Consider the following 43,287-nt stretch of genomic DNA (forward strand, 5'->3'; position numbering starts at 1 on the left):
TCGGATGCCGTGCTGCTGACGCTGGCTGAACGGCAGACACGCTTTGAAGTCATCCTAAAGTTGAACGGGAAGGACACCGAATCGGTGGACCAAGCGGTTCAACAGCTAAGAGAACGGGCTGGCGCTAACTTCGATCAATTATTTAAGACCGTTACATCCGACAATGGCTCGGAGTTTTCTGGGTTACACGATGCTCTGCAAGATGTAGCTGACGTCTATTTCAGCCACCCCTATGCTTCTTGGGAGCGTGGGACGAGCGAAAACCAGCACAAATTAATTCGCCGTTTCGTCCCCAAGGGAAGCCCGATTAGTGAGGTGAGCGAGAACCAGATTTTGCGGATCCAGCGTTGGATGAACGATTACCCGCGGAAAATTTTGGGTTATGCGACACCACATGATACATTCGTCCAGGCATTCAAGCAAGAACGGTTGGTGGCTTGACCCATTATTCCTTGATAACGATCCTCACTCGGGACATGGCTTCATGTCTGGAAAGCTGGCCTGGGGCCAGAATCGTCTGAAGACTATCATACCTCAGTTCATTATCAAGGCCTCACTGATTTAGAATAACGAGGCAGTTACGGTATCAAACAAATGAGTTACCTGTAGTGGCTAACTTAAACTTGAAATTTATGAAAAGTAAATAAAGCAAAGAAACTTTATTATAGAATCAAAAAACCGGGAGATCTAGCTTCGACGCTAGGTCTCCCGGTTTTTCTTCTATTATAAGGTCGCTAACAGGGCTTCAAACAAATATATGCTTGATTCTGCACCTGGATCAGGTTCACCGATGGAACGGTCACCGTAGTATGAGGCACGTCCTTTAGTGGCTTTGAGTCCGGTTGTTGTTTCACGAGCTTGGTCTAATGTTTCTTGGGTTAAACTTCCTGTTTTCAAGGCTTCTATAGCGGGATGCCATACATCGACCATGGTTTTTTCACCTAGGTCAGCCTTACCACGTTGTTGAATTTTGTCTAATCCGGCAGCAAAGATTTCGCTTAGATCATCTGTCTTCTTCACAGCGCCAGACATGGCTAGGAAGGCAGAACCGTATAAAGGACCGGATGCGCCACCAATTTTACTCATCAATGTTTGGGCAACAGTCATGAACAAGGCGGGCACATCAGTAGGTGCCTTTGTTTCAAGGGCTTCTTTGGTTGCAACCGCACCACGGGCCATGTTATTCCCATGGTCACCGTCTCCAATTTTTGGTCTAAGTCACTTAAATAGGCTTTTTCTTCGATTAATTTATCAAACCAGGGATTTAACCAGGCTAGAACATCAGTTACTTCCATATATATCAATCCTCTCAATTAACTAACCCCAAGCAGCCGTATTCACTGGTGCTTGTAAGGCTGTGATCCATTCTGCATCTTCACTAGGCACTTTAAGTAGGGTCAATGAGGCACCTTCCATGTCTAGAGATGTCATGAGATTGCCGACTTTGACGAAATCAATTTGCAATCCAGCAGCAGTTAATTGTTCATGGATATCATTCCAGAATAAGTAAAGCTCCATTAACGGCGTACCACCCATACCATTGACGAGGACAGCATAGTGGTTGCCTTCAGCCCAAGCAAATTCTTCATTTAGACGGGCAATCAATTCGGCTGCCATTTCACTGGCAGGTTTAATTTTTTCGCGGCGGTAGCCAGGTTCGCCGTGTATACCAATGCCGTATTCAAATTCGTCGGCCGCGATGTCAAAGCCCGGCTTGCCGACTTCTGGAACAGTAGCCGCTGAGAGGGCAAGACCAATGGATTTGAGGTTGTTATTTACTTTTACAGCGATATCAGCCAGTTCGGTTAGTGATTTGCCTTGGTCGGCGTAGTAACCGATGATTTTGTGCATGAAGACTGTTCCGGCAATGCCACGACGGCCAGCTGTATAAGTGGAATCTTCCATAGCAATGTCGTCGTCTACGATAATAGCGGCTGTTTCGATACCTTCAGCTTCAGCGAATTCTTGGGCGATTTCAAAGTTCATTACGTCACCAGTATAGTTTTTGATTACTAAAAAGACGCCAGCCCCATTGTCTGCAGCTTTGATACCTTCGAAGATTTGGTCAGGTGTTGGAGAGGTAAATACTTCACCGGATACGGCAGCTGATAGCATACCTTTGCCGACGAAACCTGCATGACTTGGTTCGTGACCAGAGCCACCTCCAGAAACGATACCCACGATGTTTGGTGTTTCAACAGTTCGGTACAAGACCTGGGTGTCGGGCACTTGGGCAAGGATATCAGCATGTGCACTGGCTAGTCCTTTGACCATTTGTGTGACAACATCACCGGGTTGATTGATAATTTTTTTCATTGAGATAACCTCCTCAGGTTTTATATATCTATGACAAAAAATTTAACTTTGTTTCTTGACTGCTTGCAGCAATTCCTCTGGTGTACGATCTATGGTCGATTGGACTGCCCCAACATATGCACCTTCCACCAGCGGGCCTTTAACTAGATGGGTGTGGCTTTTAGCGTCATCATCCAGGAAATCGAGGGCGGTTTCAGCGGATAAGACAGCTGAGCCCATGTCGGTGAAGATGAAGATTTCCTTGTCGGGATTGGCAAGAATAGGATCTAGAATTCTGTTGACGGATGTCCCGATTTCGCCATCATCAGTACCTCCAGCGGCGATTACTTCAAATCTGTTATTGTCGTCGGGCACCATGGTTTCTAGCAATTCTTTCAAACCTTCAGTAATCTGTTGGCTGTGTGAAACGAGTATCAGTAAATTTGACATATGCATGAACCTCCAAGTTTTGGTGATATTTCCGTATGCGCTTTCATTATATCAAGAATCTGTATAGACGACAAGCAAGATAGGTGTCGGTGTCTATTGTGATAGGTAGAAACGATTAAAGGTAAACTATTGTCCCTTTTTCTAGATTGTGCTAGGTGTGATAAAATAATACTATCAAGTACAAGTTATGCATAGGAGGATGTAAAATGGTAGATATTTTAAAAGATTATAGCCCTGACCGCTCACAAACGAAAGCAATGAAATGGCATGATTTGCCAGAAAAATTTGGGGCAAGTGATTTAGTCCCAGTTTGGATTGCGGATATGGATTTTGCGCCTGCTAAAGAAATAAAAGAAGCCTTGCAAAATTTTGTGGAAGAACAATATTATGGTTACTATTCTGTGCCAGAATCTTACTATACTGCGATTGTTGATTGGACAAAAGCTCAATACAATTATGAAACAAAAGCTGAATGGTACCGATTCGCGCCAGGTGTGTGTACAGGTATTGCCTTTGCACTGCATGCATTTACAAACGAAGGGGACAAGGTATTGATTCAAAACCCTGTCTATAATCCATTCCGTACGGTAATTGAAGAAGCCAACCGCACTTTAGTGATGCAAGATTTATTAGGGGATGACGTTCAAGGCTATACCATTAATTTTGAAGCCATGGAAGATGCCTTTAAACATGACGATATTAAGGCTATCCTATTCTGTTCACCACAAAACCCAACTGGTCGCGTCTGGACAAAAGAAGAATTGACCAAAGTCGTTGATTTATGTAAAGCCTATGACGTGCTATTACTATCAGACGAAATTCACCGTGACTTAATCATGCCAGGGCATGAACATATTGCTATCGGTAACATCGATCCAGACTATGATAACTATGTATTATTCGCATCACCATCTAAAACCTTTAACTTAGCTGGATTAAACCACTCATTCTTAGTGGTACCAAATGCTGAAAAACGTGTAAAATTAGATACTTTCTTACATAGCATTCATCTAACAGGGGGTCAACCAGCTGGATATATCGCAGCAGAAGCTGCCTATACGCATGGTGGTGAATGGTTAGATGCAGTCAATGAAATCATTTGGTCTAACTACAACTTATTGAAAGATACGATTCAAGCAGCCTTACCTGAAGTAACGTTCAGTGATTTAGAGGGTACTTACCTTGCCTGGTTAGATTTAGGTGCCTATATGAAATCGGCAGATTTAGAAGATATTGTGCAAAATAAAGCCAAGTTAGCTGTCAACTATGGGACTTTATATTGGCCTACAAATGCTGATGATACGCATATTCGTATTAACTTAGCGACAAGACCGGAAATTATCGAAACAGCCGCTAAGAATTTGGTTGCTGCGATTAAGGGCTAAAGTTTCTATTAGGCGAGTAAAGTAAAAAATGTGGTTGAGACTATCAGATCTCAACCACATTTTCGTGTAACTTTTTTCTAATGATATGTTTTCTTACATTATCGACTGTTTAAGTCTTACCTTGCATAGGCGAATTTAACGGAAGGGTTCCACATGGACATCAATGGCGGTGATGTTACCTGTATTTTGCAGTGTAGTTTCCACCACTTCTGTGATATCATGGCCTGCTTGAACCGAGATATGCGGGTCCACGTAAATGGTGATATCGATGTAAATATTGGCACCATAATTACGTCCGCGTATGTCCGCTACAGATACAACGCCGGGGATATCTTCAACGATATGCTTGTAGTCGTCAAGTTCTGTTTGCGGGAAACCGTCTGACAAGGCGAAGGCAGAATCCCGAAAGATATCCAAGCCAGATTTCACAATAATTAGCCCAACAATCACGGCCATAGCGCCATCCAACCAAGCAATGCCTGTTCGACTTAAAATAACGGATAAGGCGGTGGCAAAAGAGGTGAGTGCATCGGCTAGATTATCTTTGGCGGATGCTTTCAAACTAGGGCTATATAATTTTTGCCCGAGCGTATTGTTATACCAGTAAACACCAGACATCACGACGCCGGATGCGAGTCCGATAATCGCGTTGATAGGTGTTGGCGTATCATAGTCCTGGTTGATCAGGGAGATGATAGAGTCTTTGGTTAAGGTAATCCCAATATAGAAAATGACGAGGACATGATTAAGGTTGTAATGGTTTCAATTTTATAGTGACCATAACGATGGTTTTGGTCGGCTGGACGTTGGGAGAGGATCATGCCAATTAGTAGGGCAATTGATGCGAAGGCATCGGTAAAGTTATTCATCCCATCCGCAAAAACGGCATTTGAATGAAAATTGGCACCAACGAATAATTTGCTAGTCGAAATAATGATATAGGCCGCGATACTTAGATAAATCCCACGTTTTGCTAATTTGGGATTTGGATTATGATTTGAGGTCATCTTGTTTTGGTCATTTACCATTTGAATAAGCTTCCTTTCGATAGATGAATGAAGGCGAAATGTTGCCAATATGCAAAAAACGCAATTCTTTATATTATAGGCGCCTACTTCATACATTGCAAGGTATAACCTTAAGAAAATAAGTCAAAAATTTCATGCCATTTTTAACATAAATTTTCATTGACTATTTATGTCAACTAATATAACATGAGATTAAAATACAATTAAAAATGAATGAAGGTGAATTTGTATGAAGGAAAAAGAACTGCGACGAACCTTAGCTGTTTTCCCAATTGGCACAGTCGTGCAGTTAACGGATTTAACACCTCGACAGGTACGTTACTACGAAGAACAAAAGCTGATTAAGCCTAAACGTTCCGAAACGAATCGCCGAATGTATTCCCTTAATGATGTAGATAGACTCCTTGAAATCAAAGATTATTTAAACGAAGGCATGAGTATTCAAGCCATTTACAATACCTATAATCGTCAACATATTCAACCGAAGTCAAGTAACACAAAACAATTAACCGATGAGGATGTAAGACGCATTCTCTATAACGAAATTTTGAACCAGGGTGGCTTTCGAAACACCAACCCGGATCAAGACTACCCAATGAGATAGAGTGCGACTAGAACCGTTCAGCCCTCAACCGGTGGAAGATTAGCGCCCGTGATGACGGAAGACATCGCCAGCTAATCTGAAGTGGGCAGAGGGTTGGTTCTAGGAGCAGGTTTTGATAGAGTGCGACAAGAGGCGTTTAGATTTGAACCGTTGGAAGAAAATGAACTTAAAGCCCGTACTTTGGGATTTAAGGATTTTTCTGAAACGCAGTCAAATCTGCCTCTAGGAACACATTTTGATAGAGTATGACAAGAACCGTTCAGCCCTCAACCGGTGGAAAAAACAAAAATCGTGCATATATAATGGAGGAGTTTTCAAATGAATCAAATTAATAAAGATTACCAACGCTTACCAGGCTCTTATTTATTTGCAGAAGTAAAACGTCGTCAAGCAGCTTATGAAGCAGCTAACCCAGACAAGGATGTTATCCGTTTAGGTGTTGGGGATGTTACCTTGCCACTTGCACCAGCAGTTATCGAAGCATTACATAAAGCTGTAGACGAGCAAGCAAATGCTGACACATTCAAAGGTTATGCACCAGATCATGGTTACGATTTCTTACGCGAAGCCATTCAAAAAAATGAATTTGCAGCTCGTGGTGCCGACATTTCCGTAGACGAAATTGTGATTTCTGATGGGGCAAAATCTGACTCCTCAAACATCCAAGAAATCTTTGGCCCAGACATTAAAATTGCCGTTGGTGATCCAGTATATCCCGTTTACGTAGACTCAAACATTATGGCTGGTCGCGGTGGGGACTACAACGAGGAAACTGGTAAATGGTCTGACTTAGTTTACCTATCTGCAACCGCGGAAAATGATTTCAAACCATCATTACCTAATGAGCATGTGGACCTTGTTTACCTATGCTATCCAAATAACCCAACAGGTACGACTTTAAACACAGCCGACCTACAAGAATGGGTTGACTGGGCGAATGCCAACGACGCAATCCTTATTTTTGACTCAGCGTATGAATCATTCATTACGGAAGACGATGTGCCACATTCAATCTTTGAATTACCAGGCGCGCGTACATGTGCGATTGAGATTCGTTCATTCTCTAAACGTGCTGGTTTCACTGGTTTACGTTTAGGTGCAACGATTATCCCTAAAGAAGTAGAAATCGATGGCGTGTCACTATTAGACATGTGGAAACGTCGTATCTCTACCAAATTCAATGGTGCACCATACATCGTTCAACGTGCAGGTGAAGCAACATATACAGAAGAAGGTAAAGCGCAACTAGAAGAAAACATCGCTTACTACCGTCGCAACGCAACACTAATCCGCGAAGGTCTAGAAGAAGCAGGTTTCGAAGTCTTCGGTGGTATCAACGCACCATACGTATGGATGAAAACGCCAAACGGCATGGACTCATGGGACTTCTTCGACTACCTATTAGAAACAGTTCAAATCGTTGGTACACCAGGCGTAGGCTTCGGCCCTTCAGGCGCAGGCTACTTCCGTCTAACTGCCTTCAATACCTATGAAAAAACAGCAGAAGCAATCGAACGTATCAAGGGCTTGAAAGCACAAAACGCATAATCAAACTTGGTCATTCTATATTCGCCAACTACCGGTACATCTCCGACAAGGGATGTACCGGTTTTTTTTCTTGTCCTCGTGTTCGTTAATTTCGATTAAAAGTGGGCGAATAATCGGAATTTCCTCAAGGGTAAAGTGTGATAAGATTAGACAATAACCCTTGAGGGAAAAGGATGGGCGTTTTGTTTTATGAAGAAAAGTATTTGGATTACTTCGGCAATCGCACTTATACTAGCCGGATGTGGCAACGCTGATGCCCAAGAAACGGTAACGGTAGCTTCACGTGGTTCAGACGTGGATACATGGGAGTTCATTGCGGATTCCGACGCAGCTAAGGAGGCAGACCTAGCTATTGAAGTGGTTTCTATGGAGGGGGATGGCGTTCAAACCAACCAAGCAACCGCAGAACAGGAAGTTGATGTAAATGCCTTCCAAAACCTAAGCTACATGTATACATTTAATGAAAATTCAGATACCAAATTAGTACCCATCGCAACAACATATCGTGAACCAATGGGTGTATATTCAGATAAATATGAAGACATCTCTGAAGTAAGTGAAGGTGATTCGGTATCAGTAGGGGTCAATAGCGCCACACAAGCTCGTCAATTGTTGGTATTGCAGGGCGCAGGGTTAATCACCTTGTCAGATGACTTTGACCCAGACAAAGGAACAGTAGAGGATATTACCGAAAATCCCTTGAATTTAGAATTTGTTCAAATAGATGAACTACAATTGGCACGCAGTTTGCAAGACGTTGATTTCTCGTTAATCGGTAACACCTTAGCGTTAGAAGCTGGTTTAAATGTCACTAAGGATGCTATATATATAGAAGAATTAGACGAAAATACAAACGGGACGATCAATGTTATCGCTACAGTAGCCGATAGAGCTGATGATGAAACCCTACAAAAATTAGGTGATTTATATCATAGCGACGAAGTGCAAAAATTTGTAGCAGAAGAATTCGAAGGTACTAAAATTGAAGTGGAAGTACCAGTGGCAGATGTGTGGACAGGAGAATAAACCAAGATGGAACGGCGCAAATCATTTTTATATGGATTTGTGTCGTTTTTTTCATAATTTGTAGCAAAAAATAGCATATCTAGGTCATATAATGAGTAAACTTTAATGAAAAAGATAGGCAGATTTTGCAATGACGGTTTTTTAAAACTGGAAAAGTGACATTTTCACTTTAATAGAAAGCCCTATTTTGTAAGAAACTAGACAAGTTGTCTGCTTTCGAAAGCAAAAATGCATTTTGCTGACACTTCATCCCATAAAAAATGGTTATTATTGCAATAAAATGACGCATTTTGGCATAAAACGGTTACTTTACGGTAATTTTTGATTGTATTTGCTTGTTTTTACGCATATACTTGTAAACGGATACACATGTCCAAATTTTTTTAGGGAGGTTTAACAATGATAGGAATTATTTTGGCGAGTCACGGTAAGTTCGCAGAAGGTATTAAACAATCTGCTGAAATGATTTTCGGAGCACAAGAAAATCTGCAGGCAGTTACATTTATGCCTGAAGAAGGTCCAGAAGATTTGCGTGCGCACTTGTTGGAAGCTGTAGAATCTTTCGATGACGCGTTACAAATCCTGTTTTTAGTCGATTTATGGGGAGGTTCTCCATTTAATCAGGCAAATATCATTCATGAAGAAATGCCAGAACGTACGGCAATTGTGAGTGGTTTAAATTTACCAATGTTACTTGAAGCGTTGGGACAACGTTTTGGTTCAGATGAGGTTGAAGCAGTTGCAAAACATATCTTATCTCGTGAAGTATCTGGTATCCGTGTGAAACCAGAAGCATTTGGTGAAGGTATTGATGAGGCCCCAGCGGCAGCAGAAGCTACTGAAAGCAATGTAGGTACTTTAGCACCAGGAACTGTTCTAGGCGATGGCAAAATCAAATACGTATTAGCTCGTGTAGATACGCGTTTATTACATGGTCAAGTTGCGACTGGTTGGGTACGTTCTGTAAACCCTAACCGTATTATTGTCGTTTCTGACAAAGTAGCACATGACGATATGCGTAAATCATTGATTCAACAAGCAGCACCAAATGGCGTGCGTGCGAATACAATTCCAGTTTCTAAATTAGCTGAAATTGACAAGGATCCTCGTTTTGGTAATACGAAGGCATTATTATTATTTGAAACACCAGACGATGTATTAGCAGCTGTTGAAGCTGGCGTTGACATTAAAGAAGTTAACCTAGGTTCTATGGCCCATTCAAAAGGTAAGACAATGATTTCTCGCTCATTATCAGTAGACGAACATGACGTTGAAACTTTACGTAAATTGCAAGATTTAGGCGTGAAATTCGATGTTCGTAAAGTACCTGCTGACAGTGACGAAAACTTAGAAAAATTATTGAAAAACAATAACTTAATTTAAAAAAGGAGGTCGACAACAACATGGATATTTCTATTTTTGCAGCAATCGCTATTTGTATTATCGCATTATTCGCAGGTTTTGAAAGTGTGTTGGACTCATTCCAATTACACCAACCAATCATTGTTTGTACGTTAATTGGTCTTGTAACTGGTAACTTAACTGAGGTTATTATTAGGTGGTCAATTACAATTAATCGCCCTAGGTTGGATGAACATTGGTGCAGCGCAAGCGCCCGATGCAGCCTTAGCAGGTGTAATCGCAGGTATCTTAGTATTAACTAAAGGTGCTAGCGTTTCAGAAGGTATCGCAATTGCCGTACCATTAGCAATCGCTGGTCAAGTATTAACAATTTTTGTTCGTACAATGACTGTAGGTTTAGCTCACTACGCTGATGGCCAAGCAGAAAAAGGGTCAATCGCAGGTGTAGAATCTGCCAACTTGATGGCCTTAGGTTTACAAGGTTTACGTGTTATGATCCCAGCAATCGCTACATTAGCTTTACCAGCTACAGCAATCCAAGGTGCTTTAAATGCAATTCCTGACTGGATTACTGGTGGTTTAGCTGTTGGTGGTGGTATGATCGTTGCCGTTGGTTACGCAATGGTTATCAACATGATGGCTACAAAAACAACATGGCCATTCTTCTTTATTGGTTTCGCTTTAGCAGCGGTAACTGAATTGAACTTGGTAGCTATGGGTATCATTGGTTTATCATTAGCATTAATCTACATTGAATTATCTCCACAATTTAACGGTGGTTCTGGCTCAGGCTCAGGTGGTTCTGGTTCAGTTGATGCTCAATTAGATGCTATCTTAGAAGACTATTAAGGAGGGGTAGACATGACTGAAGAAACAACAAACCGCATAACTTTAACTAAAAGAGACCGCATGAAAGCAAACTGGCGTCTAACTTTCGTCCAAGCTTCATGGAACTACGAACGTATGCATAACGTGGGTTGGGCTTATGTTCTTGCCCCTGCAATCAAAAAATTATATACGACTAAAGAAGATCGTGTCGCAGCTTTACAACGTCACTTGGAATTTATCAACTCTCATCCATATGTAGAAGCACCAATCTTAGGTGTAACCTTAGCGATGGAAGAAGAAAAAGCAAATGGTACTGAAATTGAAGACCAAGCAATCCAAGGGGTTAAAGTTGGTATGATGGGTCCTTTAGCTGGTGTTGGTGACCCAATCTTCTGGGGTACTTTACGTCCAGTATTAGGTGCCTTCGCAGCATCTCTAGCATTGAGCCAATCAATCCTAGGTCCAATCTTATTCTTCGTATTATGGAACTTAATTCGTGTTGCCTTTACTTGGTACACACAAGAGTTGGGTTACCGTGCAGGTTCTGAAATTACAAAAGACTTGTCTGGTGGTATTATTCAAAAAATCACTGTTGGGGCTTCAATCTTAGGTATGTTTGTAATGGGTGTCTTGGTACCTCGTTGGACATCTATGAACTTCCCAGTGAAAATCTCTGAAGTAACAAACTCTGCAGACAACATGGTAAACTTAGACGGTTTAGCTGAAGCAGCAAATACTAACTCAGTAACAGCTGATTCATTACGTGAAGTAATCAACCAAATTACATCTGGTAAATTAATTAACCCAACTTCAGTAACTACTTTGGGCGATGTATTTAACCAATTGTTACCAGGTATGATGCCATTAATCTTAACATTAACATGTATGTACCTATTAAAACGTAAAGTAAGTGCAACTACCTTAATCTTCGCTATCTTTGTGGTTGGTATTGCATTATACGTTTTAGGAATCATGGGCTAGAATGGTTCAACAACTAAATACTGAAGTCGAGTTCGTGTCCAAGGCAAATGCCATGCTGAATCCCTTAAGTCCTAAACCAGGTTTACTCATGGTAGGGGACAAGGGGGTTGAGTATGTTGCCGAGGCCGGACCAGGCTTTATCCAAATTCCATGGGTTAACATCAAGCGCATCCGCGTACAGATGTTGTTCAAAGGACGTTACGTCCGCGGTTTCTATTTTGAAACTGATGAAGGTCAACTCCTGGAATTTGTTGTCGATGAAGCCAAAGATAGCTTGCGAGCAATGCGTAAGCATTTGCCTCGGGAGAAATTCGTCGCACAACAAAGTAATCTGGCTAGTATGTTCAAGAATCCTTTTAAGAAAAAGAAGCAAAACAACAACGAGGAGTAATTCATGATACAAGAACCAATATTCTTACAAGCCTACCTAGAAGAAAAAATTTGGGGCGGTCAAAAGTTACAAACACAATTTGGCATGGATATTCCTTCTGAGCATACAGGTGAAGCCTGGGTGATTTCAGGTCATGAACACGGCCAATCGATTGTTACGTCACCGGAAGCTTATAAAGGCCTAAAACTTGCGGATTTATATCAGCAAGCGCCTGATATTTTTGGTGGACAAGTAGCAGACCGTTTCCCCTTACTAATCAAAATCATTGACGCCAAGGAAGATTTATCTGTACAAGTGCATCCAGATGATGCATACGGCTTAGCTCATGAGAATGATTTAGGTAAGACAGAATGTTGGTATATCATGGATGCAGATCCAGGTGCTTATTTGATTTATGGCCACAATGCAGCTGATAAGCAAGCCTTCCTAGATATGGTTGCCAACAACCAATGGGATGACTTGCTACGCAAGGTACCTGTTAAAGCGGGCGATTTCTTCGCTGTGCCAGCGGGTACGATTCATGCGATTGGTGGTGGCGTCTTGATTTTAGAAACGCAACAAAGTTCTAACACGACTTATCGTGTATATGATTATGGGCGCAAGGATGCAGCGGGCAATGAACGTGATTTACACATCCAACAATCAGCGGATGTCACCATGTTTCCACATGTGGATACCAAACCAACAGCTGAATTAACGAAGCTCGAGGGTGGCACTAGCTATGATTACTGGACGAATGACTACTTTGCGGTATTTAAATGGACCGTTACAGATGAAATGCGTTTGGATCTTTCGCGTGCGTATCAATTATGTACCGTGATTGAAGGGGCTGGCCAAATCACTGTTGGTGATCAAAGTTGGTCCATTCAAGCACCTGATGCCTTCATCTTGCCAAGTGACTTATCACAAGTCACTTTATCAGGAGATATGGCTTTGATGGTAGCGGAGGAACGCTAAGTCGATGATAATATTGGAAGAGGTTGGGACATGTCCCGACCTCTTTTTATTTGGGCAGAATTTTGGTGCGCATTTCAGTGAAAAAAGTTATGATGAACGTATGAATGTATTGAAAATATGGCTGTAATAAATGGAGGAATCATGATGAAAGACCAATCAGTATGGATCGAGCATTTTAATATGGAAGGTCACGATGAGGGCGGATATTTTTCCCAAGTGCTAAAATCTGACGAACGAGTGCAACTAGAAGGCCAAGCGGAACGTGCCTTATACACAAGTATTTATTTCTTGCTGACGAGTGATAATCCGTCACGTTTGCACCGTTTAACTGCGGATGAGGTTTGGTATTACCATTATGGTAGTCCACTGACGGTTCATATGATTACACCTGAAGGTAATTATGAAACCATCAAACTTGGCTTAGATGTTGAAGATGGTCAAGTACTACAAGCAGTCGTGCCCAAAAATACGATTTTCGGATCTAGTGTGGAAGATACGGATACATATTCATTAGTATCTTGTATGGTGAGCCCTGGATTTGAGTATGAGGATTTTGAATTGTTTACGCGTACAGAGTTGATTGAAAAATATCCCGACTATCAGGAAATGATTGAAAAGTTAACTTTACCTGATGTAGAATAGTTTTATAACATTTAAGTTATTAAAAAGGAAGGGAGATGTAAAATTAGCACTCTGTTGACAAGAGTGCTAATTGAGTATATAATATAAGTGTAGTAAGAAATAAGGTACATACGAATAGAAAGGAAATGTGTTATGGGATTTTTACCAACTATGAACAATAATAGAGGGTTAGGTCGTAACTTTTTCAATGATGATTTCTTCGATAGTATGATGGATACACGGAGAATGATCAAAACTGATATTCGTGAAACAGACAATGCTTATATTCTAGATGCAGAATTGCCTGGATTCAATAAAGAGGATATCAACATTGATTACAGCAATAATGTCCTAACGATAGCTGCAAATAAAGAGACAACTAACGAAGAGAAAGACGAAAAAGAAGGAACTTATATTCGTCGTGAACGATCTAGTCAATCCTTTAGCCGTCATTTCTTAGTTGAACATATCAAAAATGAAGACATTGACGCTTCATTTGAAAATGGCGTCTTAACAGTCACCATGCCAAAAGCAGCCGACAAAGAAACAAATAGTCACCGCATTGAAATTAACTAATAAGGATTTATACACTAGGGGCCTTGCGAGAAAGGGTCCCTGTTTTTTTTTTTGAAAGGAAATAGTGCTTAAGTGAAGTGGTTTAGGGATTCCTAATGAACTTATCGCAAAAAGTCATCAACTTTCCCAATATATTCACAATTTCTTCAAAAATGTCGCCTATTATATAAGCATACCCAATAAAGGCTGTGAACGCGGACGTTTAGACAAGCATCTCTGAAGTGGAGACCTGTCTGCCCAAGCGAACGCAACTAAACAAATCAAACAAACTTTTCTTCATAAAATCTTTCTCCTCCCAAATGAAAGATAAATAGTAAAAACGAGTCGCCTACCCAGCGACTCGTTTTTTTTATGCCTTCATTTGTCTAATTAGAGCAACACCGTTTTATAAAAAATTTCATTCGGATAAACCCTATTTTAAACGCGGGCGATGAAGTTGAAGTGACGGCCTTTTGTTTTGTCTAATCGATATGAAAAACCGTCGGCCATGACATAGGTGTCTTGGTCGGAAGGGCGAATATTATCGGCCAGGAAACCTACGCGTTTGAGTTGTTCGATGACGGTGGCTTGGTTATCTACCAAGAATTTTCCACGCGTTTCATCCCATTTTATAAAGTCATCAGCGTAACCGAGGGCTTTGAATTGATCAGCAACGTCTTGGTCAACTTCAAATGACGTTTGACTGATAGAGGGCCCTAGAATGGCTTTCACTGAACCCATGTAGAAATCTTCATCTGTTGCTTTGATTTGGGCAAAGGTTTGCGACACGATGTCTTGGACGGTACCTTTCCAGCCAGAGTGAATGGCGCCAATCAAATCTGTCCGTTCGTCATAGAAAAGGACAGGCACGCAATCGGCGGTGAATACGCCAATAACGGCATTCTTTTCATAGGTATAGACGGCATCGACGTCATCGATGGCAGATGTGGTGTCTCTGCTGCCTCGACCTAGGTCACTAGTGGTGACGAGGTGTGCATTTTTGGAATGGGTTTGGTTGGCAAATACGAAGCGATTGGCTGGCAGCTTAAGGTCTGCGGCTAGTTTTTCACGATTGGTAATAATCATTTCGGGATCATCGCCAGTGTGTAGGGCTAGGTTGCCGGATAGGGCGAGTGTGTCGTCTTTTAGGGTGGTGCCGGCGATAATATCTTCGGGTAGCTTATCGTATTGAATGTACATGTGTATCATCCTTTCGTGGTTGTTTTGCTATTTCTATTATAGCAAATAAGGCCTTTCATTCATAAAGTCTGAGAAAACCTGTTAAAATGGTACTAATATGATTACATGATGAAGGAGTACAAAATATGACACAATCCTTGAAAGTAGGGGACCAATTACATGGTTTCACCTTAACTGATAGCCAATTTATTCATGATGCGAATGCCCATGTGCACACGTTCAACCATCCTCAATCTGGGGGCCAAGTGGTTTGGGTGGAAAATGATGACCAAAACCGCACGTTTGGTATTGGTTTTAAAACGCCACCAAAGGATTCGACGGGGGTAGCCCATATTGTAGAGCATTCAGTCTTATCTGGTTCGCGTAAATATCCAGCTAAGGATCCATTTATGACCATGTTGAAGACATCAATGAGTACTTTTCTAAATGCCATGACGTTTTCAGATATGACCATCTATCCGGTTTCTTCTATGAATGAAGAAGATTTCCATCATTTGACAGATGTCTATTTGGATGCCGTTTTCTTCCCACGTATGACGAGTGAGGAAAATATTTTCCGTCAAGAGGGTTGGCATAAAGAGTTATTTGATAAAGATGACGACCTAATTTACAACGGGGTAGTCTACAATGAGATGCGTGGTGCGTATTCAGATGCGGAACGTATTATCATGCAAGATGTCATTGCCAATTTACACCCTGAATCTACCTATGCCCACGAATCAGGTGGTTATCCCTATGATATTCCAAACCTAACATGGGAGAACTTCAAGCAATTCCATACAGATTTATATCGTCCGGATAACGCCCTAGCATATTTATATGGCGATATTGATATCGACCGTGCCTTAGCGCAAATCGATGGGGATTTCTTTAGTGAATTTAAAGCTAGTGGCAAAACCGTTGACTATGATTTACCTGCAGTTAAACCAGGTACGACCGAATATGTAGGCTACTATGATGCTGATGAACGTAAGACTGTCGAAACAGATTCATATCTTGTGTACGGTATGCCTGCCGGAAATTCAGCGGATATTGCCAATAATTACGTTGCCAATTTGATGAGCGAAGCCTTGATTGAAACTGAAGCTGCCCCAATCCGCCAAGCCCTAATTGCGGCTGGTTTATCTGAAGAAGTGGAAGCTTTAGGTTCAGACGGCTATTTTGTCGATTTTGGTTTTGTGTTAAAACAATTCAATCCAGCCAATAAAGAAAAAGCCCTTGAAGTGATTCAAGAAACCCTTGTTGAGCAAGCAAACAAGGGCATTAACCGTGACTTACTAGAAGCTGTGATTAACACACGCGAATTTGCAGCGCGTCAAGCAGGCGGTGCCATGAAGGGGATTACCTACGAAATTCAAATGACCATGTCTTGGCGCTACGGTGTTGACGTGACAGAAGCTTTGAATTTCTCTAAATACTTTGATGATTTACGTGCGAAATTGGATACCGATTTTTACGAAAATTGGATCAAGGAAAACTTGCTGGATCCATCGACCAAACTCATCGCCGTTTACCAACCAAAAGTGGGCTTATTCGATGAAAAGGACAAAGCCTTAGCAGAAGCCTTGGCTAGTGAAAAGGCAGCCATGTCTGACCAAGAAATGGCAGATTTGATTGCGACAAATGAAGCCTTACGAACCTATCAAGATACGCCAGATACAGAAGAAGCGCGCGCGAGTTTGCCGAAATTGGCCCTATCAGATGTACCACGCAAAACGGCGCTTATTCCTGAAGAAACACTGGCAGCAAATCATGGTGTAGTTGTTCGCTTCCACGAACAAGATGCTTCTGGCATTCGCTATGTACAATTGGCTTATCAAATTGACCACTTACCAGTGGAAGATTTACCATATGTGAATTATGTCGCTGTGTTGGCAGGGCTATTAAATACGAGCAACATGACATATGAGCAAATGGATATTGAAACGATGAAAACCACTTCAGGTATCATCATGCGACCAAAGACCTTCGTTAAGGAATTTGCTACCAATCAATATGTGCCAACCATATTTGCGTCATTTGCGGCCATTGGTGACAATAGTCAACGTGGTTTTGAACTATTGCAAGACACACAAAAAAATACAGACTTCTCTGATAAAGCCCGTATTTTAAATATCTTACAACGTACGAAATCAAATATGAGCCAAGGTTACGAAAATTCTGGCCATACGGTGGCGATTTCACGTTTGCGTGCCAAATATTCGCAAGCTTCAAAATACGCAGAAACGATTTCTGGTCTTGGTTTCTACGATCATTTAGCAGATTTGATTGAACACTTTGATGAACGAGGCGACGAATTTACCGCCCGCGTTGAAGCGGTGAATGCGAAATTATGGGATCCACGTCAATTGACAGTTTTCCTAACGGCGGATGCAGAAGATAAAACGATTTTACTTGACCAAGTTAATGCCTTTGTTGACGGTGCAAATACCGTCGACAATATCGATGCTACTAGCATCCACTTTGACTTGCCGGGTCATGGACACGAAGCTATTTTAACAAATGGTAATGTCCAATACGTATCTGTGGGAGGACAAGTGGATCCGAAAACCTTCAACGGTAAGGCGATGATTATTGGTTCAATCTTGTCGAAAGATTATTTACACGAAAATATTAGAGCCAAGGGGGGCGCATACGGTGCGGGTATTTCCATCACGTCTTCTGGGGATATCACGACGTATTCTTACCGCGATCCAAACGTGGACAAGACTGTGGATGTCTACCAAGCAATGCCAGATTTCCTTGCTGATTCTCACTTAACCCAAGAGGATTTGGATCAATTGATTATTGGTTCGATGTCAGCTTTCCATGCGCCTTTAGCGCCGGCTAATGTCAACAGCTTGTTGTCTACGCGCTACTTCAAGGGCTTGACCCATGAAATGGTTGATGAAAGCCTATCTGAAGCCTTGGATACCAAACTTTCTGACCTAGTTGCTTACAAAGAAACCATTCAAGAAGCCTTAGATGCGGATAACTTAGTTGTCTTCGGTAATAAACAAAAGATTGAAGCATCAAACCAAACATTTGATATTAAGCGTAGCCTATAATTTAGGGTAAAAAAATAACCACTAGCCAAACCGAAACATATGTCTCGGAATGGTTAGTGGTTTTTCGTGTCTTGTAGATGTTGATGAAACGATTTACTGCAAGCCTAGTTGTGGGCCAAAAGTAAGGGCGATAAAGGCCAATAGTAAAAGAACGCCACCAATTAATTTTAAGCGCGCTTGTTGGGCGGCAGTCATGCCGTCAGGGGTTTGCCCCTTCCAAATGATATAAATATTAACAGCAATACATAAAAGGGCAAAAATAATACCCACAGTATAACGACTCATAAAAACTCCTTTATTCATGTGCTAGAAATTACTAGAGATGTCCAAGGTCAAGGGGCAAAACGACTACTTGCTTGTCAATTTGACTGAAAGGTCTGTGGTAATCGCTTGATTATCAATACGACTTGTCCCCGTCACTTGCCAATCAATGGCCGTAATGGTTTTACTTTGACGATCCACGGTAATCGAAACAGCATGGTTAGCTCCCGCATTATAGGGGTCGCTCACCACTTGGTTCAACAAGTTGGTTAGATTTTCATCCGCGCCTTGGAAGGTCAACGTTTGGTCAGTTAAACTACCCTTCCATTCACCGGTCGCATCAAGAAAAGTCAGTAAATCCGAAATCTGATCCAGCGAAAGCACTTGTAACTGACCAAGGAAAGAATCATTCGTCAGCGACTGTCGCCAGTCTTGATCATCTTGTTTGTAAGCCGTTTGTTGATTTTCAGTCTCCACTTGCAAAATAGACTCAGCCTGTTTTTGGCTAGCATCATTTGTCTTTTCAATAATCTTACCAGAAAAATCTTCAATCGAAGCATAAGAAAGATTGGCCATTACGGTATCGCGCGTGGTATCGGGCGCAGCCGTCTCAAATTGTTGGATGACAGTCGTTTGTTTGTAAGATTCGGTCTCATTTAGTGTTTGCCCAACAGCTAAACCGAGATCCGTAGAAGACTCACTCGCCTCCACGTGGCTACCAATCAATAGCAAAACACTTGCTATGAAGATAAATGTAATAAATTTTCGCATGTATAGCACCCTTTTATTAGAATTTTTAATCGTATTTCGAAGGTTTAGGGAAATTTATGGCGATATACGCCAAAGGTGATCGTACCTGATAAATCTTATTACTCTTATTCTATATAAAATGAGGAAATAATTAAAGGCTTTTCGCCGAATATTCAAGGAAAATTCCCCTTTATTTCACGGAATTGTAAGGGGTCACAAATATGATGAAAAATTCACGGCGCAAATAGGACAAAATTGCGTATATATTATACGAAGCCACCCGCCTTTTACGACCATTTACCCGTCAACTACTAGTAGCGGTGTATATATGCTTGGCACGCCCAGCCAAGTAAGGAAATAGAAGCCCAGGATTGCGAAACGTTTCAAAGAGTGGGTATAATAACCTTATGATTATAATATAAACAATAAAGCTTCATAAAAATTGAATTCATGAAAGAAGGGCTTTCGATGGTAATGAACGGCGTATTAATGCAATATTTTGAATGGGACCTGCCGGATGACGGTAAGTTATGGCAACATTTAGCGGAAGATGCAGAACACTTAGCAGAGATTGGGATTTCCCATATCTGGATGCCACCAGCAACTAAGGGGCAATCAAGTGGTGATGTTGGTTATGGTGCATACGACCTATTCGACATCGGAGAATTCGATCAAAAAGGGACTGTTCGTACCAAATACGGAACAAGGGAAGAGTATCAAGCAGCCATTGATGCATTACAAGCACACGGTATTTGGGCTTTAGCGGATGCTGTTTTAAACCATAAGGGTGGGGCAGACGAAACTGAAATCTTCCAAGCCTATCCTGTAAATCCAAACAACCGTCAAGAAAAAATAGGCGAAGCCCGTGACATTGAAGGCTGGACCAAATTTACTTTCCCCGGTCGTCAAGGTAAATACTCTGATTTCATTTGGGACTTCAACTGTTTCTCAGGTACTGATTTCGATAACAAAACGGGTGAATCGGGCATTTTCATGATTAAAGGTGAGAACAAGGGTTGGCTGATAACGAAGAAGTGGACTCAGAAAATGGTAACTTTGATTACCTAATGTTTGCGGATATCGATTACAGTAATCCCCATGTCCAAGAAGAAGTCATCAAATGGGGGAATTGGTATTTAGACAATTTCAATTTGAATGGCTTTAGAATGGATGCCTTAAAACATATCGAATTTTCTTTCATCGATAAATTTATTACGGCTTTGCGTGAAACTCATCCGGATATCTATGTGATTGGTGAATACTGGCAAAGTAACCAAGGTGTCTTATTCGACTATCTTGAAGAAACCGATTATCAAATCGATTTATTTGATGTGGCATTACACCATCGTTTCAAAAAAGCAGCATCTTCATGGGATCAATTTGACATGGGGTCATTATTAGAAGGTTCACTATTACAAGGTCGTCCAAATATGGCCGTCACTTTTGTGGACAACCATGATTCGCAACCGGGTCAAGCCTTAGAATCTTGGGTAGATGAATGGTTTAAACCAATTGCCTACGCCATTATTCTATTGAATAAATCTGGTTTACCAACCATCTTCTATGGTGACTACTATGGTATCGAAAGTATCCATTTCAAAGGCTTCCGTGAAACCTTAGATACCTTGTTAGCCTTAAGACGTGAGAATGCTTACGGTGACCAACATGATTATTTTGATCACAAAAACTGTATTGGATACACCCGTACTGGTGATGATGAACATCCAAATGGTCTAGCTTTCATCGCTACAAACGGTAACCATGCTAAGAAACGTATGTACGTTGGTGAACTACACGCTGGCGAAGAGTGGATTGACGCAATGGGTGAAATCCAAGGTTCAGTAAGAATTGAAGAAGATGGTACTGGTGTGTTTAAGGTCCATTCAGGATCAATGTCCGTTTGGATTAATAAAGAGGATGCGGAACATATTGAAGGTGAAGCAGACAACGATGAAGCCTTTGAAGATGCGAACTACCATGAACCAGAAGTGACAGAAGAAGTGACAGAAGAAGTGGCAGAAGTGGCGGACGCAGAAACGAGCGAAGTCGATGCGCCAGAAGAAGTACCAGCTGACGAAGCAGAAGTGCCCGCAGAAAACGTATAAAAATGAATGTTTTCTACGCTGGTTGCCAATTCAATAGCAGGGACATGGTTCAGAAATAAGCCCACCGTAGACAGAAACCTCTGCATTTAGAAATCACGCCATCAATGGTACAATAGGTCAGTGAAATATAATGTATCGAGAGTAAGGGGTGGAAATAGTAATGACAAACCAAGCAAAACGAGGCTTTGAAGTAATTTCAGCCTACCAAACAGATCAAGAAATCCAATTACCAAGACGTTCCACAACCATGTCAGCCGGCTATGATATCGCAGCGGCTGAAGATATAGTCGTACCAGCAATGTGGAAAACAGGGGTGAAATATGTCTTAAAGGACATTGCCCATCTAAATGTTGCTAGTGAGGCAGACGAATCTGCCATGAAACCAGTGCTTGTACCAACGGGTCTAAAAGCGTTTATGGGTGAGAATGAATACCTACAATTAACATGTCGGTCTTCAAACCCCTTAAAACGCGGTCTTTCCCTACCAAATGGCGTGGGGATTGTGGACGCAGATTACTACAACAACGAAGGCAACGAAGGGCATTTATTTGTACAGTTGGTGAACTTTGGCTTGCACGACGTCCACATCAAAAAAGGGGAACGTATTGCGCAAGGTATCTTCCTTTCATTCTTAACGACTTCAGATGATCAACCCTTGGATCAAGTCCGTTCAGGTGGCTTTGGTTCATCAGGTAAGTAGTCGAAAAGTCTTAGAAAGGAGCCAAAGCCATGGCAAAAAAAGCTAGTACCAAATACGTCTGTCAGGCATGTGGTTATGAAAGTGTTCAATTTTACGGCAAATGTCCCAATTGTGGCGCTTGGAATCAAATGGAAGAAGAACGTGTATACGGCAAAACCATCGCCCATCCCGAAGCTAGTCATACTGGACATGCCTCAAGTCGCATGAAACCAACCAAACTAGATCAAGTCAAGGGCGAAGAAACGCCACGTGTACAAACACAAATGGGTGAACTTAATCGCGTATTGGGTGGGGGCGTGGTCCAAGGTTCACTCGTCCTTATCGGGGGTGACCCGGGGATTGGTAAATCAACCTTGATGCTCCAAGTATCGGCCGAACTGCATAAAAGTGCCGGGCCCGTACTCTATGTCTCAGGGGAAGAATCTATGCACCAAATCAAGCTACGGGCAGATCGCCTAGGCTTTGCCGGTGCAGACTTCTACGTCTATGCCGAAACCGACATGGCCGCTATTCAAGACGTCATTTACGACTTAAAACCGCGCTTTGTCGTCATCGACTCCATTCAAACCATGACCCATGAAGATGCCACTACAACGGCCGGTTCAGTCGGACAAGTCCGCCAAACAACCGCCGAGCTAATGAAAATCGCGAAATCAAACAACATTGGTATCTTTATCGTCGGCCACGTAACCAAAGAAGGGAACATCGCTGGACCAAGAATCTTGGAACATATGGTGGACACCGTTCTTTATTTTGAAGGGGAAAAACATGACACCTTTAGAATCCTACGTGCCGTGAAGAACCGTTTTGGTTCCACCAACGAAATCGGCGTCTTTGACATGCAACAGGACGGCCTACACGAAGTAACGAATCCGTCCGAATTATTCTTAGAAGAGCGACTAGCCGGTGCCAATGGGTCAGCGGTCGTCGCTTCTATGGAAGGTACCCGTCCAATCCTAACCGAAATCCAGGCTTTACTGACACCAACATCCTTTGGAAATGCGCGGCGTACAGCCAGTGGCCTAGATTACTCACGGGTATCCTTGATTATGGCTGTCCTTGAAAAACGTGCCGGCCTAATGTTACAAAATCAAGACGCCTACTTGAAATCAACAGGTGGCGTGAAATTAGATGAGCCCGCAATCGACTTGGCCATCGCCGTCGCCATTGCCTCAAGTTACCGCGAAAAGGAAACAAAACCAACCGATTGCTTTGTCGGTGAAATTGGTCTGACGGGTGAAATCCGTCGTGTTACCCGGATTGCGGAACGTGTCCAAGAAGCAGAAAAATTAGGCTTTGAACGCATTTTTATCCCTAAAAATGCCATGTCAGGTCTAACAGGTAAAGAAAAAATCAAAATTGTTGGGGTGACTACGGTGAGTGAAGTGCTCAACTCCGTCTTCCCAAGATAAAAAATAAGAGGCTGGGACAAAAGGCCTCTAAAAAGGCGTACACAATTCTTAAACAGAGTTGTGTACGCCTTTTACTTTGAAAAATCCTTATAAATTTTGATTGAAATATATCATGGGAACAGGTTTAAGGACTGAAAGTGTAGTTCCTTAGACGTGAACGAGGATGAATTCGAGACCTTGGCTCGATTCAAATTGAAAGACCTTGGCTTTCAATGATCCCACAGCTCAATAGGAACGTACACTGTAAGGACGAAAAATCTATGGTTTTAATCTTTTGTCCTAGCCTCTTTTCAATATTTTGACATGTAATATATGAAGGATGCCATTCCCACGGCAAAACTAATCTAATGAAAAACTTAAGATTAAATTTTAATGGTAAAATGGGATGCAGAAATTGTCTTTTTCGTATATGATTGTGTAAAGATTGTAAAAAAGTGTATACTTAAAATGCGGTAATTTCCGAAAGAAACCGCTTAACAATCTTGTGATTTTATTTGAGGAGGTGAAATACATGAACGATAGATTTTGGAAAATTGTGTCTAGAGTAATCGTAGTTATACTCGGTAGTTCATTAGGTTATTACCTATTGCCATTCATTTGGCGTTTGTTAAACATTAACATTCAAGTTTTCTACAATCCGATAGTTAACCTTGTGCTTGGTGCAATTATTCTTTATCTTATTTACTGGTTAATACAACCGTTGTTACTTCGATCTATACGCAATGTGGAGAAAGATTTACGTAAACTTTCAATTGAAAAAGTGATTATTTCAGGTCTAGGTGTTATTTTAGGACTAGTCCTAGCATGGTTAATTAACATTCCGTTAGTAGCCATAGGGTGGCCATTTATTTCAAACGTCTTGCCAATCATCGTAACAATCGTCCTTGGCCTATCTGGTTTTTACATCTTTTCCAATAAGAGTGCAGAAATTATGGACCTGGCGACCCGCTTACCACAAGTGAGACGTACCGAAGTGACTGATGGGAAAAGTACAGTCGATCCGCAAGCAACAGCCGTGGAAACAGGGACGGCTACAGCCGAAGTGAGCACGCAAGACCGCTATACCGAAGCATTGCTAGCCATGAAGCCAGCCGCTGTGGACGACTACCAACCCTACAAAATCTTGGATACATCTGTCATCATTGACGGCCGTATTCTTGACGTGTTGAAAGCCGGCTTTATCGAAGGTGTCATCGTGGTGCCAAACTTCGTTTTGAAAGAGTTGCAATATATCGCAGACTCTGCGGATTCGGTCAAACGTGTCCGTGGTCGTCGAGGATTAGATATTTTGAACCAAATACAAGCGTTGGATGATGTCACAGTTGATTTCTATGCAGGTGATTTCGAAGATGAATCTGAAGTTGACTTGAAATTGCTGCTTTTAGCCAAAGTGGTCAATGGCGTAGTTGTCACAAATGATTACAATTTAAATAAGGTCAGTCAATTCCATAAGATTAAGGTCTTAAACATCAATGAATTAGCAAATTCGCTTAAATCAGTCGTGATTCCAGGTGAAATGCTGACAGTGCATATTGTCAAAGCAGGAACTGAACGCCAACAAGGTGTGGCCTATATGGATGATGGTACCATGATCGTTGTCGAAGAAGGAAAACATCACATCGATGAAAGCCTACGTGTGGAGATTACTTCAGCTATTCAAACCAATGCGGGACGCATGGTCTTTGCCAAAATAGCTGACTAGTTATATAATAATAACGATGAAGAAATAGGTTGGTAAATTCTGCCAACCTATTTTAATTGAATGCTTACAATAAAAAGGAGAAAATATAATGTCAGATAAAGTTCGCGTACGTTATGCGCCAAGTCCAACTGGTCATTTACATATTGGGAATGCTCGTACGGCCTTGTTCAACTACTTATTCGCTCGTCACAACGATGGGGAATTCATTATCCGTATTGAAGATACAGATACGAAACGTAATATTGAAGATGGAGAAAAAAGCCAATTAGAAAACCTAACTTGGTTAGGAATTGAATGGAATGAAGGTCCAGACAAGCCAGGCGAATACGGCCCATACCGTCAATCAGAACGTAAAGACATTTATGATCGCTACCTTGATGAGTTACTAGAAAAAGGTCTAGCTTACTACGCTTTCGATACTTCTGAAGAAATCGAAGCAGAACACGAAGCCCAAGTTGCTAACGGTGAAACACCTCGTTACATCGGCAAATGGCGTGACCGTTCTCAAGCAGATATCGAAGCAGCGCGTGCTGAAGGCCGTCCAGAAACCATCCGTTTCCGCGTACCTGAAAACACAACCTATACGTTTGATGATATGGTGAAAGGTGAAATCTCATTTGAATCTGCAGCCATTTCAGGGGACTTCGTTATCCGTAAACAAGACGGTATGCCAACATACAACTTTGCCGTTGTAGTAGACGACCACTTGATGGAAATCTCACATGTATTACGTGGTGACGACCATATTGCCAACACACCAAAACAATTGATGATTTACGATGCATTAGGTTTCGAACGTCCAACATTCGGCCATATGACATTGATTACCAACTCTGAAACTGGTAAGAAATTATCTAAACGTGACGAATCAATCCTACAATTTATTGAACAATACCGTGATCTTGGTTACTTACCAGACGCAATGTTCAACTTTATTACCTTATTAGGATGGTCGCCAAAAGGTGAAGAAGAAATCTTCTCTCATGACGAATTAATCGAAATCTTTGATACAAAACGTTTGAGTAAATCACCAGCTGCTTTCGATAACAAGAAACTAGAATGGATCAACAACCGTTACATGAAAGCTGCAGATGCAGAATCAGTTGCTGCCTTAGCAATCCAACATCTACAAAAAGCTGGTCGTGTATCTGAAAATCCATCAGCAGAAGAATTAGCATGGATAGAAAAATTGGTATCATTGTATAAAGACGAAATGTCTTATGCAGCTGAAATCGTTGAATTGTCAGACATGTTCTTCCAAGATGAATTATCTATCGCTGACGAAGCCAAAGCTGTACTTGAAGGCGAAGGCGTGAAGGAAGTATTAACTGCTTTCCAAGCAAAATTAGCTGAAATTGCTGAAGCAGATTTCACTGAAGAAAACATCATGGCTGCTATCAAAGCTGTTCAAAAAGAAACAGGGATCAAAGGTAAAAACCTATACATGCCAATCCGTGTAGCCACATCAGGTGAACAACACGGTCCTTCAATTGGATTAACAATTGAAGTATTAGGAAAAGAAAAAGTAGCACATCATTTAGACCAAGCCTTAGCTGGACTATAAGATAGGCACGACGAAGAGACCGGGAAAATCCCGGTCTCTTTTTTGATTGCCCTAAAATATATCATGTAGGGTTGTGCTCCTTTTGGCTGTGACTTATTTAACTCATATAGGTCACAGGATTGGTTGTTGAGAGGCCTATTTTCCTAAATAAGTCACAAGGTTGGATAATGGTGGCCTATTTTCCTATATAGGTCACAGGATTGGTTGGAGAGAGGCCTATTTTCTTATATAAGTCACAAGGTTGGATAATGGTGGATTATTTTTCTATATAAGTCATAAGATTAGTTGTTGAGAGGCCTATTTTCCTAAATAAGTCACAGGTTTTAGGAATCTACATGATAAAGATGGAAATTTATGATTGTATCATTTTATCCCAACCTCGTACGTAATGATGAATAGCAAAATGCGCTATTTTCATCTCTCAAAAGTCCGCACCTGTATTTCGCCAACGGTTGCGGGCTTTTCATATAGCCCATTCATCACATAAAAACAAAAAATGTGTTCATCAGCCAATATTCCCGCATTGTCTTTTTCATTTAATTCCTGACCAGCGTATGCCAACGTGGATTAGCTATCTTCAAAAAATACAGCTTGTTTTATGCCAAAATTTAAATGGTGCCATTCGTTGAAGGCCCTATCTCGACTAGCTATACTTGGAATTGCGAAACACAATATATAGGGTGTGGTTTCAAAAGTATGACCCAATATATAGGGTTTTAACAATAAGGAGAGATGAAATATGACGATTACTGTTTATGCTAAGAGTGGCTGCCCACAATGTATCTTTGCCAAAAAATACTTACAAGCACAAGATGTGCCCTTTGAAGAAAAACGTGTAGATTTAGAAGAAACCTATCTAGAAGAAGTACGCGCAATGGGTTACCAAGCTTTACCAGTTATCGCAGATAGTACAGGTAATGCCTTTCATGGCTACGTCCCTGAAAAATTGGAAGCGTTGGTGGCAGCATGGCGTGCATAGTTTACTACTCATTAACTGGCCAAACGCGCAAATTTGTAAATAAGGTGACGGGCTTCGATAAATACGAAATTTCCAGTGACAAGGAAGCTATTGAAATGTCTGAACCATTTATCATGGTCATCCCGTCATATGAAAGTCATGTCTATGGTGATGTCATTGAAACAGCAGAAGAATTTCTAGAATGCGGTGACAACGCCCAACTATGCAAAGGATTCTTCGGTGGTGGCAACCGCAATTTTGCCCAATTATTCTGTGTAACAGTCAAAGAATTATCGGCACTCTTTGATGTTCCCGTCTTACACGGTTTTGAATTCCAAGGATCCCCACTAGATGTTGCCAAATTGACAAAGGAGTTAGAGGAAATTGACCAATACGAAAAAGTTAAGCATTGAAAATACCAAGGAAATTACCTACTTCAAACTAAATAATATGGTAAATATCCCAACGGCAGCGAAGCAAATCCAACTGCATAAGGATAAGGAAGCAGTCCGTGCCTATTTTTTGGAGTATGTGAATCCTAATACCGTTTTCTTCCATTCATTGCATGAAAAGATTCATTTCTTAATGGATAATGACTATATTGAACGTACATTTATCGAAAAATATGATTTTGATTTCATTAAATCCCTGTTCGACCACTTGTACAGCTACAAATTCCGCTTTAAATCATTCATGGCGGCTTACAAATTCTATACCCAATATGCGCTCAAAACGAACGATAATCAGCGCTTCTTAGAACGTTACGAAGACCGCATCGCCTTTGTGGCACTTTATTTAGCAGATGGCGATGAAGAATTGGCCTGGGGTATCGCGGAAGAACACATTCAACATCGTTTGCAAATGGCCACACCGACTTTCCTAAATGCCGGTAAGAAACGCCGCGGCGAGATGGTATCCTGCTTCCTGATTGATGTGCAAGACAACATGGAATCAATCGGACGTGCCATCAACTCCTCCTTACAATTATCCAAACGCGGTGGTGGCGTTGGCGTCAATCTGTCTAACTTGCGCGAAGCGGGGTCAGTCATCAAAGGCATTGAAAACGCTGGCTCAGGCGTAGTGCCCGTCATGAAACTCTTGGAAGACGCCTTCTCTTATGCCAACCAATTGGGCCAACGAAACGGGGCCGGCGTTGTATATCTGAACGCCTTCCATCCAGATGTTTATGAATTTCTTTCAACGAAAAAGGAAAATGCTGACGAAAAAATACGGGTAAAAACGTTGTCACTTGGCCTCGTTGTACCAGACAAATACTACGAACTCTTGAAGACCAATGAACCCATGTATCTGTTCAGCCCTTACGACGTCGAAAGAATCTATGGTCAGCCCTTCGGCTATGTTGACATCACCACCCATTATGAAGAAATGGTCGCCAACAAAGACATCAAAAAGTACAAGATTAATGCGCGTGAATTGGAGCAAGAAATTTCTAAATTGCAACAAGAATCTGGCTATCCATATATCGTGAACATTGATACAGCCAACCGTGAGAATCCTATTGACGGTACCATTACCATGTCCAATTTGTGTTCAGAAATTATGCAAGTGCAATCACCATCCGAACTAAATGAAGATTTGTCCTATGCATCTGTTGGTCTAGATATTTCATGTAACTTGGCTTCAACAAATATCACTGAAATGCTCAAGACAGCCGATATCGAAAGATCAATCGATATCGCAGTGCGTGCCTTAACGGCAGTATCAGATATGACGTCAATAAAGGCGGTACCAAGTGTGGAACGTGGTAATGCCGCTTATAATTCTGTTGGATTAGGGGCCATGGGCTTGCATACGGCACTTGCAACCAACCACATTCACTATGGTTCAGAGGAAGCGCTAGAATTAACCGACGCCTATTTCCGTGTTTTACGATTCTACGCACTCAAGACCAGCAACCGTATTGCCAAAGAACGTGGGGAAAGCTTCTTTGAATTTGAAAAATCAGCCTATGCTGATGGGTCATATATCCGTGAACGTTATATTGATGGGCAAAGTCCTTTTAGCTTCAAGTCTGAAAAGGTAGCCGAAATCTTTGCGAATATTCATGTGCCAACGCCGGATGATTGGGCGGATTTAAATCAAGCGATTATGACGGACGGTCTATATAATGCCTATTTACTTACTGTCGCACCAACGGGATCAATTTCCTACATCAATGAGGCGTCGTCTTCCTTGCATCCAATTGTGCATTTGATTGAGAATCGTCAAGAAACAAATATTGGTTCTATGTACTATCCTGCGCCGTATTTAGATAACGAAACGATTCACTATTATCAGTCTGCCTATGATACCGACATGCGGAAGGTAATAGACACCTATGCCGTGGCACAGCAACATATTGATCAAGGGATGTCGCTGACACTATTCATGAAATCTACCATTCCGGAAGGCCTATATGAATGGAAAAATGGCAGCACCGATAAGATGACAACCCGCGATTTAAACCGCTTACGTAACTACGCCTGGAAAAAAGGCATTAAATCGATTTATTATGTGCGTACATACACCGATGACTTCGCCAAAGAGATTGGTGTAGATCAATGTGAGTCATGCTTAATTTAGGGATTTGTTGCGACAAGTTAGAAGAGACAGGTTATCAGCACACAAGATCTAGGAGGACACCATCACCATGACCAAGAAAAAATATTTTAATCAAATTATTGGCGGAGAACCGACCAATGACAATGTTACTTATTATAAATCGATTGACTGGGACCGCGTAGAGGACGCTATTGATAAATCTACCTGGGAAAAATTAACCAGCCAATTCTGGTTGGATACCCGGATTCCGGTTTCTAATGACCGCGATGATTGGCGCTTATTAAAGGATGAAGAACGCGATGTTGTGAATAAAGCCTTTGCAGGGTTAACCGCCTTGGATACCTTGCAATCTGAAGAAGGCGCGAATGTGATGCGCGACGCTGTGCGGACCCAACATGAGGAAGCTGTATTAAACAACATTCTATTTATGGAATCCGTTCATGCCAAATCATACTCAACAATTTTCATTTCCTTGAATACCAGCCGTGAAATTGACGAAATTTTTGACTGGGCCAATAACAATGAATATCTACAATACAAGGCTAGAAGAATCAATGAAATTTATCAAAATGGCACAGGTCTTCAAAGAAAAGTAGCCAGTGTATTCTTAGAAACCTACCTATTCTATTCAGGTTTCTATGCACCACTGTGGTATCTAGGTAACAACAAGTTAGAAAATGTCGCGGAAATTATCAAATTGATCATCCGCGATGAGTCAGTTCATGGGACTTATTTAGGCTACAAATTCCAAAAAGGCTTCAATGCCTTACCACTTGAAGAACAAAATGCTTTGAAAGATTGGATGTATGCCTTACTCTTCGATTTGATGGAAAATGAAGAAAAATACACCGAGGAAATTTACACCCAAGTAGGTTGGACTCAAGAAGTAAATACCTTTGTACATTACAATGCTAATAAAGCCTTGCAAAATCTTGGTTTTGAAGCCTTCTATCCAGACGGTATGGCCGAAAACGTCAATCCAATCGTGATGAACGGCATCTCAACAGACTCAAGTAATCATGACTTCTTCTCACAAGTAGGTAACTCATACTTGATGGGTGAATCAGAAGCCATGGACGAGGACGACTACGACTTCTAAAAGGATGAGAGAAAAAGCGTTATGGCCCTAACCACTGGAAGAATAGTGCCGTGGCGCACGAAGTGAGACGCAAACTATTCTTCCAGTGGGCAAGGGACAGCTTTTTCGAACTAGACTAAAGGATGAGAGAAAAAGCGGTTGGGACAAATGCTTCCAACCGCTTTTCCTGTATTGTGAATGACCTAATTATAGAATAATTCGAGATACTAGAAAATAATGCGAAATTTTATAATATAAAATTTCATTCTATAAAAAAATGACCAATATTATTAAATGACGGCTCATTCTTTATAAATAATAAAATCTGTCAAATATGGGAATATATACTATAAAAAAAGAACATATTTTATAGCATCGCAATTTATTCTCTATAAAAACGCCCAAAATTAGAGAATGACATGTTCATTCTCTAATCGCAGTGTTGTCAGCAAGTGTAGAACAACTCTCCCTCGATAATGGTTCTTTTTTTTTTTGCGGGCCACTCTTCAACAAAAAAAAATTGATGTGATTTTTACCCACCAATGCACCTGGTTTACTAGGCAAAATTGGTGGGTATTTTGTACAAATTTATACGGGTCAAAATCCACAAACCCACGAACTATGCTATACTACTGTAAACGTATACAGCGATATTTTTCACTAAAATTATATGTATTTTAGGTTAAAATGGATAGGTAAGAAGTGTTCCTATTATAATAAAATTGAGGAAATAGAAAACAAAGAGCACGTGTTTGTGGGGGATAATTATGGGTAACGAAAAGATTCACTTGTCAATCATCGAGGATGATGCCATTTTTGCGGAAGCACTACGGATGGTAGGCGAAGATATTCAGGCCAGTGGCTTCGATATCGAAATTGATACCTTTCTGGATGGCAATGCATTTGTTCAATCAGAGGTTTTTCATTCGAAGCAAAAGCAGGTCGTCCTGCTCAACGATAATTTGACGAAATTAGATGGGTTTGAAGTGACTAGACGATTAAGGGAACTGCCAAATAGCCAACATATTTTGTGATTATGATGTCAATGGGGACGACAGAGGAAGAAATCATTCATGCCTTTAAAATTGGTATTGATGACTTTATCACGAGGCCTTTAAATTTACGGATTTTACAGACGTTTATGGAAAGGGTCATAGAAAGGTTGCGTGGAGAAGATGAACCTATTCTTTAGAATTTTACTTTATACCATGGCAGCCTTAAACCGTCGCTATTACAATGTAGATGAAGACAAGTTGGAGCCATTTAAAGCCTATGAAACCGGCAAACTCCTTGAAGGTAACGGTGACCCCGCTTCACCAGACTACAATTCGCTAGCTGACTATTACGTCAACGAAGAAACGGGTGTAATTGAAGTTAGATTACCATGGTTACTACTATCAGCCAAAGATCCAAGCCAGAAAGAATTCCAAGGCGACATCATGGCAGATGGCCTGGACGCCACCGTCAAGGTCGAAGACATCACTATTGGGGCAACCTACTTAGATGATAAAGACCAGGTCCTATATCAAGCCCCATCCAAGACCTATACATGGGACAACTGGAATGTACCATTGACCGCAGAACGTCTCAAAGCATCTTATAGCATCATCCAAGAAACCTTTGGTAAATAGCAATAAGCATAAGCCCTCAAAGAACAGACACAGTGTCTGGCCTTTGAGGGCTTTCTATTTGATATAAAAATTCAAAATAGAACCAAAAACTAACATAAAGCGTATGTTTCAAAGAAATATGAAGAAATAGGAAAATTAAAGCGAACATTAACTTGCAATACAAGTGAATTGTTCGTACAATAAATAATATAAAAAAATGAAAACAAGCAACAAAGAAGAGGGGATTTATACAAAATGAATTACTTACAAGAACGCATCCTAAAAGACGGCACTGTCATCGACGAAAAGATTTTAAAAATTGACTCATTTTTAAACCATCAAATCGATCCGAAAGTGATGCACGAAATCCAAAGTAACTTCTTTGATTACTTTAAATCACGTGAAATTACCAAAGTATTAACCATCGAAGCCAGTGGTATCGCACCAGCATTATTAGTTGCTTCACACTTCCAAGTACCAATGTTGTTCGCTAAGAAATCTGAACCATCAACCTTAACTGCAAGTGGTAAATATGCAACACGCGTGCATTCGTTCACCAAAGACAAAGACTCTGACGTCATCGTTTCAAAAGAATATTTAAGCGCAGACGACAAAGTCCTAATCATTGATGACTTCTTAGCTAACGGCGAAGCAAGCTTAGGTTTAATCGATTTAGTCAATCAAGCAGGCGCAGAAGTAGTCGGTGTTGGTATCTGTGTTGAAAAATCTTTCCAACCTGGACGTCAACGTTTACTAGAAGCAGGCGTAGATTTATATTCAATCTGCCGTATCGCTTCATTAGCAGGCAACAAAGTAACATTTGTTGACGAAGAGGCAGAATAGGATAGGTGCCCACAAGTGAAAAATATCGACTTCAAAGATATCTTTGGTGCCAAGACAACCTTCCTGTCACTACAACATCTACTAGCCATGTATGCCGGTGCCATCGTCGTACCCCTTATCGTATCTAGTAGCCTAAACTTTACGAACGCTCAAACTTTATACCTAGTATCAGCGGATATCGTTATTTCAGGAATTGCGACTTTCTTACAACTATACCGCGGTAAATTCATCGGTATCGGCCTACCAGTCGTAATGGCATGTTCTTTCACTGCCATTGGCCCAATGATTAAGGTGGGTAGCCAATACGGTCTATCTACCATGTTTGGTTCTATCCTAGCAGCAGGTGTCATCATCATGTTACTAGCACCAATCTTTGCGAAATTATCGCATTTGTTCCCACCATTAGTAACAGGAACGATCGTGACCTTAATTGGGGCAACCTTAATTCCCGTTGCCATCAATAACCTGGCAGGAGGTCAAGGTAGTGCCGACTTCGGTAACATCGACAACCTAGTCCTAGGCTTACTTACCTTCCTAATCATTCTATTCCTATACCGCTACACCAAAGGGTTCCTTCAATCCATTTCAATTTTAATTGGTCTAGTAGCAGGTATGATCATTGCCATCTTTATGGGTAAAATGGATTTCCAACCAATCCTAGATGCATCTTGGTTCCAACTACCAATGCCATTTGCTATTACGGCACCAAGCTTTAACTTTTCAGCCATTATTAGTTTGACAATTGTTGGGATTATCTCAATGATTGAAGTAACCGGCATTGATTACGCCTTATCAGGCATGTTAGACAAGAAAATTGACGAAGCTGACTTACGTCGCTCATACCTATCTGTTGGGATTGGCTACCTGCTAGCCGGTATCTTTAATACCTCACCACAAACAGCCTTCTCTCAAAACGTTGGTGTGGTACAAATGTCAGGTCAAAAACGTAAATCCATCTTCATCAACTTGATTATCTTGATGTTGATTTGTGGTTTGCTACCCAAAATTGGGGCTATCGCAACAGCAGTACCCGCACCAGTACTTGGCGGGGCAATGATTTTCCTATTTGGTAACGTATTATCATATGGTATCAGCGTACTAGGTGCACAAGACCTTAGCGATAACCGTAACCAAATTATGATTGGGGCAGCCATCACCATTGGTTTAGGTGTCTCAATCGTACCGGATGCTTTCGCACAATTACCAGAATGGTTATCATGGTTAACATCAAGCGGTATCGTAGCCGGTGCTGTAACCGTCGTACTACTGAATATCTTCTTCCATGGCGTGAAGAAATAGTTCATCTAAATATGTGTTCCAACCAACCAGCTAGGGCATCCACCTCCCTTAGCTGGTTTTTCTATATCATGTCATTCGATAACTGACAATATATGATAGGCTTAGGGTATCAAACTTCATGCAAAATAGGTATGGAAGGGGTATTGCAATAGACCTAGGCTTTACCTACAATAAGAGGAAGAAGAGAAATACAGAGGAGAATGCACAATGAAGAAATATGTACGATTACTAGCCCTTGCCTTAGTCGGTTTGGTTCTAGCAGCTTGTGGTCAAACAAGCGAAACAACAAAAGTAAAAGTAGGCTTAGTTGGGGACAAGGCGGACCAATGGGAATACCTCCAAGAAGTCTTACTAGAAAAAGAAAACATCGAACTTGAATTGGTAAAATTCACTGACTACCGTCAACCAATCGAAGCCCTACAAGATGGTTCAATCGACATGCATGCAGCCTTAACAGAAATCTACATGGACTCAATCAATGAAGAAGCAGGCTACACCAATACAACTTTAGGATATACCACCTTAAATCCAATGGGTGTCTTCTCTGAAAAGATTGAAAGCCTTGACGATTTAGCAGATAACGCAACAGTAGCTATTCCGGATGACGTATCTAATGGTTCACGTGCCTTATTACTACTACAAACAGCAGGCTTAATTGAAGTAGATCCATCAAAAGGTAACCTGCCAACAGTTAGTGACATCACATCAAATCCTAAAAACTTACAATTTGAAGAAATGGCTTCAAACCAAACAGCACGTGCCTTAGGCGATGTAGACATTTCAGTCATCAATAACGATATGGCAACAGATGCAGGTTACATTCCAACACAAGATGCAATCTTCCTTGAACCAGTAGCAGACACATCAAAACCTTACTACAACGTCATTGCCGTTCAAGAAGACCAAACAGAAAACGAAACCTACAAAACAATTTTGGAATACTACCAAACAGACGAAGTAGCGGCCATCATTGACGAAATGTCAGCAGGTTCAAGCATCCCTGTATGGGACGGCGCACCACAAGCAAGTGAAACAACAAACTAATAACAAATGAAAAATGACCCGAGTAAGCGGGTCATTTTTTGTTAAAACAAAGATTACTTAAATATCACCATAATAGAATCATAATTATTAGCTGCGGATAAGAGCGGTCAATAGATGGAGAGGGTTACGTAAAATGAAAATTCATTTATTTAATGAAATAGGTTAATTTTTGATGTTTCTATAACTTATTATCGTCAATAAATGAATCTTTTTCCTGAAATTCATCTATATGACGGAATAGATGAATTTTTTTGATAATTTTCATTTATCTGAGGAAATAAATGAAGGAAGCAAATTTTTTCACTTATTTAGTTAAATAAGTGAAAACTCATTAGTTTAAACTGAATCCCAAGAACTAGACACGTCGAATTCTACAGAAAAATTATATTCATTTTTATTATCATTTCGATAATATAGGGGTACATTATTTGTATTTCCACTGAATGTTTTCTTAGTATTATGCAATATTTTAAAGGCTTAACAACAAGATTTGCCAAATATAGGCATGTATAAAAAATGATGAATTTCATTTTTCGTATAATTTACAATTGTTTCATACAAAAGTGGGTAAAAAGATCGTTTTAATGAGATTAAAATTAAAAATAAATGAGAGATAATCCGAGTGTTTAACTCAAAAGAGATAAAACACACTATTTTACTTTCTGCTTCATCATGAATTGTAAATATTATTACCTATAGTAGATCGTTGGCTAAGCATTCATTTCTAGTATGGCGTGAAATGTGTTAGAATGAAGGGGATTCTACAGTGAAAAACACTCTCATCAAATTGTCATTATCAAAAAATAAGCGATTTGAAAATGTAGTCGATCTGTTTCTATAATAAGCGTATACGAAGCAACCCGTATCAGCATGCAGACGGCTTTTTCGTATCGCTCTAGAATAGACCGACGGCAATCATTGATTCAATTCTCGGACATAGGAAGGGCAAACATTATGCTAAAAATTTACAATACGTTAACCAATCAGAAAGAAGTATTTACACCATTAGTACCAGGCAAGATTTCAATGTATGTGTGTGGGCCAACGGTATATAACTACATTCATATTGGGAATGCCCGGTCTACGGTCGCTTTTGATACAGTACGCCGCTACTTTGAATACCGTGGTTTCGATGTAAACTACGTATCTAACTTTACGGACGTGGATGACAAGATTATTAAACGTGCCAATGAAGAAGGTTTAACGCCTGAACAAATTGCGGATAAGTATATTGCCGCATTCTATGAAGATACAGATGCGCTTCATGTCAAACGTGCGACTAAAAATCCACGTGTGATGGAAAATATGGATGATATCATCACTTTCGTTGAAGATTTAATTGAAAAGGACTATGCCTATGAAGTGGACGGCGACGTCTACTATAGAACGCGTAAATTCAAACATTACGGTCAATTATCTGATCAAAATATCGATGATTTACGTGCGGGTGCGTCTGAACGTGTGGAAGCGGACAGCCAAACTAAAAAGGAAGATAGTGTGGATTTTGCCTTATGGAAGGCAGCCAAACCAGGTGAAATTTCTTGGTCATCTCCTTGGGGTGAGGGTCGTCCAGGCTGGCATATCGAATGTTCAGTCATGTCTACGAAATTTTTAGGAGATACCTTGGATATTCATGGTGGGGGTCATGATTTGACTTTCCCTCATCATGAGAATGAAATCGCCCAATCAGAGGCACACACGGGTCATACCTTTGCGAATTACTGGATGCACAACGGTTTTGTGACAATGGGTGATGACGATGAGAAGATGTCTAAATCACTAGGCAACTTTGTCTTGGCGCATGATTTGATGAAACAAGTGGACCCACAAGTGGTTCGTTTCTTCTTAGCGTCAGCGCACTACCGTTCACCATTACGTTTCAACGAAGAAAACATCCAAGATGCCACCAACAATCTAAATAACTTGAAGACGGCTTATGCCAACTTGAACTATCGTTTTAATGACGCTAAAGATAGTCTTCCAAGTGATGGTGACCACCTGAAAGCTATCGAAGAGATTCAAGCAGCTTTTGTTGAAGCGATGGATGATGATATCAACACACCAAATGGTTTGACGGAAGTCTATCGTTTGATGCGTGAAATCAACATTTATTCAAATGAAGCAGAAGTATCTAAAGTGGTTCTACAAGCAATGAAAGACAGTTTTGTAGCCTTGTTAGCTATCTTTGGTGTGGCCTTATCAGACGAGAAGGAATTACTTGCTGATGATATCCAAGCCTTAATTGATGAACGTAATCAAGCGCGTGCGGACAAGAATTTTGCCCGTGCAGATGAAATTCGTGACCAATTGAAAGACCAAGGCATTATCTTAGATGATACTGCCCAAGGTACCCGTTGGAAACGAGAAGAAGCCTAATGCGTCATAAGCCAATGAATCAAATGAACAAAGAAAAGAGTCGTCTATATGTCAGAGTATAAATCCTTATCAACTAATCAAATCAATCAATTGAGTGGGCTTACCCTAGCTTATTTAGGGGATGCGTCTTGGGAGGTTGTTGTCCGCAGCTACCTCGTGAACCAAGGGCTCACCAAACCTAAAGACTTGCACAAGGCTGCAACGAGCTTTGTCTCTGCTAAGGGACAGGCTGCTTTCATTGAATTGATGGAAAATACACCAGGTTTTCTGACGGAAGACGAAATCACCATCTATAAACGTGGCCGTAATGCCAAGAGCCATTCGAGCGCCAAGAATGCCGACATCCATACATACAGGATTGCGACAGGTTTTGAAGCCTTGATGGGCTACGTTTATTTGACGGATAAGGATCGTTTTGACACGATTACCCAATTCTGTATCGACCATATTGACCAAGCGCAAGGAAACGAGGAAGCAACGAATGGCACGAAATAATCAAGGATTCCAAGAGAATCGCAAGAAACGTCAACCCCGCAAATCAGCACCGGAACTAACAGCTGAGGACCTAGCCGAATTAGACGGTCAGGCACCTGATTTCATCTACGGTTTCCATGCTGTAATGGAAGTATTAGAAGGTGACCACGACGTCAACAAGGTTTTCCTACAAACCGGTTTAAATGAAAAGAATGCCCAAGCCATCTTAACAGCTGCTAAGAAACGCAATATTCTAGTTTCTAATGTACCTAAAGAAAAATTAGATACCCTATCTGATGGTGGGAACCACCAAGGTGTGGTCATTGCAGTTGCGGCGTATAAGTATGCTGAACTAGAGGATATCTTTGCTAAGGCAGAAGAAGCCCAAGAAGATCCAATCATCATGATTCTAGATGGTATTGAAGATCCACATAATTTGGGATCAATTTTACGTACGGCAGATGCTGCAGGGGTCCACGGGGTGATTATTCAAAACCGTCGTGCAGTAGGCTTAACGCAAGTTGTAGCTAAGACTTCAACGGGTGCGATTGAACACGTACCGGTTGTACGCGTGACCAATATTTCAAACACCATTGAAACACTAAAAGAACGTGGTGTTTGGGTCTTTGGTACCGATATGAAGGGTCAATCAATGTGGCAAATGGACGCAACGCTACCAATTGCTGTTGTCATTGGTAACGAAGGAAAAGGCGTATCACCAGGCGTTAAGAAACACCTGGACGGTATGATAACGATTCCTATGCGGGGGCACGTGCAAAGTTTAAATGCCAGCGTAGCGGCAGGCTTATTGATGTATCAAATTTATCAAAATCGGATGACAAAAAAGGGCTAAAATTGTTTTAACAAGGGAAGGGAGGGAACGGTATGGCATTAAAGAAAGAACGTTTAATTGTGGATGGCTATAATATGATTGGTTCCTGGCCAGAGTTAGTGAAATTAAAGAATCGTGACGAAATTGAAGAGGCACGGGATACTTTGCTGGAACAGTTGTCTAATTTTGTGGGCTATCACGGGATTGAAACATGGGTTGTCTTTGATGCGATGTTCGTTCCTGGTATTTCTAAATCTTACGACCAATTTAACCTACATGTGGTGTTCACAAGTGAGGGTCAGACGGCAGATTCTTATATCGAGGAAATGATTGTCGACCTTGTGAGCCCAATTCATAATGTCACCGTAGCGACGAGTGACCTGGCTGAACAGCGGATGGTATTCCAAAAAGGTGCTTTGAGACAATCGGCACAGGAGTTATATCGCGCCATTCAAAAGACCAATGTGGAAATCACACATGGTAGCAATGATTACGAATATAATAAATATCAACGATCCATACCATGGTCAGTCCATCAACTAGATAAATTAGGCAATTTTTATAAGAATTTGACGAGTAAAAAAGACGAGTAATGATATTTTTTGTGCAGGATATTTTTGGATTGAGCCTGGAGGGTCTATGGGAGGACGTTCAATGGCAAAGGAAAAGTACCAAACTGATCAGACACGGATATTGGCTTTAGTCGCTGAGGGTAAACAGTCCCTCACGGAAGAAGTGTTCACAGCATTGTATGAAGAAGTAAAACCGATTTTATATGCCAACCGGTGGCGTGTACCCAAGAACATCTTGGAGAACGATGATTATTATCAGGAAGCTAGGGTGTGTTTGATGCAGGCGGTTGATGCCTATAAATTAGATAGCAACGCCTTGTTTACAACCTATTTCTCAAATGTGTTTAAGAACCGTTTGCTGGATATTCGCCGGATGCATTTAACTGACAAACGGATTGCCAATTATAAAATTGATCGAAAACTGCATTTGTTTTTAAATGAGAGTGAAGACCAGGGATTGGAAAATTTTCTGCAAACTAAGGAGTTTCCACCTGAGCATGCCTTTTTGTTCAATGAGAGCATTACGCGGTATGAGGATAGCTTGTCTGAAATGGAGCGTAAAGCTTATGATTATTTCAAGGCTGGTCTATCCTATGCGGAGATGTCAGATATTGCCGGGATGTCCAAGAAACAATTACAGTCATTGATTTCAAAGTGCAAACAAAAGTATCGGAAAATTTTATCAGACTTATTTGATTGAACTCGGAAGCTGGTGTCTTGGACGCCAGTTTCTTTTTTTACCGAAAAATATGTTATAATATAAAGTGATGAACGAAAAAATTGACATTGACCGTCGAAGTGCGTACCATGTACAATGAATTTGAAACAAGGAGATCAACAATATGCCAGTAAAAAAAGTATCACTTGCATGTTCTGTATGTGGTTCTCGTAATTACACAACAAATAGTAATGCAAGCAACCGTACAGAGCGTTTAGAAGTGAAGAAATTCTGTAAACACTGTAACCAACACACAATTCATAAAGAAACAAAATAGGAAAAGGCAAGGGTGAGCGTTTAAATGCAATTCATTAAAGATGTATGGCACGAAATGAGACTAACTACATGGCCAAGTGGTGGCGAATTAATGCGCTACACGGGTATTGTCCTATCTACTATTGTCCTAGTTGCGATTTTCCTAGGTATTGTAGACAGCTTAGCGCAATGGGCCTTCGCGTGGTTTATTAACCTATAATTGAAAGTTCTTATAGCCGATGCGCGAGTAGTGTGTTATAATGAGCACGAATAAATCGAACAAAAAACCTTTCATCTTAGGGAAGGTTTTTTAATTTGCATAAATTTAAGTAATGAAAGATAAGGAGCATAACGATGGCAGAAGAAATTGAACAAGCAAAACAATGGTATGTGCTACATACTTACTCTGGATATGAAAACAAAGTAAAACAAAACCTTGAAATGCGTATTACATCAATGGACATGGAAGAATACATTTTCCGTGTAATCGTTCCTGAAGAAGAGCACGTAGAAATAACAAAAACAGGTAAAGAAAAGATTATTAAAATCAAAAACTTCCCTGGTTACGTGTTAGTCGAAATGATCATGTCTGATGAAGCATGGTTCGTTGTACGTAATACACCAGGTGTTACCGGTTTCCTAGGTTCTCACGGTCAAGGTTCAAAACCAACACCATTATTACCTGATGAAGTACGTAACATCTTATCAAGCTTAGGTGACGGTGGTTTCAACCGCAACATGACATTCGAATTGAATGAAGTTGTGAAAGTAATCGATGGTGCCTTCGATGGTATGGAAGGTCGCGTTCAAGAAATCGATGCAGAACACGGTAAATTGAAATTAACTGTTGAAATGTTCGGTCGTGAAACACTAGCAGAAGTGGACTACAACCAAGTAGACAAATTCTAATTGTTGATGAATGAAGAGGTGGTGCCGTGGCGCCACCTCTTTTCTTTTTTGAGGGTCAACCTTGTACCGAATGAAGTAGTCATCGTTGTATTATGAGAGAAATCGACCAGAATAACCGGTTCAAGTGTACAAAAATGGGGAAATCGTCCACAATAATAGCCATTCGGTAGGCAAGTAAGCGGCGCTACAGAATGGAGAAGGATGCTGTATGGCATCAAAAAATCGTATTGAATAGACGGATACTGCCTACAAAATCTGAAAATCCTACTGAATAAGTACACATTGTGTAATTGTCCTATTACTCACAACAAATACAACCAATCAAAAAGCGTCCGCCAAGCCTTGTAGAGGCCCCCAAAAGTACGAACAAAATCTCTTTTGGGGGTTTATTTTTATGGCAAAATATTCACTAGAATTTAAATTGGAAATTGTTAAACATTATCTGGGGAACTATGGTGGCTACCTAGCGGTAGCAAAGAAATATAATATACAAGATTCTATTGTAAGAAGATGGGTTAATAGCTATCAACAATTTGGAATCGAAGGACTGAAACGTAGTAAGAATCAAACTCATTACTCTGTTAATTTTAAGCTTAGTGCTGTAAAATTGTATGAAACAACAGAGATGAGTTATCGAGAAGTAGCCAATTCATTAGGGATGAATAACCCTAGTTTAATTTGTAATTGGCGCACTACTATCCTCAAGAAAGGCGTCGATGGCTTATCAGAACAGAGAGGTAGGCCACCGAAAATGGGTAAACGGAAGAAAGCTGATAAGAAAGTATTTCAGAATCCAAAGAATATAACTAGAGAAGATGTAAACGTTGAGCGTCTGAGACAACTTGAAAACGAAAATCGTGATTTGAGAATCGAGAATGAATTTTTAAAGGAATTAGGGAGATTGCAGGAAGCAGAGAAACAGCAACAAAGAAACAAATAGTTCAAGCAATCTACAATCTCCATAATATTAATAAATTCAAATTAG

Annotated in this window: 39 protein-coding genes and 4 pseudogenes; 36 read left to right on the forward strand and 7 right to left on the reverse strand. The window is 40.8% G+C overall.

The genetic code is table 11. The annotated features are described in order from the left end of the window. A partial coding sequence (locus tag B9P78_RS03795) for an IS30 family transposase (protein ID WP_148138572.1) occupies positions 1 to 441 on the forward strand: 441 nt, incomplete at its 5' end. A 282-nt stretch (positions 442 to 723) separates the two neighbouring features. On the opposite strand, the pseudogene dhaL reads toward B9P78_RS03795, so the two are convergent. The 3 genes and pseudogenes from dhaL to dhaM form a co-directional block, all read right to left on the reverse strand. Then, positions 724 to 1,295, reverse strand: a pseudogene (gene dhaL / locus B9P78_RS03800) (dihydroxyacetone kinase subunit DhaL). A 22-nt stretch (positions 1,296 to 1,317) separates the two neighbouring features. Continuing rightward, a complete protein-coding gene (gene dhaK / locus B9P78_RS03805) occupies positions 1,318 to 2,316 on the reverse strand; it encodes a dihydroxyacetone kinase subunit DhaK (protein WP_094518211.1) in 999 nt (332 codons plus the stop codon). A 42-nt stretch (positions 2,317 to 2,358) separates the two neighbouring features. Then, positions 2,359 to 2,745, reverse strand: coding sequence for a dihydroxyacetone kinase phosphoryl donor subunit DhaM (gene dhaM, locus B9P78_RS03810; RefSeq protein WP_094518212.1), 387 nt, complete (start codon positions 2,743 to 2,745; stop codon positions 2,359 to 2,361). A gap of 206 nt (positions 2,746 to 2,951) precedes the next feature. On the opposite strand from dhaM, the gene B9P78_RS03815 reads away from it, so the two are divergent. Beyond that, positions 2,952 to 4,130, forward strand: a complete 1,179-nt coding sequence (locus tag B9P78_RS03815) for a MalY/PatB family protein (RefSeq protein ID WP_094518213.1) — start codon at positions 2,952 to 2,954, stop codon at positions 4,128 to 4,130. 135 nt (positions 4,131 to 4,265) lie between these two features. On the opposite strand, the pseudogene B9P78_RS10655 reads toward B9P78_RS03815, so the two are convergent. Then, positions 4,266 to 5,254, reverse strand: a pseudogene (locus B9P78_RS10655) (cation diffusion facilitator family transporter). A gap of 133 nt (positions 5,255 to 5,387) precedes the next feature. Between B9P78_RS10655 and B9P78_RS03825 the strand changes: the two are divergent. The 10 genes and pseudogenes from B9P78_RS03825 (at position 5,388) to B9P78_RS03870 (ending at position 14,052) form a co-directional block, all read left to right on the forward strand. Continuing rightward, positions 5,388 to 5,762, forward strand: coding sequence for a MerR family transcriptional regulator (locus B9P78_RS03825; RefSeq protein ID WP_094518214.1), 375 nt, complete (start codon positions 5,388 to 5,390; stop codon positions 5,760 to 5,762). A gap of 318 nt (positions 5,763 to 6,080) precedes the next feature. Next, complete coding sequence (locus tag B9P78_RS03830; protein WP_094518215.1) at positions 6,081 to 7,310, forward strand: LL-diaminopimelate aminotransferase; 1,230 nt, start codon at positions 6,081 to 6,083, stop codon at positions 7,308 to 7,310. A 189-nt stretch (positions 7,311 to 7,499) separates the two neighbouring features. Continuing rightward, positions 7,500 to 8,336 carry a MetQ/NlpA family ABC transporter substrate-binding protein gene (locus B9P78_RS03835; RefSeq protein WP_094518216.1) on the forward strand — a complete coding sequence of 279 codons (837 nt, stop codon included), beginning with the start codon at positions 7,500 to 7,502 and terminating at the stop codon, positions 8,334 to 8,336. Between the two features lie 399 nt (positions 8,337 to 8,735). Continuing rightward, on the forward strand, positions 8,736 to 9,719 hold the full coding sequence (locus B9P78_RS03840) for a mannose/fructose/sorbose PTS transporter subunit IIA (RefSeq protein WP_094518217.1): 984 nt from the start codon (positions 8,736 to 8,738) through the stop codon (positions 9,717 to 9,719). A 20-nt stretch (positions 9,720 to 9,739) separates the two neighbouring features. Beyond that, positions 9,740 to 10,547, forward strand: a pseudogene (locus tag B9P78_RS03845) (mannose/fructose/sorbose family PTS transporter subunit IIC). 12 nt (positions 10,548 to 10,559) lie between these two features. Then, positions 10,560 to 11,507 carry a PTS system mannose/fructose/sorbose family transporter subunit IID gene (locus B9P78_RS03850; protein WP_094518218.1) on the forward strand — a complete coding sequence of 316 codons (948 nt, stop codon included), beginning with the start codon at positions 10,560 to 10,562 and terminating at the stop codon, positions 11,505 to 11,507. Position 11,508: 1 nt separating this feature from the next. Beyond that, complete coding sequence (locus B9P78_RS03855) at positions 11,509 to 11,898, forward strand: DUF956 family protein (protein WP_094518219.1); 390 nt, start codon at positions 11,509 to 11,511, stop codon at positions 11,896 to 11,898. Positions 11,899 to 11,904: 6 nt separating this feature from the next. Next, entirely contained in the window at positions 11,905 to 12,855 is a 951-nt protein-coding gene (locus tag B9P78_RS03860; protein WP_094518247.1) for a type I phosphomannose isomerase catalytic subunit, read from the forward strand. Positions 12,856 to 12,996: 141 nt separating this feature from the next. After that, positions 12,997 to 13,497 (forward strand): cupin domain-containing protein, encoded by a 501-nt coding sequence (locus B9P78_RS03865; RefSeq protein WP_199445727.1) that lies wholly within the window; start codon positions 12,997 to 12,999, stop codon positions 13,495 to 13,497. A 132-nt stretch (positions 13,498 to 13,629) separates the two neighbouring features. After that, complete coding sequence (locus B9P78_RS03870; RefSeq protein ID WP_094518220.1) at positions 13,630 to 14,052, forward strand: Hsp20/alpha crystallin family protein; 423 nt, start codon at positions 13,630 to 13,632, stop codon at positions 14,050 to 14,052. A 417-nt stretch (positions 14,053 to 14,469) separates the two neighbouring features. On the opposite strand, the gene pgeF is transcribed toward B9P78_RS03870, so the two are convergent. Then, positions 14,470 to 15,231, reverse strand: a complete 762-nt coding sequence (pgeF, locus tag B9P78_RS03875; RefSeq protein ID WP_233487698.1) for a peptidoglycan editing factor PgeF — start codon at positions 15,229 to 15,231, stop codon at positions 14,470 to 14,472. 125 nt (positions 15,232 to 15,356) lie between these two features. On the opposite strand from pgeF, the gene B9P78_RS03880 reads away from it, so the two are divergent. Then, positions 15,357 to 18,278, forward strand: coding sequence for an insulinase family protein (locus B9P78_RS03880; protein WP_094518222.1), 2,922 nt, complete (start codon positions 15,357 to 15,359; stop codon positions 18,276 to 18,278). Positions 18,279 to 18,371: 93 nt separating this feature from the next. Here the strand turns inward: B9P78_RS03880 and B9P78_RS03885 are convergent, their stop codons facing one another. Both B9P78_RS03885 and B9P78_RS03890 read right to left on the reverse strand, forming a co-directional pair. After that, positions 18,372 to 18,563 carry a hypothetical protein gene (locus B9P78_RS03885; RefSeq protein ID WP_094518223.1) on the reverse strand — a complete coding sequence of 64 codons (192 nt, stop codon included), beginning with the start codon at positions 18,561 to 18,563 and terminating at the stop codon, positions 18,372 to 18,374. A 63-nt stretch (positions 18,564 to 18,626) separates the two neighbouring features. Continuing rightward, positions 18,627 to 19,310: a hypothetical protein gene (locus B9P78_RS03890; protein ID WP_094518224.1), complete on the reverse strand. Its 684-nt coding sequence runs from the start codon at positions 19,308 to 19,310 to the stop codon at positions 18,627 to 18,629. Between the two features lie 447 nt (positions 19,311 to 19,757). On the opposite strand from B9P78_RS03890, the pseudogene B9P78_RS03895 reads away from it, so the two are divergent. From B9P78_RS03895 to B9P78_RS04005, 23 genes and pseudogenes are all read left to right on the forward strand, one after another. Then, positions 19,758 to 21,394, forward strand: a pseudogene (locus B9P78_RS03895) (alpha-amylase). Positions 21,395 to 21,554: 160 nt separating this feature from the next. Beyond that, complete coding sequence (locus B9P78_RS03900) at positions 21,555 to 22,094, forward strand: hypothetical protein (RefSeq protein ID WP_094518225.1); 540 nt, start codon at positions 21,555 to 21,557, stop codon at positions 22,092 to 22,094. Between the two features lie 29 nt (positions 22,095 to 22,123). After that, positions 22,124 to 23,506, forward strand: coding sequence for a DNA repair protein RadA (gene radA / locus B9P78_RS03905; protein WP_094518226.1), 1,383 nt, complete (start codon positions 22,124 to 22,126; stop codon positions 23,504 to 23,506). Between the two features lie 511 nt (positions 23,507 to 24,017). Beyond that, a complete protein-coding gene (locus tag B9P78_RS03910; protein ID WP_094518227.1) occupies positions 24,018 to 25,208 on the forward strand; it encodes a PIN/TRAM domain-containing protein in 1,191 nt (396 codons plus the stop codon). Between the two features lie 88 nt (positions 25,209 to 25,296). Beyond that, positions 25,297 to 26,772, forward strand: a complete 1,476-nt coding sequence (gene gltX / locus B9P78_RS03915) for a glutamate--tRNA ligase (RefSeq protein WP_094518228.1) — start codon at positions 25,297 to 25,299, stop codon at positions 26,770 to 26,772. A 739-nt stretch (positions 26,773 to 27,511) separates the two neighbouring features. Continuing rightward, complete coding sequence (locus tag B9P78_RS03920; protein WP_094518229.1) at positions 27,512 to 27,751, forward strand: glutaredoxin domain-containing protein; 240 nt, start codon at positions 27,512 to 27,514, stop codon at positions 27,749 to 27,751. Then, positions 27,739 to 28,143 carry a class Ib ribonucleoside-diphosphate reductase assembly flavoprotein NrdI gene (gene nrdI / locus B9P78_RS03925; protein WP_094518230.1) on the forward strand — a complete coding sequence of 135 codons (405 nt, stop codon included), beginning with the start codon at positions 27,739 to 27,741 and terminating at the stop codon, positions 28,141 to 28,143. Before B9P78_RS03920 ends, nrdI begins: the two co-directional genes overlap by 13 nt. After that, a complete protein-coding gene (gene nrdE, locus B9P78_RS03930) occupies positions 28,115 to 30,313 on the forward strand; it encodes a class 1b ribonucleoside-diphosphate reductase subunit alpha (RefSeq protein ID WP_094518231.1) in 2,199 nt (732 codons plus the stop codon). The genes nrdI and nrdE overlap by 29 nt, the downstream gene beginning before the upstream one ends. 67 nt (positions 30,314 to 30,380) lie before the next feature. Then, on the forward strand, positions 30,381 to 31,391 hold the full coding sequence (gene nrdF / locus B9P78_RS03935; RefSeq protein ID WP_094518232.1) for a class 1b ribonucleoside-diphosphate reductase subunit beta: 1,011 nt from the start codon (positions 30,381 to 30,383) through the stop codon (positions 31,389 to 31,391). Positions 31,392 to 32,137: 746 nt separating this feature from the next. After that, entirely contained in the window at positions 32,138 to 32,404 is a 267-nt protein-coding gene (locus tag B9P78_RS03940; protein ID WP_094518233.1) for a response regulator, read from the forward strand. 132 nt (positions 32,405 to 32,536) lie between these two features. Then, positions 32,537 to 33,001, forward strand: a complete 465-nt coding sequence (locus tag B9P78_RS03945; protein WP_148138573.1) for a hypothetical protein — start codon at positions 32,537 to 32,539, stop codon at positions 32,999 to 33,001. Between the two features lie 234 nt (positions 33,002 to 33,235). Further along, positions 33,236 to 33,823: a xanthine phosphoribosyltransferase gene (locus tag B9P78_RS03950; RefSeq protein WP_094518235.1), complete on the forward strand. Its 588-nt coding sequence runs from the start codon at positions 33,236 to 33,238 to the stop codon at positions 33,821 to 33,823. Between the two features lie 15 nt (positions 33,824 to 33,838). Continuing rightward, positions 33,839 to 35,122, forward strand: coding sequence for a nucleobase:cation symporter-2 family protein (locus B9P78_RS03955; protein WP_094518236.1), 1,284 nt, complete (start codon positions 33,839 to 33,841; stop codon positions 35,120 to 35,122). A 207-nt stretch (positions 35,123 to 35,329) separates the two neighbouring features. After that, positions 35,330 to 36,166: a MetQ/NlpA family ABC transporter substrate-binding protein gene (locus tag B9P78_RS03960; RefSeq protein WP_094518237.1), complete on the forward strand. Its 837-nt coding sequence runs from the start codon at positions 35,330 to 35,332 to the stop codon at positions 36,164 to 36,166. Positions 36,167 to 37,120: 954 nt separating this feature from the next. After that, complete coding sequence (cysS, locus tag B9P78_RS03965) at positions 37,121 to 38,542, forward strand: cysteine--tRNA ligase (RefSeq protein WP_094518238.1); 1,422 nt, start codon at positions 37,121 to 37,123, stop codon at positions 38,540 to 38,542. Positions 38,543 to 38,590: 48 nt separating this feature from the next. Continuing rightward, positions 38,591 to 39,037, forward strand: a complete 447-nt coding sequence (locus B9P78_RS03970; RefSeq protein WP_094518239.1) for a Mini-ribonuclease 3 — start codon at positions 38,591 to 38,593, stop codon at positions 39,035 to 39,037. Further along, the gene (rlmB, locus tag B9P78_RS03975; protein WP_094518240.1) at positions 39,024 to 39,869 is read left to right on the forward strand and encodes a 23S rRNA (guanosine(2251)-2'-O)-methyltransferase RlmB; all 846 of its coding nucleotides are present in this window, start codon (positions 39,024 to 39,026) and stop codon (positions 39,867 to 39,869) included. The genes B9P78_RS03970 and rlmB overlap by 14 nt, the downstream gene beginning before the upstream one ends. Before the next feature lie 32 nt (positions 39,870 to 39,901). After that, positions 39,902 to 40,441: an NYN domain-containing protein gene (locus B9P78_RS03980; RefSeq protein WP_094518241.1), complete on the forward strand. Its 540-nt coding sequence runs from the start codon at positions 39,902 to 39,904 to the stop codon at positions 40,439 to 40,441. Between the two features lie 61 nt (positions 40,442 to 40,502). Next, the gene (locus B9P78_RS03985; protein WP_094518242.1) at positions 40,503 to 41,120 is read left to right on the forward strand and encodes a sigma-70 family RNA polymerase sigma factor; all 618 of its coding nucleotides are present in this window, start codon (positions 40,503 to 40,505) and stop codon (positions 41,118 to 41,120) included. 142 nt (positions 41,121 to 41,262) lie between these two features. Next, positions 41,263 to 41,415 carry a 50S ribosomal protein L33 gene (gene rpmG / locus B9P78_RS03990; RefSeq protein WP_094518243.1) on the forward strand — a complete coding sequence of 51 codons (153 nt, stop codon included), beginning with the start codon at positions 41,263 to 41,265 and terminating at the stop codon, positions 41,413 to 41,415. A 24-nt stretch (positions 41,416 to 41,439) separates the two neighbouring features. Continuing rightward, positions 41,440 to 41,613, forward strand: coding sequence for a preprotein translocase subunit SecE (gene secE, locus B9P78_RS03995; RefSeq protein WP_094518244.1), 174 nt, complete (start codon positions 41,440 to 41,442; stop codon positions 41,611 to 41,613). A 134-nt stretch (positions 41,614 to 41,747) separates the two neighbouring features. Further along, the gene (nusG, locus tag B9P78_RS04000) at positions 41,748 to 42,302 is read left to right on the forward strand and encodes a transcription termination/antitermination protein NusG (RefSeq protein ID WP_094518245.1); all 555 of its coding nucleotides are present in this window, start codon (positions 41,748 to 41,750) and stop codon (positions 42,300 to 42,302) included. A gap of 394 nt (positions 42,303 to 42,696) precedes the next feature. Beyond that, positions 42,697 to 43,242: a helix-turn-helix domain-containing protein gene (locus tag B9P78_RS04005; RefSeq protein WP_094518246.1), complete on the forward strand. Its 546-nt coding sequence runs from the start codon at positions 42,697 to 42,699 to the stop codon at positions 43,240 to 43,242. The last annotated feature ends 45 nt before the right edge of the window (positions 43,243 to 43,287 follow it).

Source organism: Aerococcus sp. 1KP-2016 (assembly GCF_002252085.1).
Lineage (GTDB): Bacteria > Bacillota > Bacilli > Lactobacillales > Aerococcaceae > Aerococcus.

Excerpts from the sequence above, each read along its gene's own strand:
- dhaK (WP_094518211.1), bottom strand. The coding sequence starts at position 2,316 with ATGAAAAAAATTATCAATCAACCCGGTGATGTTGTCACACAAATGGTC.
- dhaM (WP_094518212.1), bottom strand. The coding sequence starts at position 2,745 with ATGTCAAATTTACTGATACTCGTTTCACACAGCCAACAGATTACTGAA.
- B9P78_RS03815 (WP_094518213.1), top strand. The coding sequence starts at position 2,952 with ATGGTAGATATTTTAAAAGATTATAGCCCTGACCGCTCACAAACGAAA.
- B9P78_RS03825 (WP_094518214.1), top strand. The coding sequence starts at position 5,388 with ATGAAGGAAAAAGAACTGCGACGAACCTTAGCTGTTTTCCCAATTGGC.
- B9P78_RS03830 (WP_094518215.1), top strand. The coding sequence starts at position 6,081 with ATGAATCAAATTAATAAAGATTACCAACGCTTACCAGGCTCTTATTTA.
- B9P78_RS03835 (WP_094518216.1), top strand. The coding sequence starts at position 7,500 with ATGAAGAAAAGTATTTGGATTACTTCGGCAATCGCACTTATACTAGCC.
- B9P78_RS03840 (WP_094518217.1), top strand. The coding sequence starts at position 8,736 with ATGATAGGAATTATTTTGGCGAGTCACGGTAAGTTCGCAGAAGGTATT.
- B9P78_RS03850 (WP_094518218.1), top strand. The coding sequence starts at position 10,560 with ATGACTGAAGAAACAACAAACCGCATAACTTTAACTAAAAGAGACCGC.
- B9P78_RS03855 (WP_094518219.1), top strand. The coding sequence starts at position 11,509 with ATGGTTCAACAACTAAATACTGAAGTCGAGTTCGTGTCCAAGGCAAAT.
- B9P78_RS03865 (WP_199445727.1), top strand. The coding sequence starts at position 12,997 with ATGATGAAAGACCAATCAGTATGGATCGAGCATTTTAATATGGAAGGT.
- B9P78_RS03870 (WP_094518220.1), top strand. The coding sequence starts at position 13,630 with ATGGGATTTTTACCAACTATGAACAATAATAGAGGGTTAGGTCGTAAC.
- pgeF (WP_233487698.1), bottom strand. The coding sequence starts at position 15,231 with ATGTACATTCAATACGATAAGCTACCCGAAGATATTATCGCCGGCACC.
- B9P78_RS03880 (WP_094518222.1), top strand. The coding sequence starts at position 15,357 with ATGACACAATCCTTGAAAGTAGGGGACCAATTACATGGTTTCACCTTA.
- B9P78_RS03885 (WP_094518223.1), bottom strand. The coding sequence starts at position 18,563 with ATGAGTCGTTATACTGTGGGTATTATTTTTGCCCTTTTATGTATTGCT.
- B9P78_RS03890 (WP_094518224.1), bottom strand. The coding sequence starts at position 19,310 with ATGCGAAAATTTATTACATTTATCTTCATAGCAAGTGTTTTGCTATTG.
- B9P78_RS03900 (WP_094518225.1), top strand. The coding sequence starts at position 21,555 with ATGACAAACCAAGCAAAACGAGGCTTTGAAGTAATTTCAGCCTACCAA.
- radA (WP_094518226.1), top strand. The coding sequence starts at position 22,124 with ATGGCAAAAAAAGCTAGTACCAAATACGTCTGTCAGGCATGTGGTTAT.
- B9P78_RS03910 (WP_094518227.1), top strand. The coding sequence starts at position 24,018 with ATGAACGATAGATTTTGGAAAATTGTGTCTAGAGTAATCGTAGTTATA.
- gltX (WP_094518228.1), top strand. The coding sequence starts at position 25,297 with ATGTCAGATAAAGTTCGCGTACGTTATGCGCCAAGTCCAACTGGTCAT.
- B9P78_RS03920 (WP_094518229.1), top strand. The coding sequence starts at position 27,512 with ATGACGATTACTGTTTATGCTAAGAGTGGCTGCCCACAATGTATCTTT.
- nrdI (WP_094518230.1), top strand. The coding sequence starts at position 27,739 with ATGGCGTGCATAGTTTACTACTCATTAACTGGCCAAACGCGCAAATTT.
- nrdF (WP_094518232.1), top strand. The coding sequence starts at position 30,381 with ATGACCAAGAAAAAATATTTTAATCAAATTATTGGCGGAGAACCGACC.
- B9P78_RS03940 (WP_094518233.1), top strand. The coding sequence starts at position 32,138 with ATGGGTAACGAAAAGATTCACTTGTCAATCATCGAGGATGATGCCATT.
- B9P78_RS03950 (WP_094518235.1), top strand. The coding sequence starts at position 33,236 with ATGAATTACTTACAAGAACGCATCCTAAAAGACGGCACTGTCATCGAC.
- B9P78_RS03960 (WP_094518237.1), top strand. The coding sequence starts at position 35,330 with ATGAAGAAATATGTACGATTACTAGCCCTTGCCTTAGTCGGTTTGGTT.
- cysS (WP_094518238.1), top strand. The coding sequence starts at position 37,121 with ATGCTAAAAATTTACAATACGTTAACCAATCAGAAAGAAGTATTTACA.
- B9P78_RS03970 (WP_094518239.1), top strand. The coding sequence starts at position 38,591 with ATGTCAGAGTATAAATCCTTATCAACTAATCAAATCAATCAATTGAGT.
- rlmB (WP_094518240.1), top strand. The coding sequence starts at position 39,024 with ATGGCACGAAATAATCAAGGATTCCAAGAGAATCGCAAGAAACGTCAA.
- B9P78_RS03980 (WP_094518241.1), top strand. The coding sequence starts at position 39,902 with ATGGCATTAAAGAAAGAACGTTTAATTGTGGATGGCTATAATATGATT.
- B9P78_RS03985 (WP_094518242.1), top strand. The coding sequence starts at position 40,503 with ATGGCAAAGGAAAAGTACCAAACTGATCAGACACGGATATTGGCTTTA.
- rpmG (WP_094518243.1), top strand. The coding sequence starts at position 41,263 with ATGCCAGTAAAAAAAGTATCACTTGCATGTTCTGTATGTGGTTCTCGT.
- secE (WP_094518244.1), top strand. The coding sequence starts at position 41,440 with ATGCAATTCATTAAAGATGTATGGCACGAAATGAGACTAACTACATGG.
- nusG (WP_094518245.1), top strand. The coding sequence starts at position 41,748 with ATGGCAGAAGAAATTGAACAAGCAAAACAATGGTATGTGCTACATACT.
- B9P78_RS04005 (WP_094518246.1), top strand. The coding sequence starts at position 42,697 with ATGGCAAAATATTCACTAGAATTTAAATTGGAAATTGTTAAACATTAT.